The organism is Legionella busanensis (genome assembly GCF_900461525.1).
Taxonomy (GTDB): domain Bacteria; phylum Pseudomonadota; class Gammaproteobacteria; order Legionellales; family Legionellaceae; genus Legionella_C; species Legionella_C busanensis.
Genome location: NZ_UGOD01000002.1, coordinates 1 through 57,671 on the forward strand (window position 1 = coordinate 1; position 57,671 = coordinate 57,671).

The following is a 57,671-nucleotide window of genomic DNA, read 5'->3' on the forward strand; positions in this document are numbered from 1 at the left end:
CAGGTTTGATATGCATTGTGGGCTCGAGGAATTTCACCGGTAAAGGTGCCAAATAAATCGGTATCAAAATCTGAAACGCATAATTCACAACCTATTTTATCCTGAAAGACAGGGCCAATAGCCTGTTCTTTTTTATGTTTGGACACCAGTAAAACAGGTTCGTTTCTATAAAGCATGTCTCTTCCCCAAGCTAGTTTTTTTTGGTCAACTTGTTGCCTCAATGAGCTTATTTCACTTATACTTTTTAAGTAAAATAGTCTAATCGTGCCACGGACACATCGGAGACAAACATAACACCTGAATTTTTTTGAAATAAGGTTTTCATGCCCAACGCAATGGTCGCGATGGCTTCCTCAGGCGCCACCGCAATAAACATAACAAGTGCTGCTTTGTCATTAAAAAGAAGCTTGCCTTCATGAAATCCATGATGTCCCTTGCCTGAGATATTACGTAACAAGGTAAATCCAGGCACATTAGCCTCATTCATCATCTTGGCAATCCTCTGCTCATTGTCGCCAGACACAATGACCTCTATTTTTTTCATTGGATGTAAACTAATGCCGCTTTCACGTTTTTCATAAACGTTAATAATACTCATGTCACGCTCCTTTATTGTTCATTAAAGCATATGCCAATGACCTTCTCTATCTAATTGATAAGCAACCTCTTCGGCAGGCTCAATTACAACTAAATTTACCCACCCATTAAAAAATAACGTTTTAAGACTGTCTTGCCGGGCAATAATCGCACTAACCCTGGTTCTTGGTGCATAAACAACTGTTAACAGGCGCTGGGGTTCATGGTAGGCTTCTTCATCTGTTGACTTAACCGATTGCAGGGGTAATCCATGCATTAAATCACTCCCGTTGCCTTGCATCATGCCGAGTAGTCCTGTGACATTCTGGGTGATTTTACTGCCACTTCCGTAAAGGACGTTATCGAGGGTTGAAAAAAGGTATTGCGTATTAATCCATTCGGCCACCACCATAGGCGCTGTTAAAATAGTCTCTAACGCGCTACCTTCTTTGTCTTGCGTCCAATCATAGGAGTGAAGAAAACAGCGGCCGTCCAAATTAATGGGCTTGGTTAACTGGCGAGGGCCGACGATAAAAGCGGCGTTGCGTGCGAGCCCCCATTCAGGCCTTACTTCCGCCCAATCACTACTGCGGGTCAGTGTTGTTTGGATGGAATGTGAGGTCTTTGTTACACCCAATGTTTGGCAACGCGCCTGCGCATTAAGATGCCTGGCAAGATTTAAGTCATCTCTTAACTCATCCAAAAGCGTTTGATGAGCGTGTAGGCCTAAGTCAGCCTCAAAAAGGGTGACTTCATCGGTGGTGGTGTCGTGCTCTGCGGCATAAAAAAACGTATCATCCGGGATAATGATGCCCCGTTTTGCCAGTGTTTCTCGCACGGGTGGATTATTTAATATCGCCGCAAGAATTTTAGCATTTGAGCCACCGTGATTGCCGCCACACGCCCCACAATCCAGTGCGGATGCATAAGGATTATTTTGGGTGCTACTTCGATGGCCACAAAAGACAATTAGTTTGGCGAAGTTCTGGGTTAATCCCATCATTTTTAATACCGCTTCCCCATAAAAGGCTTGCTCAGCCGGAGCAATGCCATAAACTGAGTTGGCACTACTCATCTGGATAATGGGCTTTGTGGGCAACGATGGCATGAATCGATTGCTAATAGACGTGCATGCCTTGTCAGTCAGCCTTGGGGCAAGGGTCTTGGTGAGCATGGTTAGTCCGCACCATGCCCCTAATGTTTCTACGAGCGCGAAGGGGGTTGAAAAATTATATTTTAAACCATAATAGGTCTTTTTAAGTAAGTGAAAACGTGCTTTTCCCTGCTTGGCTTTCTTCACACAAGGCAGTGCCGAGGCAAGTGGTTTTTCCTCAATATCATAACGTGGTTTAAGTAAGACAGGACACGACTCTTTGTAAGTGTTTGAGTTAACGTCATGAATTCGTGCAGGAATTCCAAAAAAACCGGCAAAGCCCAGGGTTTCATAAGCGCCTAAGGGCTCAAGGTGGCGACGAAAGGGTTCAGAGCGCACATCAATGCAAAAGACTAACTGAGCAGCGGGTCTTGTTTTTGAGGGTAGACAATTTTTGACTTGAGGCATGAGCTTTTTAAGAAGCTCATGCTGATAGGCGTGCTCTGACTTTTTTAGTTGCGCCGCCAGCGTATTAATCAAAGCTGCCTCATTTTTTAGGCTTTTTTTTTTCCCAACGTGCTTCAGGCCAAAGAGCTACTGTGAGGACTAACCGGACTGCCAGAAAGTCAACCAAGGTGACAGGGCATAAGTCAGGTGTTGTCGAGGTATTCCTCCATAAAGAGCGCCATTTGACATACCCTGCCCAACCAGGTAAATAGGCTAAGTTCTCTTTAATAAAAGATTCCTGATGGTCAACAGTCACACCTAACTTAGTCAAACAAACGACAATGGTCTCTTCAGCATTATCAGGTAACTGAGTTAACCAATCCTTAATTACCTGACTTCCAAGGTGCAAGGAGTAATCATAACTTGCTAAGCGTAAGAACGCGGCATAAAAACCTTGATGACGATTGGGCGCCTCAATGGTTCCTTGCCCCATGTCTAAAAAGACACCACACCATTTAATCAGTTCACGATTCACTACCTCAAGCTTTGGCGCGGCCTGAGTAGAGCCAAATAATCGCTGACCTTCTAAGAGTGCCTCTTCAAAAGGTAAGGACTCAAGTCCTTGCAACGGATTACAGGCAATAAAGGTCTCTAAAGGCCAGACTGGGGCAAGGCATTGAGCGGCATTGTTTACTAGGGCTTGAACATGCGCTTGCTGTTGTTTGGGCGCAGTTAACGTCGACATCGATTGATACTCGCTTATGGTTTGGTGTTTTTTGGCATGATTCGTACTCATAAGAGGACTCCTTAATAGTGATAGTTGTTGCGATGGGCGGTGATGGTTTTGGGATGCGGCTGACTGCCATTTAAGGCGCGCACATACAATTGGCGCCATAACTTAGTTTGTTGCAGAGCACGCGAGTCTTTTAAATTCATACCCAGCCATAAAATAATAAAGAGGGTAAACACAACTAAATGGATTAGGTTTAAAGTCGGTAGTCCTTGTGTCGAATAAGTTGGGAAGAATGATTCAATCAAATGAATGCTCTCTCCGTAAAAGAGACCCACGAACGACACGATAAGGAAGGCTGGAATAATTCGTTTGACCAGTGCGCCTTGTCTAACCAAGGTGTAGGCAAGCTGGGTGCCGGATATAAACGCAAAGCCTACCAGAAAAGTGGTAGGCTGCAGGGTCAATAAAGGTTTTCCACTTGTTAGGGCAAAACTCAAAGCACCTGCTAAGCCCATCAAGCATGACAGCGCAAAGCGAAGCAATGAATGGTGAGAAGCCTTCATTTTTTCTCTGCTCGTGTTTAAAGCTGAGCCAGCATTCAAAAACAAGTAGGCTTTAAATAAACCATGCCAACACAAGTGAGCAACTGCTGCAGGGAAAAGACCTAAACCACACTGCATCATCATAAACCCCATCTGCGCCAGGGTAGAGTTTGCTAACATGCGCTTGATGTCACTTTGTAAGAGTTTCCACACGCTGCCTAAAATTGCTGTGAGTGCGCCAATCAGAAACACAACCTGCAACAGATGTCCTTCGGTTAAGAAAAGAGGCGCAAATCGAACGAGAATAAAACCGCCCCCATTCACTAAGCCCGCATGCATTAAGGCAGATATAGGCGTTGGTGAGTTTAATGAGCTGGTTAACCAGCGGTGAAAAGGCCATTGCGCAGATTGTGTCAGTGCACTGACGAGAAGAAGTACAAGTATGCCGGTTAAAAAGGGCCAGGGGAGTTGGGTGGCTTGAGCATTGATAGCCGTTATCGAGCTACTACCCGTTGCTTGATATAACAAAAGAAAAGACGCGAACAACGCTGCACTACCTAAACCAAGCGTTTTTAATGCTAAGATGCCTGCGTGTTTCGCGGCCGCCCACTCACTTTTATGAATCATTAATGAAACAAGCAAGCAATTGCTACAAGTCCACGCCATCCAAAACAACACCAGATTATCCGCATAGGCCATCACAATAGCACTACAGGTAAGTGCTGCTAATTTGAGAAAGTAAAGACGATAGCGCCTATCGCCTGCCATATAGCGCCGGGAAAATTGATGAACAATGAAACTTACCAATAAAATCAGCGTGCTCATCAATAAAGACAAGCTGTCTGCTTTAAGGCCAAAAAGTATTACTTTATTGTCATAGTGAGGGAGGTAAAGGAAGCCCAGACAACTACCCATCAATCCAACGCCAATAAAGGATGAAGATAATTGAGCGCCACGTATTGGACTTTTTTTATAAAACAAGCCGCTGATGATAAAGCCAATAAAGGGGATTAGGACTAAGAATAGAGGATAAAATCTGAGGTACTCACTAAAATAGGACACACAATGCTCCATTAGATTGTCAATTGGTATTGAATAAATGTATTCGAAATGCTAATATAAGAAAAATTAATAATTATTATTTTACAAATTAGGAAATCTAATGTCTTTGGACACCGTGACCTTACAATGTTTTTTGGCACTTGCCGATACAGGCAGTTTTACCAAAGCTGCAGAGCGCGTAGGACGTACCCAATCGGCCGTCAGTCAACAAATCGCGAAGTTAGAAAACATCATTGAAAAACCATTGATTAATCGGGGTCGAAACTTATCGTTGACCACAGATGGCGAGATTTTTTTAAGTTATGCCAAGCGCATCTATGAGTTACATCGGGAATCCTTAGACCGGTTTAAAGAGCCTGAGTTGCAAGGTGAGATTCGTTTTGGTCTGCCTGAAGATTTTGCAAGTATGATTTTATCGGATGTGTTAATTGAGTTTTCTCGCCTGCATCCTCGCGTCATTCTTAATGTCGAATGCGATTTAACCTTAAATCTTATTGAAAATTTTAGGCAGAATAAATTTGATTTAATTCTCGTTAAAGCAACCCCTAACAATGAAATGACTGATGGGGTGAAAGTATGGAGTGAGCCTGTCGAATGGATTGGGAAAAAGGAGCTGCTGCCTTCTTTAACTCATAAAGAGGTCATACCGTTAGTGTTGTCACCTAAACCGTGTGTCTATCGAGAAAATGTTATTGAAGCCCTCAATAAAGCCAATATTAATTGGCGCCTTGTTTATAGTAGCCCCAGTTATACGGGTAAAATGGCGGCTGTAAGAGCGGGCCTTGGCATTACAGCGATTCAGCGAACCATGGTCCCGAATTATTTAGAGCGTCTTGATTTTAATTTTTTACCCCTGTTAAATGACATTCATGTGTCTTTATTAAAACGACCAAGTGGCAGTAAAGCGATAGACTCATTAGAGTTTTTTCTGCTTAAAAAATTAAAGCATTAACAAGCTTTTTGATAGGGATATCATAAACCATGATAAAAAAACAACGTGTCTCAGTGCTTAATATTTTAGATTACTCAACTCTTTTTTCAATCTTGCTCTTAAGTGTATTTGTGAGCTTATTGTCATTGATTGTACCAATTGCTGCGCAAACCTTGGTCAATCTCCTGGCGTTTGGTAAATTACTACAACCCATCGTCACATTAAGTCTTATTGTTTTAATTTTAATGGCTGGTTTAGGTGCATTGAGTATCTGGCAAGTCATTGTCATTGAAATCATTCAACAAAAGATAATGGTTCATGTAAGTCTTGCTTTAACAAGACACTTTACTCAACTCTCGTTAGATAATTTCTCTACCCATCATGGTCCTGCACTTGTCAATCGCTATTTTGAACTCTTAACGGTTAAAAAATCGCTTGCTAGTTTGTTGTTGTATGGCATCAATTTAAGCTTACAAGTGATTTTTGGTCTTGTTTTATTGCTTTTTTATCACCCAGCGTTTGTCCTGTTTGATTTGTTTATTTTGTTTGGTGTCCTACTGACCGTTTTTGGTCCGTATAAAAAGGCTTTAATCAGTGCTAAGGACGAATGTGCTCAAAAGCATATCATTGGGGCCTGGCTGGAAGAAATTTTAATTAACCGCTATTTATTTAAGTTTAATCAGTACCCGCGTTATGCCATTAGCCAAACTGATAAAAAATTAGTTGGATTTTTAACTGCAAGAAACAGGCATTTTAGACAACTTATAAAACATCAAATAGGTTTCTACACGCTATCGGCACTAGCCAGCAGTCTGCTATTAGGGCTAGGGGGCTATTTAGTCATAGAAAATCAATTGAGTTTAGGCCAATTAGTCGCTGCTGAAATTATCTTAGGCGCCCTTATTTATTCATTTAAACGCTTTGGTGTGTTAATGGAAAATTATTATGATTTAATGGCCGCTGCAGATAAATTACAGGAAGTACTTCATTTACCTAATGAGCGACCTGAATCTGAACGCCGAGACGTTGAGTTGGGTTTTAAGCCCTTAAAAACCATTGAGCTGTCTTTTCACGCTGATAATCAGCCCGTGTTAATTACCCCTCACGAACCTTTCTTGTTGATTGCTAGCGATAGAGTCAGTCAAGACTTTGTAGACCAGTTATTAGGGTTTAAAGCGCTTACCCTTTTTTCAGTTCATGTCAATGGTGTGCCTGTTAATCGGCAACACTTAATGGCGTTACGCCAATACAGTTTATTAATCAACGAGCCACAATGGTTTTCGGGCAGCACCTATGATAATTTAGTGTTAAATCATCGCCACACTGCTACTGACTACATTCTTGAAAAACTAAACCAGTTAGCACTTCTTGATAAGATTATGACGCTACCGCAAGGCTTATATACTGTTATCCATGAGTGGCAGTCAACATTTAGTCTTGAAGAACTAATTAAACTGATGATAATCCGAGCGTTGATAACCAAACCTCAACTTCTTATTATCGCGCAAGCGTTCGATCAATTAACCGCTCAAGAGGTGAACGTAGTATTAACGTTACTAATGAACTTAACAGACACCTTAGTCATAATTACCACGCAAAAAAATCAGTTGCCTGAATTAACTAATCGTGTGGTGCTTGCATGAAACTTTATGCCCATACCCTAATTCGACAATTGCCAAAACCACGAAAAATTATGTGGGTGACATTAGCAGGCCTCCTGCCTATTCTTCTTTTTTTAATTTTCATACCTTGGCAGCAATTTGCCTTAGGACATGGCCGAGTCATTGCGTTCTCGCCTACTGAAAGACAGCATACCGTCAATTCACCTGTGACAGGTCGAATAAAAAAATGGTATGTGGATGAAGGGATGCAAGTAAAATCGGGCGACCTAATCGTGGATATTAGTGATAATGACCCCGCACTTTTATCTCGATTAGAGATGGAAAAAAAAGCGCTTGTCTTACGGATAAAAGCAGCCGAGCAAGCACTGGCTGCCAGTAAACATAACCTGGTGCGCCAAAAGAGTTTATATACACAAGGTATTGTGTCCAAACGCCAATATGAGCTTGCCCAAATTGAATATGCCAACTATCAAAATGAACTGGCCAAAGCTAATATTGATAAAGTAAATGTTGATACGCGTATTGCCAGACAAAAAACCCAACAAATTAGAGCGCACGCACCTGGTATTGTTTTTAAACGCTTAACAGGTCAAGAAAGTGTGGTGGTCAATGCAGGGCAAGTACTCGTTGAAATCCTGCCCGAAACTAATTCACGCGCGGTTGAGTTGTGGATTGATGGCAATGACATCCCCTTCGTTTGGTTACAGCAAAAAGCACGCCTTCAATTTGAAGGGTGGCCTGCCATTCAATTTCGTGGCTGGCCAGAAATTGCGGTTGGTACCTTTGGTGGTAGAGTCTCATTTATTGACCCCACGGATAATGGGCAAGGGCTATTTCGCGTGGTCATTGTGCCTGATGAGGTGTGGCCTGATGGGCGTTTTTTAAGACAAGGGGTGCGTGTGCACGGTTGGGTTCAATTAGGCCAAGTGCCGCTCTGGTATGAGCTTTGGCGCCAATACAATGGCTTTCCGCCTGAAAGTAACCAGGAGAAACTTAAACCATGAGGTTAGCCAGCCCTGATGTATCGAAAACAATGACTTCTAGCCTCTTTCTTTTACTTACCTCGCTTGCCTGCTTTGCCAAAGACAATTTAAGACCCTTAAGTATTGATACAGTCCTTGCATCAGTGAATCACTGTTATCCCCAAATTACTATCGCACGTTTAGAGGTCGCTAAAACGCAAGGCCATTTAATAAGCGCGCTAGGGCAATTCGACCCAACGCTCAACATTAACTCTCGTTCTCAACCCTTTGGCGGTTATGTCAATGGATATATCAATAATGAGGTGATTGTACCAACCTTATTCAATGGACTTAAATTAGTGGGTGGCTACCGTATTGGACGAGGCGACTGGCCTATTTACTATCAAAACTATTTAACTAATTCAGGCGGTGAGTATCGGGCAGGCGTGTCATTACCTTTATTAAAAGACCGCTTAATTGATAAGGAGCGAACTAAACTATTAACACAAGCGCAACGAGTAGCACTGACTGCTGAAACTATTGCAGTTAAAAAAATTAAAATTTATCGTGAGGCCATAGAAGCTTATTGGCAATGGGTTCAAGCAGGCTTACAAGTGCAGGCCTTAAAAAGTTTACTCCGACTTGCCAAGGACCGGCAAACGGCTATTGTCAAGCAAGCTCATCAAGGCGATTTAGCGCTATTGGCTATCGCTGAAAATGGTCAACTTATCTTGCAACGGCAACAATTACTTAACCAAAGCGAGCGCTTATTAAGACAAGCAGCAATTAGTCTCTCTCTCTACTACCGAGATAACCATGGACATCCTAAGCTACCCCTTAAACAGCAATTACCGAAAGACTTAACTCCTTTAAGTGAAGAAACAATCAAACCAGAAGAATTCATGCAAGAACAACTCCGTTGTCATCCCGCCTTGCGTCAACTTAAACGTTACTATCACATCGTCAAATTTAAACAAACACTCGCTAAAAATGACCTCTTACCCGAGCTTGATGCCACTTTCTATACGTCCAAACAGTATGGCAGTGGTGGTTATCCAAGACTCCTTCCGCAGGCAGGATTAGTAGGCATTCGCTTTCGGTTTCCACTGTACCAGCGCGAGGCAAAAGGGCGCTTAATAAGTGCCACCAGTGAATTACAACAAATCGTAGTAGAGAAGAAATTTATTTACGAACAATTAACTAATCAACTACAAAATTTTTTCGTTGCTTTAAAATTTTATTACCAACAAGTTCAATTACTGCACCAAGAATTACAGTTAGCAAAGCAGGTTCAATCGGGTGAAGTTAAAAAATTTTACGCCGGCGACAGTACTCTTTTTTTAATGAACCAACGTGAACAAATGACCGCACAGCTAGAGTTAAATTTAATTGCCGCTCAAGTTAACTTACAACAAACGAAAGATTTTATTCGTTTTTTTACTTCTACTAAAATTAAATAGTAATATAACTGTTAAAGTTAATTTTGCTTTTCTTTATTTTCCTTATCAGATATGAAAATTGTGAATGCATTAGATTCTGGTAATCTAATAGGAGTGGGTGGAAAATAAAAAAATTAATTTTAGGACCAGCGGGCACAATCGTACGAAAACTTACGGTTTTAAAAAATCATATCAAAAAAATTTAATTTTTGGCCATGTAGACTTTTGAAATAGAGGGAATATCTATCAACCCATTGTTATCAACAATAAGCATTAATGCCCTTCATTAGCAAGGAAAATTTGTGCTCGTTATAATTTAGCACATTAACTTTTTTAACTTAATCAAATAATCAAGATTAAAAATCAACTAATACGAGGTTATTAGTAAACTAAATTAAATTTAAACGTTTCATTTCTAATAAGCAGTTTGATTGCTCCCCTTCAGTAATTAAGCTAAGATTATTTTAAATAAAAGCGCACAATAATCCTTATAGATTGTCTGTATGTTCGTTTTCCTTTTATTGTTCGCTACGCTCAAGGAATCGCTCATTATTATGAATCAAAGAACCCTCTACATCGCGCATTTGCCCTTTACGGCCACCGCGCATGATATTGAAATGGAATTTTGTAAGTATGGTAAAATTGTTGAGTTTGACTTGGTGCAAGACCGCTTCACTGGCCAATCGAAAGGAATAGCCTTTATCACTTTTTCATTGCCAGAAGAGGCCGAAAAGGCATTGGCCATGAATGGTAAGCAGTGGTTAGGGCGAACCTTAAAAGTGACGCCAGTGCAAAGTCGCACACCAACCGAAATTTTTGCGCCTGTTTAAAGTCGAGTCTAGGTAAATACTAATGACCAAGTTGGCCTTTTTTATAATCGGCATAAAAACCATAAGCCTCCTTTTGCCTTTTCTTCACGGCATACATCGTTTTATCGGCCAATTGAATTAATTCATTTTGCGCCTCACTATCATCTGGATAAAGTGCAATACCTATGCTTGCTTTCAATTTAAATAGGGTATTATCATAGTCAATCGGTTCAATAATCGTTTGAATGATTTTGTTAACAATGGATTTAATAACATGCCTGCCTGAAAGATTGCCTAAAATCATTAAAAATTCATCGCCACCGATTCGAGCCACCGTATCTTCCTCACGTAAACAAACCACTAAACGCTCCGCAATGATTTTAAGAATAGCATCCCCTGTCGTATGCCCATAAGTATCATTAATAGCTTTAAAGCCGTCTAAATCCATAAATAAAACGGCGACTTTAGTTTTCGAACGTTTGGCTTGGGCGCATGCTCTATTAAGCCTATCATAAGCAAGCCGTAAGATGGGAAGGCCTGTTAAGGCATCATGCGTGGCTAAATAGCGTTGCAGCGTGAGCTCAGTGATATCACGAACAATTTTAGAGGCCCCAATAATAATGCCTTCCTTATTTTTAATCGGCGATATAGAAACAGACACATGGACTTGTTTGCCATCTTTGCGAATGCGCACGGTTTCAAAATGGTCAATTTTCTCACCTGCGGCGATTTTTTCTAAAATATGCGTTTCTTCATTGAAACGGTCTGAGGGAATTAACATGAGAATGGATTTGCCAATGATTTCATGCGCGCTATAGCCAAAAATGTGGGTTGCCGCTGGATTCCAACTAGTGATAATACCTTGTAAGGTTTTACTAATAATCGCGTCATCAGATGAGTTAATTATCGAGGTTAACAGCTGCTCGGTTTCTTCTCTTTGTTTATCACCCGTGATATCGTGGACAATGTTAAAAATACCAATCACACTACCTTGGTTATCTTTTATCGGAAAAAGGCTAGAAGACACAGGAATGGTTTGACCATCTTTTCTCAACGCGACGGTTTTAAAATGGTCTATCTTTTCACCAGACGTTAGGCGGTTTAAAAAAATAGCCTCTTCATCTAGACGTTCGGGTGGCACTAAACGCGTCGCAGATTGACCAATCATTTCATGAGCTGAGTAGCCAAAAAGTCGCTCCGCACTTGGATTCCAACTGGTAATGATGCCATTAAGCGTTTTAATTATCAGGCCATCAGGTGAATAATTAATCATTAAATGTAACACGCTTTGCTCTATTTCGTTTATCTTCTCAAGAGAAACTAAACGCACCAGCATATTTATATCCAGTTATCCGGGTATAACCTAAGTATAGCCAAAGGGGTTAGGCAGTTTTTAGCTAACTAATTGGCTGGGTGTCGCACCAATAACTAATTTATTTTCAATTATCGACGGTACATTTAATAGATATGATAAAAAGCATGTACTATTAAACCTGTAGTAGTTTAATTAGATAAAACTTTTAAAAATATCATTTTTTGATAGCTCCATGTATTACCCTTACCTCTTTTCTTAAAAATTTATGATTTGTATCTGGATTAAATAAAATTTTTGTCAAATAACAAATGATATTTATAATTTAATTACAAATGGTTAGCAATATTTTGAAATGGCTGCAGTTAGCTTTAATTTTTTAATTAAGTCCTTAGTTGTAGAAACAGCAAATTTTAATTTATAGTAAAATTAAAGTGATGTACGTTAAAAATTATGATAAATGTTAAAAATTTTTTCAAAAGAGTATCCAGCAATGAAAAAAGTTTATACTAAATTTATATTATAGGTGATGACTTAATTGAGTTAGTTATGTTTAGGCATTATAAAAAACAAATGAATGGCAACACGCAACAAAAATCAATATTTATGTTATTAGCTGCAGTGAGTGATAATGAAAATCGGCTTTATGGCATTGATGCATCGATTATTTTTCATGAAATCCCAAGTTTTCAAATTAGAATGGCCTTAGAAAATTGTCTTAAATGTCCAAACGAATTACTTTTTGATAGCTTAACTTCTGCTATTGAAAAAGGTAATCAGTTAGTTAACCAGTTAAAGAAAATTAAACCTGATTTTTTTGTTAACACCCCAACAACCTTTAGATTAAATCAGGCACTTAACGAAGCCTTTCTTTTTCAGATTTTAGAAGTTAAAGCTTCTAATATTAATAATATCAAATCTTATATTGCTGATTTTCTTAAAGGAGACTATAAATCTTTAGTAGAGCATAGTTATTTTTTATATAATCCAGATGCAAGCAAAGTATATGAAAATAACGCTATTAGGGGCTTGGGGAGTAAACCTACTTAAGGATTATTAGGATCTCTTAGTGACCTTCATTTTTTATCCTTTACTTCATCTTGGCAATTCAGGTGCAGAAGCGATGGCCAACGCGCTATAATCAGGCAACGCTCCAATTGAAGAATCACCCAACCCTAACAAGATTAACCATCAAAGAGAAAGAGAATATGAATTTCAAAGAAACTCCGGGTTAAATCTCGATGAGGTGGATTTTGAAACGGCTCAAGGCTTGTCAATAGAAGACTCAACTAACTTACCGCAAGACTTTAAGCAGTGAGGCGGTTGAAGAATCACCTTTCCTTTACTAAATAAATCTGCGTCAATTTATTACAGAGTCACTCTTTAAATATAACTTGATCAAATTGATGTGTTTCGATCCCTATCTCATTGTTGGGGTTGGTCTTAGGAGTGATATTCATGAAAACAACCTGCGCATCTTTACCTGTCACCAGTGCTAACTTCCAGTTTTCATTCTTTTTTGCCATTTCAAAAACCTTTGGGGAAATGACCGCATTTATTTTATTATTAATTGCTGTTTCTTTAGATCCTGCGAATAACGGTGGTGAGATAAAACCTGATACTAATAAGGATTAAATAAACCGGTTGGAAAGGAACTGTCATGGAGAACAATAAAAATTGGCATTATAACACTATTACTAGATTGCTTCATTGGGTGATAGCGTTCCTTTTGATAGGATTAATTAGTATAGGTTGTTATTTTAACCTTCATAAATTATTTAGCCTTATCGCTGCCATGCTGATTTTTTTAGATTGATATGACGGTTTACTCATAAACCCGCTCCGCTTGCATCGAGCGTTCCACATTGGCAAGCAATATTATTAGCTCTGCATATTTATAAGTAAATCCTCGACGTCGCGAACAGGTTTGAATAAGCAAGCAAAGATAAAACAAAGTATGCAGCTTAGGCAGTGAACAATAATTTAAAGCCAGGGTAATAAGTGACTAGGTGGCAATCAATGGAAAAAGGCATTAAGCAATTTTAAACCTTTATACTTAAGGAGAACCAGGCAAAATATAATTCTTTCATGCCTGTTGTTATCGAACCTCTTTTAATCGACCAGTCAGATACCGATGTAAAATATTAGTAAGTAATGTGGCATAAGGGATACCTTCTCTAATTGCAAGCGCTTGCGCTTTTTCTACATCACGCTGAGTCATGCGAATGTTGACGCGCTTCACTTTTGTACCATTTTCTCTGAAAATTTTTGTGATACGCTCTATTTCTGCTGTTTCATTACTTACTGAATCATATCCTCCTGCTTCTAATTCAGAAATCATTGCTTGTTCATCATCAGAAATTTGTTTGCTCGATTTTTTCATTTTATTAAATCCTCATAATATTTCTTATGTAAAACTCTAGATGGGTAAATTGTTTTGAGAAAAATTTTGTGATTGTCTTCTATAAAAGGCACGGCATAGGTGTAACCATCAACAAATACAACGAAAATATGTTGATGTGAATATTTGGGTTCTTTACCTTTAACAATGCCTAATAAATGCCCATGCAGTATAGCAACCACTATCTCTTCAAAACCAATTCCTCGTTCAGCCAGGAGTTTAATATTCTTATTTTCGTCTCATTCGAACAATTTAGTAACTTTCATCTAATTCAATTTATTAGTATTTATGTGGTATTTTAGGACACGTATAGAAAGTTGTCAATTTGCTATTAAGCCGGTACAAAATTGTTATAATAAAAATTATCAGTTTTAATTTAATAAAATTCCATTCAATTCAAATTGTGAGACCAGTCTAGTATTTATACATGGCACTGAACCAATGATGAACGCTATGATTACTAAAATAAGACCCTAGGCAGTAATTCACAATAACTATTCGCCTTGAGCAAGTCGATATTCATTAGAGCTGTCCTTTAATTTGGATCCAGGTTTTGATCTATTACCCTGGCGTCTAAATGTTGTTGATTTAATGTGCTACTCTACGCATTTTTTACACTGTCGAATTGGTCTTAAATGAGTAACAGGAATTATCAACTTTTAGACGCCAGGGTAATAACTTGATTGGATATGGGTTACGTTACTTTTTTCTAAACACTTTAGTTTCAGGAAAAGTACATTGCTCTTCAAATATATTTGAATAAAGCTTATTCCAGTTTTCAGATTCAGCGGTTTTTAAAGTAGAGTGATAACATTTAATACCGGGATATCTAAGGTTTCTTCCTACAAGAGAAGGAAAAAATGCTGCACTAATTTTATCTTTTGACCTATAGGAACTTAGAATAGTCCTATCATACTCGTCTTGTTTTGCTTGAGTTGTATTTGGATGGGCTTTTTCATAATATTTTACAAATTCATTATATGCACTACTAATACCTACACAGATGAGTAACAGGGAATTGCCAACAGAAGTATTATTAGAGCTACGTAAAAAAGTAGTCTTTGCGGTTGTGCACCATAATGTTAAGAAAACCGTAGCTGCGAAATTATTCGGATTTAGCCTCACGTCAGTGCTCAAATATGTTTGAGAGTTTGAATTAAAGGGTGAGCGCAGTTTTGACTATAAAAAACGTGGTGTAAAGGATTCAACACGGTGCTTTTTATCAGCAGCTCAAATTGACGCCCTATTAAAGACGCTACTAAGTCAAACACCTGACGAGATTGGTCTTGATTATACGTTGTGGAACAGTAAAGCGATAGGCGCCTATATTGAGAAAGTTTTTGGTATAAGGTATTCAGGTCGTGGCTTGCGAGACTTGCTTAGACGATTGGGTTTTTCTTCTCAAAAGCCTATAAAACAAGCTTACCAGAGAGATCTTACTAAAGTAACTCAGTGGCTTAATGAAACATATCCTGCAATCAAAACACGAGCGATGCAGGAAGGCGCAAGAATTTATTGGGCTGATGAAATGGGGCTGCAATCGTGTGACAATCGTGGGAGGACCTATGGTCTTGTCAACCAAACACCTGTGATAAAAAAGACAGGCAGTCGTTTTAAAGTCAATATGCTTGCTGCCATTAGTCCGCAAGGGTTTATGAATTGGATGGTTTTTGAAAATAACTGCGACAGCAATAAGTTTATCGAGTTCTTAACTAGATTACGCCGCCAGGTCAAACAGAAAGTGTTTTTGATTGTCGATAATCATCGTATGCATCACAGTAAACAAGTACAACAGTACGTTAAGACCTATAAACATGAGATAGAAATTTTTTTTACCTCCCTATTGTCCTGAGTTAAATCCGCAAGAATTAGTCAATCAGGATGTTAAAGCCAATGCTTGCTTATTTAAGCCAGTCCGTTGTGTAGATGACTTACTCATAAACATCCGACTTTACCTAACCAAAATACAGTCTAATGAATTTAAGATTCTTAATTTCTTTAAGAAAAGTGAAACTAAATATGCTGCTTAGGTATAATCAACTTTTAGACGCCAGAGTAATATTTAACTTAAGTAGGGTGTGGGTTTATTAGTTTATCTTAACGGATAGAAAGCACGGCGTTAGCAATCACTTTGCTTCGCTGTCGTTGAGGTATAGCGGCTCGCATTCGCTGCGCAATCTGATCAGGAATAGAAACTACAACTTTATTCATAACAAATCCTCATATATAAGATATATTCTACCTTATAATACATATTTTACACGCAATATAAAGAGTCTCACAACATGACCCAGTGGCGGCTGATGCAAAAACTATAATCTATACTACTGCGCTTCATCCTCGAAAACTTGTCAAATCAATCAAATTTGAAAAACTTGTGGCTCATTATCTATTACTAGCTGTTTTTCAAGTTGCAATTTGAGATTAGCAACGTCCTTAGTTCTTACGTTATGTAATTTCACCATAGCAGTCAAATCGTCACAAACCTTATACCAATCTATAAAGTCCTCATAGCCGAGCACGGATTTACTGCTGCCCGGCCCTTTATATATAGCAAAATCAATACCCAGCCTCGAATCACAATTAAACCAATTTTCCTTTCTACCCGTTATTAAATTGTTAAATTGCCTTGAAGATGGTGGCTGTAAGAGAAAGTCAGGCATAGGTGAAAAAGGTTCATTAGAACAGTACTCATCAACCACATGCATAGGCAGAAGAATTTGGGCGCCCCCCACACCCTCTTTCCATTGTTTGTTAAGGCTATCTAAATCATAAACATTAGTGATAGCCATAGTAGCAGTGTGTACTACATTAATTTGTGTATGCAGTTCCTTAATGATTGCAAAATCATACTGAGGCTCTGTGATTATTTTTCCTCTAAGCCTGTAAGCGACTCCGTCTTTTTTGACTTTGTTATATTGAGCAATTAATTTTTCGAATACCTTTTTGTCTTCTTTATTTTGAGGTATGCATGCAATCATTGCAGCCCACATATGTTTGTCTAGGGCCCAAAGTGCATATTCAAAAGCACTGATGCTCTCAAATTCCCGACCAGAGCAGTCAGTTACTCTGCCCCTTTTAAGCATTAAACTTACGTCATCTTTTAATATCGATTGAACTGAATCATGCCTACTACGCACGACATAGTACAGTAGTTTAGGAACATGAAGCATGGATTTAAAAAAGCGCCTATTTTTTGTTGAAGTGCCAGCAAAGTTTATTAAATCAAGCGATCTTAAATATCTTGCTATTTCTGTTTTGATTTCGTCCGGTAATTTATCAAATTCAAAATTGTCTTGCATATTTTTCTTATTTTTCTGAGTGAGATCTTTAAGCTACTGTTGCCTATACTTAATAATACCTTTTCTCGAGGGACTTGTTTAGGTCAAGTTGATTTTTTGATTAGCTTTTCTGATGTCATTCATAATCAAAGAGATATTCAACGGCTTTTAGCGACAAGTATAAATTAATTTAACTAAATCATTTGGTAAGCAATGGTTATTGTTATTTTAAAAATTTTTTTAAGCCTAACTTGAATTTCTTTAATCCTGGCGATGGATATTACGCCGGCGTTAAATTATTATAATTATGTTATGCAGCATAAGCGGCCTCTTTTTTCTTAAAGAAATTTTTTATTTTAAATTCATTGCCTTAAATTTTAGTTAGATATAGGCGCATGTTTGTTATGAGATCATCAATAGATTTTAATGCTTTAAAGTGATTGCAATTGGCTTTAACATCTTGACTGACTAGTTCTTGTGGGTTTAGTTCAGGGCAGTAGAGTAGTAAAAAAATTTCAATATCATCCTTATACTTCTCAGTATAATGTTGCACTTTTTTACTATGATGGACTTTAAGATTATCAACGATTAAAACGTTACTCTATACATTGGCAAGGTTTATTTCTTTCAAAGACATAAAATTTGCCGTAGACCATCATCTAGAGAGTTCATATCTTTTTCGGAAAGAGATCCAGCTAAATTTCTTATTCTACTTTTATCGACAGTACGGATTTGATCACAAACTGCTGTTACCTGTTTATCGAGACAAGAAACTGTAATGGTTATGGGTGGCCTTGCCTTTGCAGCAGTTGATAAAGGTACAACAATTACTGTATGTCTAGCCTGATTTATAGGAGTCGCACCTACCAAAACACAGGGACGTAATTTATTTATTTCTGAACCTCTCGTGGGATTGAGATCTACCCAATAAATTTCACCACGATTCATTTGGTAGCCCATCTTCAAGCGTTACATCCCACTCTTTCATCTCTTGATTTAAAGCTGTATCAGCTTCTACAGCCATAGCACATTCATACAATGACTTTTCACGTCTTTCAATTTCTTTTTCTAGCAATTTAACAATGACCTTGCTTCGCTGTCTTTGAGGTATCGACGCTCGCATCCTTTGTGCAATATCATCCGGTATAGAAATTAAAACTTTATTCATAAGAAATCCCCCTACCTATTAGATATATTATATCCTATATTGGATATCTTTCAAGAAATGATTTATAGTCTTATAAAACGACCCTTTTTTGAGACTCTTTACTCCCTCCTCTCCTCTTTCCCAAAAAACCTTACTCAGCACCACTTCTAAGTATCGTTATTTTTCTCAAAACCCGTATAATAAATCAAAGTATTGAAAACTCATTAAAAACAACAATAATTGAGAAAAATGATGTCACGATTAATTGGCTATGCCCGCGTCAGTACTATTGAGCAAAATTTAAACTTACAAGTCGATGCGCTCCTAAAAGCTGGTTGTCAGAAAAATAATATATTCAAAGATAAAGTTTCAGGCTCTAGAACAGAGCGACCTGGGTTAACTCAATGTTTAGAAAGTTTAACCGAAGGTGATGTTTTAGTTGTTTGGCGTCTTGACCGTTTAGGTCGCTCCATGGTGCATTTGGTTTCCCTCATTGAAACACTTAGAGAAAAAGGAGTAGGTTTTAAATCCTTGTGCGATGGTGCAATTGATACCACCACGGCTTCTGGTGAGTTGGTTTTTAATATTTTTTCTTCCATGGCCCAGTTTGAACGCCGACTCATTCAAGAGCGAACGCAAGCAGGTCTTTCTGCTGCGCGTGCTCGAGGTAAAAAAGGTGGCCGGCCTAAAGTGGATACTTCTAAAATCCAAGCCGCTAAAAGGATGCATCAAGATAAAGCCCTAGCTATTGCTGATATTTGCAAAGTGCTTAATATTTCTAAACCAACTTTGTACCGTTACCTTGCATTTTAAGTTAATCAAATATAGAAATTTTTGATAGGAATTCAGATTTAGACCTCTACTATGTACTCGCAACATGCGCTAAAAATATTAGCAAATACAATATAAATACTGACTATAACCCTAAGACAGTAGAAAAAATAAAAAGGATGGGTGAAAAAGAAAAATATTTAACACCGGATGGTGAGGAAAGTACTTTGTATGAAATTAGGAAAAGCAGGAATATTTTTTATAGTGACTCTAACAAACTATTGTCGAAAATTATTCATCAAGATGAATTTTCAATAAGAACATTATATATATACTGATTATGACCATAAATACTCTTTTGATATTATTAATTATATTAAAGAACTTTCTAGTTTTTGGATGAAGGATTACTTAAGAAGTTTAAAATATATTACTGATAGCTATCCTAATTTTATTAAAGCTTATAATTATAAATACAGTAACAACCCTTCTCCTAAATAACCTAATAGTAATTAGAAAAATTTGGTTCTGTTGCAAAAACTAGAATCTGAACAAAGAACTCACTAAGCTATCAACTCCGAAAAAGCTCGTTAATGGAAGTTAATTCACTCTTGTTATCATACATCGAGAATTTAAATTGTCCCTTTTCAAACAAGCACATCAATTCAAACCTTTTGATGGTCGCAAAAGCTTTTTTTATGGATTGAACAGTCTTTTTAGCTTTCCATGGCCAGCTTCTAATTAATCATTACGATATTGGATTTGTAAATCCTTAATGTTCATAGACAGCGTAGCATTCTGTTTTAATTCTTTTACTGCTTGGCCATACGCTGGATTTTTATCACTATTAATCACACTAAAATCACAAGATGGATCATTCTTTATAAATTTCTTGAGAAACCATTTAGCGGCAAGGGCATTACGCCGATGAGAAAGATAAAAATCAATGGTGTTACCATCTTCATCAACCGTTCGATACAAGTATTACCATTCGCCCTTGACTTTGACATACGTTTCATCCAGATGCCATCTTTGGAATAGCGCCTCTTCTTCTAAGTTCAGCTTTTTTTAGTTCTGGCTCATAGAACCGAACCCAATGATAAATACTAATTTGATCAATTAATATCCCGCTCCGCCATTATTGCCTTTAAATCACGATAGTTGAACCCGCATTTAAAATCAAGGATAGAATGCGTCCGAGCCGATTTTTTGAAGTCATTGAAACTACTACCGAATACCACAGCTAAAACTTTTCGAAATACCACCCTATACATTTCTATCTGTAAAGCTATACTAGCTTTTAATTTTTTATATTGGCCAATAGAAATGCTTAATTTCAATCTTTATCTCTCCAATTTTCAAAGTCTTATAGCCTATCAAGAAGCGACCTTTATCAAAGGTGGGGTTGAAGAAATATTAAAGGGCAATTACCAAAATTACAATCGATTAATGATGATATTTCATTCACCAACATTTAAAAAACAGTTGAAATTAGAAGATAGCCTACAACAGCTTATTAGTGTCATTAGTAAACAATGTCAACAAAGAATTAAAGATAACAATTGCTCGCATGCACGGGTTTTACAGGGATGTCTTTTGGGAATAGGCTGTGTTGCCATTCCACAAAGCACTATTCATTTATTTGATGAGGCTATTAAACTTAATAATACTTATGCCATGAACGAACGTGCTCTAATATATGAAAACAGAGAGAAGTGGGCGGAAGCTATTAAACTTTATGAGCAAGCTATTCAATTAGGCGATGTCGAGGCCATAAATAATTTGGCCGTTTTGTATAAATATGACAAACATGAGTTTAGTAATTTCTCTCGAGCTATTCAGCTTTTTGACCAAGCCATTCAATTAGGAAACAGTAATGCCATGGTTAATCGCGCCATTATTCATCAAAAGGGTGAAAGTGGGACAAAAAATCTTCCTGAAGCCATACGGCTTTATGAACAAGCTATTCAATTAAGTAATGCAAAGGCCATGGTTAATCGTGCTAACATGCATCAAGAAGGTCAAGGCGGCGTGAGAAATTTGCCTAGGGCTATTGAGCTTTATGAGCAAGCTATTCAATTAGAAAGTGTCGATGCCATGTATAATTGTGCAGTGGTTTATTCGCAAGGAGAATACAAGGATTTGTCAAAAGCTATTAAGCTTTATGAACAAGCGATCGAATTAGAAGATAGCTTTGCCATGAATAACCGGGCTATTATGCACCTAAAAGGTGAAGGCGGTCCTATAAATTATCCCGCAGCCATTGCACTGCTTGAAAGAGCAATTTGTCATGGACATGTATTAGCACAAAATAATCTTAAATCGATAAAAATTGATAAAATTACCGCCAAAAAGTTATTAGATTATATTTGGAATGATTTAGTAGAAGGCCAATCCTTTACAACTAATACAATCAAAATATTAAGTCAATATTGTAAAGAAGACATTATCACTCGCTTAAAAACATCCTCCCTCAGCACAAGCCTTTCATTCTTAAAGCAATTAAAAACTTATCCTAATCATTCTCTTGCTTTAGTCCTTAATGATGGACAAACAGCTCACCAAGGCCAAGAATTTAAAACTTTAATAGCACAAGCTAAAAGCCTACTTAACACACGCGTCACTTTCTTTTATGAAGGATGTAAAACTGAGGAAGGCTCTTCCTTTAATATCTTTCCTATGGAAATCAAAGAGAAGATATTTACTTTCGTTCAACCAGGTTTTAAACAGGATAAAAAAGCCAATGATTATTTACCTAGCCTAAATAGATAGTAATTAATAGGTCGTCTCAAAAAAGAGTCGGGATGTTGCAAAAAGTGAAAAAACTATACACATTTAGCCTGGCATGATCTAATCAGCGACTGTTAACTCAGTTACAATAGCTTCTGCAAGGTCGATTTCGTAATGAACGTATTAATTCAAGTAACTCCCGACAACCTTATTTCGCCAACTGATTTATTAAAAAAAGTGAACCAGTCTGTTCATTTTTCCTTTGTTAATGAATTAACGGCGTCTTGCTATAGCCCCAGCCCTCTGTATCACAAGAGCTGTATTTTCGTATGTTACTTATTGGTTATTTATTTTCAATGCCGTCAAACCGGCGCCTAATAGAAGAAGTAAAGTATAATATTAGTTATCGGTGGATTTGTGGGTTAGCGTTAGATTCACCTATACCCAACCCTTCTTCGCTATTATTAAGGTAATAGGAATAAGTGCTTTGTTGCAAAAAAGATTAATGGTATAAATTCTCAAATTTTAAGCAAATCTAAACTATTTAAAGTTTTAATACATTATACAAAAATTTGATAACAACAATTTGGGTATAAAAACTAAAATTTAATAATTAAATATAATAATTTTTCTTATTAATCGAATTGTTTTAATAATAACTGACACTTTATCGTTAAAGAAGAAGTGTTTAGTAAGCGTTAAAACTGAACTTCCATATTACCGGGTAATAGTTAGGAAATTAATAAATGACCAAGTTAAATATTGAAAAAACTAGCAATAAGGAATCATTTAAAAATGGATTTTTTAATCATTATGTTTATCCTGCATTTCGATTTACAGAATTATCTCTTTTCGGTTATGCAAGAGACGCTTTATTTAATCAAGAAGAGCTTATTAAGAAAATATTGACTCCCATTGCACTAGAAGATAAGCAAGGGATAGCTCTTGCACGTGTAGGACCTTGGTTGCCTTTAGGGCAGACTAGATATATTGCTGTAATTGTACCCAAATCAATTAAAGATTTGGATGAGCTTTTAAAAGACTTAGAAACACAACCTGATGGCCGGAGTGTATTGAATTCATTTTCTGAGATGATAGGCCAAACTTTATCAAATAACACGGGTCATTTTGCGCGACATGAGCGACAAAAACTACTTAATTTCACTGGGAATGTTCCATTATTTTATCCAATTATCCAAAAAAACTTCAAAGAAGCATTACATGAGTGGAGTAAAAAAGAAGATAGCTTTGTTTTACTCGATGCAATTAAATTACTCATGCGTCAAACCACTTCTGAAGCAATGATAGGTAAAGATCAAAAACTGACAGAAGAAGAAAATACAAATGTGAATTTAGGCTTTAAATGGATTAAACAAAAACTTTTATTCCCTTACTCCATATCAACTGCCCTAAACTTTAACTATCAAAAGAATGTATATAAAAATGCGTCTTCAAAATTCATTGAAAAGCATATGGCAGATCTCAAAAGGGGTTTGGAGCAACCAAAAACGAATGTACTTGCTGATATTATTCGAGAAGATGAAGCAATAAAAAATGCTACCAGTATAAATCTTGAAGCTCAAATTCATGAAACAACAGATCGCGCTATGTTAATCACTGGGGCAATGGACGGAGTTTACATTAATTTAGTGGGAATCTTATTGCAGCTTATTAAGCACCCTGACGTGATAAAAAAGTTACGCTATGAACTCGATCAAAGCTGTGAAATAGATGAATCAGACTATAAAACTCTTAAAGAAAGCGATCTCAAAAATCATGAATTTAAACCTACTTATCTTGACCAAGTGATTAAAGAAGGATTACGCTATATTTCTTCGGCCCCTATCATACCTCGATATACTTCCATAGGTGTTAATAAAGGAAATATCAAACTCCCGCCTTATACAACTATTCTTATAAACATCGAAGGCTTGCATCATGATAAAAAATTCTGGGGTGACGATGCAGATACTTTTAATCCAGATAGATGGTCAAGAGAAAGAATTAAAGAGGTTAAACAATTTAAGGATGAGCATTTCTTACCATTCTCCACAGGGCCACGCCCTTGCCCAGGGATAAAAGTTGGTATCTTATCGTTAAGAACTTTTATTAGTGAATTAATCCTTAATTATGATTTAATCGCTAGTCCAAATCAGGCCGAACCTATCGTTGATCCAACCTCAGCGTTGGTTGTGGATATTGGCCCAGGTTTTAAGGTTTCCTTAGAAAAGCGTATTTCACCTGTCAATGAAATAGTAACAAGCTACTCGATGTGACCATAAATAAAAAATAGCGATAAATTGACGCTATCAAGTTAAATTAGAAATTCCAATCAATATATTTTAAATTTGTTCAAAAAAGCAGACCAAAATCAACTCCCTTTTTACCATAAAATATTTGGATTTAGGCTGCCGTTTTATTATGGATTACATAATTGCTCTATTTTCAAGTGCAATCTTTAATGGAAATATAAGTATAGTACTTGAGGCTTTCATCAAAACTGAAACTAATATAGGTATATTATCTGAAGATATACCTATTACAATGTGACATAATAAAATTAATTCTCTTAAAAATTCATGGAAGTCAAAATAGCAATGTATTTCTGCACGAATTTTTTATATCATCTTTCTCTTCGATTTGAAGTAAAATTCTAACCAATGAATAAGTATTTTGTCCTTCATTAAGCCTTCGATATTAAAGTTTTTTAAATACTGATTTTTTACTTCCTCATCCTTACTTATTTTTAATATATATTTTAACTTACTCCTTTAGATTATTAGTTATAGTATAAATAAAGTTTGATTAATAAAATTTTACAAAGATTTACCAAGAATATTAATAATTAGAATGGCTTTAAATTAAAAGAGATATTAAATTTTTTAAAATGACGTCCTAAATTTATGAAGTTCTAGAAGGCTGAATTGAGTAGACGGTATTGCGAAGCTATAAAGTCTATGAAACAAACTCCATATGTATGCTTGAAACAATACCATCAATTCCTATTTTCATTTACAGATAATTGTATTGTTTGATGATTTACTTTCTGTTGTTTCTGCTAGAGAATTAAATGAATCACGTAATGAGCTTTCTATTTTCTGTTTAAATTCAACTGTGTTTTGATAAAAAGTATTTAATTTATCTAATTGATTTATTCTCTGGATATTCTGTTCTACCAATGAATCAGCTTTCCTTACAAGACTTTTGGCATACGAATAAATGCCTTTATGTTTTTCTATACTTTTCTCAATCTTTTCGCTCCCTTCTTCTGCAATATCTATAGTTTTATCACACTTTTCGTTCAAATAACGCATAAAAAAACTTGCTGTACTACCTACAGCGGTAAGAGCTGAGTACAATGTTTTTTTACTTGGATTTGTGAGTAAGTCTTGAGTGCTTGAATGAGTTTCAGGAATACTATCTGTCAATTGTTGCAAATTAGTCTTAATAGAGCCTGTCGCTTTAAACTGCTCATGCATTTGTATTACATTATCTTTTTGTTTTTTAATCAAGCTACTAGTATTTTCTATAGTTCTTGCGAAAAAACTCTTACCTTGGGTATCTAGAGTTTGTGTTAGCGTTTGTAGTTTATTTTGAAACCTATTAATTTCTTTATCTAATGTATGAATCTCTTCCTTAACCGGATTAATAATTACGGCTTCGGTTATTTTTGTAACAACTACCCCTTTTGCCTTTTCTACAATGAATTCTTCGATTTGCTCTTTTATATCTTCCTCTTCTTTTTTTAACTTGCCAACCTGTTCACTAATAAAATTCTGACCACTATCAAGCATAGCTTGTACTTTTTTTGTGGATTCATTCCATGGTGAAGTTTTATCATGCTTCTTAACCATCAAGTCGCATTCAGCTATGATATAATCAAGCTTCTTCTCCCACCTCTCAATTTCGGAAGAAGTTACCGTTTTTTTCTGCTCTGGCATAATAAATATCTCTACAACTTAATAATTATCAGCCCATTGTAGGAAAGCAAAATTATAAGAATATTAAGTAAACATAATGTTTTTTTTTAAATCAATTAAATTTTTTATTATGTTTGTTAAGGTATTAAGCTCAATTATATTAGCTGCTTATTGAACAAAAGCAGCCATTTTACTCTCAACTCTATTTTTAGAATAGAGTTCCTAAAATTATGATTTGAGGTCCTGACTATAATTTGAGGACCTCTTCAATAACCATATGCATTCTGTAAGTTTGTATTTATTTGGCAGAAAAATTCAATATTTAATTGGCATACAACCATTGTTATCACACCCATTATGTAAAAAATAATCCAGGCTATTAAAATCCATCGATGATCTGGCAATATTTTGATGGCTCCTTGGAAGTGCCGTGTTGCCCCATGCTTATTCGCATAGGTTTATTTGTATCATCGATTTATGCTGAACTTGCCTGACATCCTTGTCTCATATCGTTTTTTATTTAGCTAATGCAGATAAATAGTCCAAAACCCAATACATTTTTTTATTAAGTTCAGCAAAATCAATAGATAGTAAGTGTGATACCTCCTGAATGTAATTTCCAGGCTTTAGATCGTTAGGGCAATTATTAATCATATTTTGAACCAGTTCTTTGGTCATTTCCATATGAAATTGAAGTGCATATACTCGATCACCATATCGAATTGCTTGTCGTGGACATCCGTTGCTTGCAGCTAATAATATGGCGCCAGCAGGAATAGCTGGCATGTCATTATGCCAATGCATTACATCAAATATTTTTGGGAAAAAACCAAAAATTGGATCTTGTTCACCTTCGTTTGTGAGCTGAACAGGGAAAATACCTATTTCTTTATTTGGACTAGGTTCTGTTTTAGCACCTAAACTTTCAGTGATTAGTTGTGCACCTAAACAAATGCCCAATACTGTTTTTTTGTTATTGATAGCTTGTTGAATCAAAGCAACTTCGTCTCGTAAATAAGGATATTTATCCAATTCCATTGTGCTTTGTGGACCACCCATAATGATAAGAAAGTCTATTTCAGAGAGATCTGGTAGCTTTTCTCCCTTATAAGTATGAGTAAAATTAATCTGATACCCTCTTTCAATTGCCCAGCTCATAATCGCGCCGGGGTTTTCAAAGGGTGCATGTTGGATAAGCTGTATCTGCATTATACACCTACATTTATAGAGTTAGCACCCATAAGTCGTCTTAGCTCTTCAAGTGACTCACCTACTAACGGTTTAAGTGGATGGCGTGGAACACCTGCATTCAAACCTCTAAGAATAAGACCTGCCTTCACTGTAGTTGCCAATCCTCTGTTCACAATAAAACGCAGTAAAGGCAACATTGAATAAAACAATTTGCGGGATTCCTGCAAGTTTCCCATTGCCACCGTCTCATATAAGGCTGCTGGTTGCGTATCAATTAAATTCGGCGCAGCGCTACACCAGCCTATCGCACCGGCAGCCAGAGCCTCTAGGGCCAAGGTATTACTACCATTATAAAATGGTATTTCACCATCGCTTTCATAAAAGAGGGTATGCATCCGTTGAATATCGCCGGAGCTCTCCTTTATCATGGTAATATTATCTATTTCTCGTGCCAACTTGAGTAACAAAGCCGGAGACATATCTAAACCACTAGTAGAGGGATTATTGTAGACCATTATTGGTAAAGAAGTTTTTTCTGCAATCGCTGCAAAATAATCATATATTTCTTGTTCGCTTAATTTCCAATAGGAAATAGGAATTATCATGAGAGCATCAGCGCCTATTTTTTCAGCATATTGAGCTTTACGGATTGCAGCAGACGTTGTTAGCTCACTTATTCCAATAATGACAGGAATATAGTTTGCGACTTTTTGAACACCCTTGAGAGCAACGAATTGCCACTCCTCCTCACTCAGATAAGCACTTTCACCAGTACTTCCCAAAAAACTGATAGCAGAAGGAGCTGTTAAAAGTAAATGATCTGTCACTTGATCGAAAGCTTCTAAATCGAGGCTATTATCATCTTTCGAAAAGGGAGTAACAGCATAGGCAATGATTCCGTTAGGTGGGTTAAACATTATTGTTATTTCCTATAGTTAAATGACTCTCTTCGCGAATTGCCAGACAGCCAAGATTTTGCAGCATAGGCGCATTTTCACATGCCAGATATTTTGCCGATTTTTGGCTATCTTGATTCACATGGTGATGCCATGCCCAAACAGGGATATAAATTGCATCGCCTTTTTCCCATTCCACATAAATGTCTTCAATGACACTGTAGCCTTTACCCTCCAATACAAACAATATCGTCTCATAAGTATGGCGATGACGATTTGAACGCCCATCAGGATCTAAGCTTCCAATTGTTATGCTTATAGCATGGGAAGGTAAATCCACAAAGTGTACCGGATGTTTACGTTCTGCTGAATAATTCGTATTTTTGCCATTGCCCTCCACATTTTGGTGCTTTAATTTTTCGGCTAATTCCACAACAATTGTTGGTGGCGTTTTATCAAAATCTGCAGAATGAAATTTTTTCATGACAGACATGCTCTCCCCTCTACTGGTATTAAAGAACTAAAGTATAAAAATAAACTGTTTGCTATTTCTAATACTTTAGACCTATATTGCTATAGGTTAAACTTATGATGAGATTAAACAGATGGAATTACGGCATTTGCGCTATTTACTTGCTGTCTATGAACAACGAAATTTTACAAGAGCATCTGAGTTATTGTATGTTTCACAGCCTACCTTATCGCAACAAATACGCGATCTTGAAGAGGAGCTCGGATGTTTGTTATTTCATCGAGAATACCACCAGCTTATTCCCACTGATGCAGCGGAAATTGCCTGTAACTATGCAAAAGAAGCTCTTGGAGTTGTGCAAGAATTAAAGAATAGCTTACTAGAAATGCAAGGCCTTCGACGCGGGTGTCTAAAACTTGGCGTCATACAAACATTCAATGCTTTTTATCTTTCAGAAATTCTCAGTCAATTCTTGGAAAAATGGCCTGAAATTGACATCGAAGTCGAAGAGCTAGCTAACAACGACATTAGCAAGGCAATTCTTGCTGGTCGTCTACATCTGGGAATCGGTTTTACTGCTTCTGATAATCGTATGCATAAGCATAAACTCTATGATGAAGATATTTTGATTGCATGCAACACAAGACATCGTTTTGCACAGTATTCTGAAATAAACATTCAAGAGCTAGCAGATGAAATGTTTTTAACCTTGCCGCAACAATTTAACATTCGTCAATGGGTTGATGAGTTAATGGCGAAGCATCGAGCTGTTCCTCGACGAATTATTGAATTTAACACCATCATTGCCATTCTTGGCGCCTTACATAAAATTAATGGTGTTGCCATTCTACCTGCAGTTACTAAACGCGCTTTGCCAAATAAAGGATTGCATTTTGCACGCCTTCTACCTGCACTACCAATGCGCAGTGTTAGTTTGCATCGTCTGCCTAGCAGCAATTGTATTCCCTTAGTAAGTGCTTTTGAACAACATTTACTGCTAAGTTTTAAGTAGCTGGAGGTTCTTTTGGTTTTTAATGTAATAAGCCATACCATCCACTGATCAGGTAAATTTAACACCATTTAAGCGGTTGATGCGAATCATTTTCTAAAATAATTAGTTCAAGGGGCTCTGTTGCAAAAAATTTTCTACTTTTTGAAAGTGGAATTTTAAAGTTAATTATTAGCTATTTTTTCTCTTAAAGTGGTAATTTAATTAACTGGTTTATATCTCTTCAGTTTTATCAGTGGCAAATATTTTTTTGATTCTTACTAAATTAACTTTTTTGCAACATATATGAACCATCCGTGCGCCAAGATAAGCCTAACTGGTCTTGCAGGTGAAAGTCCTGTCATAGAAGGAGAACCGATTCCACTATGTAGCGAGTCTTGCGTCATTGTAGGTAACGAAAATGACGAAGCGTAGACAGCGAAACTGGCGAGCCAAAACCCGTTAAGGGTGAACGGTAGATAACCTCGAAATCATACATAGGTGAGAGCAGATAGGTTGGATGGCCTAGCAAGCAATAGATGGTCTGCAGCAACTAAATCGGGATGCAAACTATCTCTCCCCGGGGTCGAAGACGTTAGCGAGCCAGTAGAGATGAGTTGAGGAACTTGGGAAGTCCATGAGTTTCTACAAGGATTGTAGTACATGAAGTTCAAGTGGCGGTCCCACAAGGCTTCAAGGAAGGACTTATGGATGGCGGAGTCAGCTGTAGTAGTGAGGAAGCGAGTAATGATCGTGGAGCAAAGAGCTGACAGATAGTGATAGCGTGATAGAGACACTTATGACCGTACCAACAGATGACGGACAACAAAAGACAACGAAACTTGAACGCATAGGTAAGCGGGCAAAATTTAAGAAAGATACTGTGTTCAATAACATTGGACATGCAGTTGATCTGGATTTGCTCTGCGAATGTTACCGAGAGCTGGACGGAAAGAAAGCTGTTGGTATAGATGGTGTCAACAAAGAGTTCTATGGGAGAAATCTAGAGGAGCGCTTGCAAGATCTTCTAGCACGAATTCATAGAAACGCATACAAGCCTCAAGCTACACGGTTGGTTGAAATACCGAAAGAAGACGGAAGCAGTAGGCCACTGGCGATTGCTTGTTTTGAAGACAAGATTGTACAGAAGGCAGTATCGAAGATACTAACTGAGGTATTTGAACCACAATTTCTTCCTTGTTCTTATGGATACAGGACAGGCACAAATGGGCATGAGGCGTTGCGCGCTTTGATGAAGTACAGCAATCAGAATCTGGATGGAGCAACACTGGAAATAGACCTCAGTAAGTACTTCAACTCGATACCGCATGCAAACTTGCAGGGTATCTTGCGAGAAAAGATTACAGATAAGCGTTTCCTGAAACTGGTAGAGAGACTAATTCGAGCACCTGTAATGGTGAACGGAAAAGCAGAGCTCAATAGGGTCGGTTGTCCTCAAGGTTCAATTATTTCGCCAATCTTATCGAATATTTATCTGCATGATGTGATAGATAGCTGGTTTGCAGAAATTAGCAATAGTCACCTAAAGGGAAGAGCAGATATGGTAAGGCTTGCAGATGATATGGTGTTTGTATTTCAGTTTAAGCAAGAGGCGGAAAGATTCTACAAGGTATTACCCAAACGATTAGAGAAATTTGGACTGAAACTACACGAAGATAAATCAAGTCTAATTCAGTCTGGAAGCAAGGCAGCAAAAGAAGCGGACAAAAGAGGAGAGCGTATACCCACATACAAGTTCCTTGGATTTGTATGTTACTGGGGTAAAGGCCGAAATGGCCGGTGGCGCTTAAAATACAAAAGTCGGTCAGACCGTTTTGTAGGAAAACTCAATGGGCTTCGAAAATACCTCAAGGATAGTCTCAATCAAGAAACACACCAGGTGCTAGGATTGTTATTGGGTGGGTCAATTATCACGCTATTTCCGATAACCAACGGCAAGTAAGTGCATTCATTTTATTAAGCAAACGCGCCTTATTCAGCTGGATAAACCGAAAGGGTGGAAATAGAAACATGAACTGGTCGAAGTTCGGAAACCTTATGAAAAGAATAAACTACCCCCATAACTTCAAGACTACATCGATGTTCGTAACTTGCTGAAATGGCACTATCGGGAGCCGGATGCGGGAAATCTGCAAGTCCAATTCTGAGAAGGGGTTCACTGGGGTGACCTGGTGGATCTACTTAACCTTATTGCAAGCTAATTTATAACGATGAAATAGGTTTTTAAGTTGCAGTCATCTATTCAGCGTCGAAACGAAGCTTGCGCTCTGATGTAAAATCCGCACTCTTTGTCCTCATCAGCGCCGTGGCATCAACGTACCGTGTTGCAAAGCAGGGTTTCAAAGAGTTGGTCTAACCTATCAACCATCATTAAAATTAACTAAAGCAAACTGGTGATACTTATTATTATGTTAATTTTGGCTGCTAACTATTGAGTATTAAGCAGCTGCCTTTTGTTGATTGCTATTAAATTCATGACCTGTTTTTAATAGCGACCAAATGATTCGTGCATTTTTATTAGCTAAAGCCACAGCTGCTTTATTAAGACTAAGCGTCTCTTTTTTGCGAGTTAACCATTCGCCATATTGACTATCCCTGTTTTTGCACCGACAATGTGCTGCTCTTGCACCGTGGATTAATAAAGTACGTAGATACCTATCCCCACGTTTACTAATACCCAGTAACAATTGTTTATTACCGCTCAATGATTGCCTTGGAACCAACCCTAACCAGGCAGCCATATGGCGCCCATTTTTAAACGCATTGGCATTGGGGACAGCGGCAACCATGGCGGTGGCAGTTACTTCACCAATACCAGGTATAGATAGAAGACGTCTGCACTGGTCGTTCTCTTTGCAAATCAGTTTCACTTTCTTTTCTATTTTTTTGAGCCTTTCTTCCAGCTCGATTAATTCATCATAAAGGTCTTGCATTAGCTCGCGTGATGAGGCGGTTAATTCATTACCCCTATCGTCAATGATTGCGCGTAAGTGACTTTTAACTTTTAATGCTTCTTGTGGAATTGCTATGCCATATTCTAAATTTAATCCTCTGATTTCATTGATTAATGCTGTCCTATTCTTAACTAATCGATTGCGTACTCGATGTAACGATTGAATATCTTGTTGCTCTACTTGCTTAATCGGTACAAAGTGCATCGATGGACGACTTGCCGCCTCAACAATCCCCTCTGCATCATTGGCATCATTCTTATTCGTTTTCACAAAAGGCTTTACAAATTGTGGGCTAATTAATTTTACACAATGGCCATAACGCTGAAATACACGAGCCCAATAATTAGCGCCACCGCAAGATTCCATAACAATAGTACATAACGGTAAATTAGCGATGTAAGCCGACAATTTTTCTCGACCAATTCGTTGCTTTAATACCCGTTTGCCTGAACTATCAATACCATGTAATTGAAAAATAGTCTTGGCTATATCGATGCCTAATACGTTAATATTCATTCGAATCTCCCATCCAGTTTCAAATTTACCAATTCGAATACTAAGCTGCTAACAACACGTTGCCAACTTAGTGGGTGGGATGGTTCATTTGTATATTGAAATTATCTTTTCATAAAGTGAAGAGAGGTCCATTAGAATTGATCATTGTATTGGACCGGATGGAGGTACTGAGGGTTCATTTGAGGATAATGCCTCGTAATGTAGTCGTAGTACTCCATCCTATTTTTTGTTAGCTCCGAACAGATGTGAGGGGATAGTGCCCCGTATTATCGCAAGTGTGGAGAAACAGCTTTCAAGTATACAACAGAGTAATCTAAATGAATAAAAAAATAGTGGCAATTGATGTAGCAAAATCTGAATTAGTTATTTACTCGGAAGGTAACTATACCACCATAGCGAATGAAATGACCGCCATTAGGCATTTTTTTGCTCCCTATAAGCATAAACAAATAACTTTATGTGCTTTTGAGGCAACAGGAGGCTATGAGAAAAAACTAATTGATTGTTATGAGGAGCTGCGCTTACCTTATCGCATGCTGCACGCAAATCATATTAGGGCTTATGCTAAAGCATTAGGTATTCTTGCTAAAACAGACAAACTTGATGCAAAAGTTATCCATGATTATGCCATGGCTGTTTCCGTAGACGCTGTAAGCTCAAAAAATGAAAACCAAGATATTAGTGACTTGTTAAATCGGCGAGAGCAACTTACTGCTATGCGTATTGAAGAGTCAAATCGATTAGAAACGATGACCAATAAAGTGCTTATTAAATCATTTAAAGCCCATATTAAATGGATTGAAAAACAAGTAGACACTATTGAAGCGCAATTAGTTGAGTGTGTAAACAGAAACGATTCAGTTAAGTTTTTATTTGAGCTCTATACCTCTATTCCAGGTATTGGGCTAATCACAGCGCTTCGACTAATAGCAGACTTACCCGAATTGCTTACACACACTGATAAGCAATTAGCAGCCTTAATAGGTATTGCACCCATGAATAACGATAGTGGTAAGATGCGTGGTTATCGTCGGATAATAGCAGGGAGAGCTAAAATTAGGCGCCTATTATACTTAGCGACTATCTCAGCAATAAAATGCAACCCACTGATTAAATCTTTTTATAATAAGCTCAAAAGCAAGGGTAAACCTGGAAAAGTAGCCATCATAGCAAGCTCAAGAAAGCTATTAACCGTCCTAAGAAGCAAAGCTCAAAATAAGATCCCTTGGGTCTCTATCTTTAGTTAAATAGCTTAAAAATACTTGTTTTGGAATACAGATGCTACATTAGAGCCATAACAACAGGTCGTCAACTCAGCAAGCAGGGTGTTTAATTACATTAGAGCTTAAATAAAATTAAATTGGAATATAAGTGCGATATTGGTGTTAAATAAGTTCTTTTATTCTTAATTTTTTTTATTCACAAATTCAAACCTATAGCTTAAGCTAGCTTTCATGTATTTTTTTAGACTTGCTTTATCCTTCTAAATAGTTTTGCATGAAAAAAGTATGCGGCTCTAGAGAGATTGATTTAAATTAAAGGAATAATTATGTTTACTAAAAAAGAAAAAATTTACGAGCATGTTCGTTCTCACTGTACCGAACTTAGCGCTGTAAATAGCAAGTTAGAAGCACTTCGGGAAAGAAAAAATAAAATAGAGCTTACGGCACAAGCAAATGGCTTAATGTCAAAGGATTATAAAAAGTTTTATCTTTTAGATAATTTTATAAAAAAGATTGATTCGTTAATGGAAAAATTTAATAACACAATGCCGAATAAACTAAAGGATAAAGAATTAGTTGAAATAAAAGGCCTACTTCTTAATATATGGAATGAAATTGGAAGTCTGCATGTAAACCAATTTATTACTTTATTCACGCCTAGAAATAATCAACGTCAAAATGTAAACAATTTTTTTCATCGCTCTACAACGTTATTAAGTGCCACTGCAGGAACTATTTTATTTGGCCCATTAGCAGGAGTCGGATTTTATTTTGGTGGTCACATTTTTAGTAATCTTACTCAATACATAACAGGCTTGTCGAGCACTACTCCTAAATCAGCAATTGATATGTTAGAACTTATTGCAGAAGTTACAACGTCAATCACTGGTATTGATAGGTCATTAAATGTGAAAGAGCAGTTTTTGGGGAAATCAACCTTTTCAAACCTTGAATGGATTGACGCAGAAAAAGTTGTGAAACCAGATACTATTTATTTACTGCATAACCGCCAATTAGACATATTAGAATGTATTACTTTAATAAAAGATAGAGAATATAGACTTAATTTAACAGATTATTTGAATGACGAAGAAAAGAAAATATTAAACTTGAGAAATTTACCCTCGCAAATGCCCACAGGTATGCCGCAGATCTTAGCTATTTTAGTTGCATTTGTTAGATTTGGTTATTCAAATTGCCTAAATCCCACGTCAGATATCGAAATAAATTTTACTCTAAATCTAAAATGAGAGATAGCGAGTACTGATTATTGGATGAAATTTGTTTTAAATATACAATAATTTAAGATGAGAAGCTGATACATGATTTAAGCAACTTAAGCCCTAGTCTCGCGCCTTTAAAAAATATCAAATTGCACTTGGTGTAATAGGTTGCAATCTTACAAAGGGTCGTTTAATAAGAGTTAGAGATTAAAAGTTTTATCGATATCTTTTATTAATTTTAATTTGACAAAATAAAAATTTGCGCAGTTAGAGTCAACGACTCAAATATCTTATATGAATACTAAGATTAACTTGCTATTAAACTATGAAAACATTAAATTTCCCTAAATGATAATTTCAAGAATCAGTTATGAAAGCAACTCTACTCTTACCTAATGACTATAGGAAAATAAAGCAATATATAATTGAACAAATTAATGCCTGGCAAATTTCAATTAATGATTATGAAGATAAATATAATAAGAATTATTTTAATAAGACAACTCTGCTTTATGCTTGGCATCAAGCCTTTGAACGAATAAATAGTTTTTTATTGTCCGATAAAAAAATTGATTGTTTTATCATCACTGATAATAATGAGGAATTACAAGGTATCGCATTTGGAGCGAAACGATATTATGGAAATGCGACAGATGCATTGTCTTTATTTGGTAGGCAAAAAATAATACCGTCTTACCATATACACGACATCTTAACAGCGCCATGGAATATCTTAGCTAGGGCCTTTAAAGAAACAGACGAAAACCTTCAGGATAAACACAAAAAAATAGGTACAGCTTTAATGAAATTGATAGTTACTCACGCTATGACAGAGGATGTTAAACAAATCGTAGCTGATATTGATGCTCCTTTTGATTCAGGGGAATTTTTTAGTAAATGTTTTTTCGAACAAATTACCCCTGTCCTGGGTTTGACTTACCAACTCTCTCAAAAAAATTTTTCTGAAGTTGTTAATAAACTTGAAATTAATAAGGAAGATTCGTGTAGTACTAAATATTCTACTTTCAATGTGATAGACGATTATCCTATTCATACTGAGTCATTAAATCTATAAAAGGCTTTCATGTCCTTAGTTGGTCAATGAATCGTTTTCAAAATCCCAATTAAACATTTGTAATGTGAAATAGTTGTTTAGGCTCTGTTGTCTTACACTGGCGTCTAAAAGCTGATGATTTAACATGCTTTTCCAGGTCCTTTTTATTATTGAATTTTCTTAAGATGAGTAACAGGAAATTGCCAGTAGACGTATTATTAGCGTTACGTAAAAAAGTAGTCTATGCGGTCGTGCATCATGGTATTAAAAAAACCGGGGCCGCAAAGTTATTCGGATTTAGCCTCACGTCAGTTGATCAAATATGTTCGAGAATTTGAGTTAAAGGGTGAGAGCAATTTTGACTATAGAAAATGTGGTATCAAGGAGTCAGCGCGGTGTTTTTTTTATCAGCAGTTCAAATTGAAGCCTTATTAAAGACTCTGCTAGCACATACGCCTGACGAGATTCGTCTTGATTATATTTTTGAGGGTAGGACCTATGGTCTTGTCAACCAAACGCCTGTTATAAAAAAGACAGGAAGTCGTTTTAAAGTTAATATGCTTGTAGCCATTAGTCTGCAGGGATTTATAAATTGGATGGTGTTTGAAAATAATTGTGACAGGATCAAATTTATCGAGTTCTTGGGTAGATTACGCCACCAGGTCAAACAGAAAGTGTTTTTGATTGTTGATAATCATCGATTGCATCATAGTAAAAAAGTACAACACTATGTTGAGACCTATAAACAGGAAATAGAAATTTTTTTTACCTCTCTATTGCCCAGAGTTAAATCTGCAAGAATTAGTCAATCAGCATGTCAAAGCGAATGCTTGCTTAGTGAAGCTGGCCCATTGTATAGATGACTTACTCATAAACATCCGACTTTACCTGATTGACTATAAATGTAGGCATAAATGGTTTCATGGGAGATAACGCATTGGCCTGCTGACCTTTTAAGTCAGCCTGCAATTTGTTGAGGTGACCAGCCTTCTTTTAAGCGCTCAATGACTACTGATTTTAGCCAAGGGTTTCTATCTAACTTATAGCCACGATGATATCTCTTGGCTAAATATTGTTGACAAGCCCAATCAGGGCGGTAGCCATGACGATTACTGTTACGTTCTAACTCCCTGTAGATTGTCGCTTTATGAAAGCCTAAGTAACTCGCGATTTCTGCTATCGATTTACCTGAAAAAATTCAATACGATCTTTTGTGCTTAAATGACGATAATGGTTTCCCATGCGAATACCTATCTACTTATTAGTCATAGTACTCTACAATAGCATTACTTATAACTGGTTCTTAAATAGAAATTCGCACTTAGAGGCTGAAATTACCTTAATTATCAGTCACACTTCAAGGAAGATTCTGGCAAATATTAGTAACTTCTTCAGGCGCAGTCTGATTAAAACTATTATCACCTTTTTTAGCTTTAGAGTCCTATTGTCATTTTATTTTCCTTTTTTTTAACTCCTAAATAAAAAATTTATGCACTGCCAAATCAATAATCAAACTTAATATTTGACAATGTGCAACAAACGAAAGTGTTGTTTAATTAATTGCTTATTTTTTGCCAGAGCGATAAAATTGGAACTAAATAGCAGCAAATTTAAGGCGTAATTATGTATCAGATACCTATCATTGAAATGGCTAAGTTAGGACAAACCGAAGCAATTATCGAATGGTTAAATACTTATACTCAAAAGAACGACCTTTTAAACATTGATGAAGAAGATGACGAAGGAAATTACGCTATTCTGATTGCAGCTCGTCGCAATGATTTAGAAACGCTCAAAATTTTGGTTGACCACGGTGCAAATCGTGATGTGGCTGATGTGTATGGGCGTAATGCCCTGTATTGGGCCAAAGAAAATGGCAATGCTGAGATGCAAGTTTTATTAAAAGCACCTGCAAAAAAAATGTCTGAAGATGAATCTATGACAACAGAAAATTCATCACCCTTTAAAACTATTTCAGAAAAACCTGAAGAAATTCAGTCAAATGTTGATAAAAGTGAGGGATTAGCTTTGTATGAGCCTCGATTTAAGTGCGTAAAAATACCCTCGAGTGACAACAGTACTGCTAGCCAACGAAGCCCCTTACAATTCCAAAGCATGTTTAGAAAGAGTGAGGACGATTATGCAGCCCAAGCGTCAGCTGGTTTTCTTGAAGACACGGCTGACGAAGAGCCTTTTTCATTAACTCTTTAATTTACTAATAATACCCAAGCTTTATTTTTGGCTCCAATGTAGCATCTGTATTCCAAAACAAGTATTTTTAAGCTATTTAACTAAGTATAGAGACCCAAGGGATCTTATTTTGAGCTTTGCTTCTTAGGACGGTTAATAGCTTTCTTGAGCTTGCTATGATGGCTACTTTTCCAGGTTTACCCTTGCTTTTCAGCTTATTATAAAAAGATTTAATCAGAGGGTTGCATTTTATTGCTGAGATAGTCGCTAAGTATAATAGGCGCCTAATTTTAGCTCTACCTGCTATTATCCGGCGATAACCACGCATCTTCCCACTATCGATGTTCATGGGCGCAATACCTATTAAGGCCGCTAATTGCTTATCGGTGTGTGTAAGCAATTGAGGTAAGTCTGCTATTAGTCGAAGCGCTGTGATTAGCCCAATACCGGGAATAGAGGTATAAAGCTCAAATAAAAACTTAACGGAATCGTTACTGTTTACATTCTCAACCACGAGTTTCGCACTTATCTAAAAAGGATTAAAATGTTATTGAAGTTGATAAGAAGCCTAAGCTTAAGATGTCTCGTCATCATTGTACAAAAGAATTATATAAAGCCTTTTTGCAAGCAAGCAGTATACGTTATTCAGGGTTAGCCTTATCTGAGGTAAGTCCTAGTAAATTATCGCATGATAGTGTTAGTCGCTTTTTAGGGGATAAAGCCTATAAACCAAGTAGTGTATGGCAACTTGCAAAGCAAGAAATTAGGTTATCAGAGCCGAGTATACTCATTGGCGATGATACTGTTTTAGCAAAACCGCGCAGTAAAAAGATAGAGTTGGTTAATTATCAATACTCAGGTAATGCCCATGATGTCATTACAGGTATTGGGTTGCTTAATTTAGTTTGGCATGGGTTAGAAAGCGAAGAAACTCTTCCTGTGGATTATCGTATTTATGATAAAAATACGGATGGGAAAACTAAAAACACGCACTTTTGTGAGATGTTGTCATTAGCCAAATCGCGTGGATTAACGCCCCAGGCCGTGGTGATGGACGCTTGGTATTCGAGCTTAGATAATCTTAAGGCAATTCGCTCTTATGGTTGGATTTGGGTCACTATTTTAAGAAAAAATCGCATTGTTAATAGAGACATCAAGTTAGAGACGCTTGATATTCCCGAAGAAGGGCTTTCAGTGCACTTATGTGGCTATGGTTGGATTCATGTATTCAAGTTTGAGGCAAAAAATGGCCGCATTGATTATGTTGCAACTAACATGGACAATCCTACGTGAAACAGCGTTAAGCATATCATTAAGGCACGTTGGTCTGTTGAAGTTTATCACCGGGAAATTAAGCAAACCTGTGGTATTGAGCGCTGTCAGGCACGCACAGGCCGAGCGCAACGAAATCATATATTCTTAGCCATTGCTGCTTGGTTTGACATGCATAAACGGCGTATTGCTAATCATTTTACCCTCTACCAACAACAATGGGATGTAATCAAAACCGCTATTCAAAAGCACATTACTTATTTAATGGTTAAGCCTGTTTAAGCAAAAGCGCGAAACTCGTGCTTGGTACCAAAAACGCAGAGCGACAAATACGTGAATTAACTCGTTTGTATGTAGATGAGGATGGTTTGCTTGATATTTCATACATTTCTAAAGTGTATCAAGCTAAAATAATAGGTTGATTAAACTCCAATGATAAAATAGGTTTTGTAATCGAGTATTGCGTAAAACTATTATCATTTGATAACTTTTTACCAAGATCGGCCTGGACCTGAGATTACTTCGTTCATTTTAGCACATTAACTTAAATAGTATAAAAGGTATTTCCAAGATTTAAAATACTTTATTTATTTAAAGATCGTTAATTAAAGAACGGGTTATTTTACTCTCTTAGCTAGGAACCTATAAAACGTGAATTCGACATAAAATATATTTGCTATATTTTATGTCGAATATAAGCTATTTTCTCTACCTGTCGCAAACTCGGCCAAGAAGCGCTTAAGCTACATACTAGCTCTGAGGTAATTGGTGTCCTGACTCTTTAGCCCCATGAATTAACAATGCTGCTGCGTTCGCACCGAAAGTTTAATCATAACTAAACCCTCCCCTAATCGACATTTAATAGCTAATGTTGAAGCTTCAGAGGGATTGAAATATTATATAGCCTCTTTAATATCAGGAAATTTAACCAAATAGCGATGGTCTTCCTTAGCAAAGGAAATACGAATTGCGACTTCCATAAAATTAGGTGTCGCTTATAATCCTAATATATCAAAAAAGATATATGGAGTTAACTTGCCACGGTTAATAGAAAAACGCCGATTCAAACCCGATTGGCGATAAAAGACTTATCCCTCTACAAAAAAACTGGGTGACTATTTATGGCTTTCGATATAACTCAGTGCAGCGTCTGCCAGGAAAGAAGAGCGATTTTTTATGGCATGATTTTTGGCATATAAATCAATAAGGCTTAAAATACGCTCAGGCATAGTGATATTAATCCGCTTTGCTTTACCTGATATTTCGCTTAAGTCAATATCTAACAATGCCCACACACCACCTTGAAATCCCTCGTCATTAATCCAGTTATCAAGAGCACTACCTACTGGAATAGGCTCATTATCCATGAGCAAGCCTTCCAAATGACATTCAATGGCCTCAATGGCATTAGTTAACGCCTCATCATACGTGCTACCGGCAGAATAGCACCCAGGGATATCCGGAACAATTACGCCAAAATCACTTTGCTCATCTTTATGTATCACAATAGGATATCTCATATTATATCCTCCTTCTTAAGTCCTGCTTGTTTAAAAATGCTGGTTACAGTTTTTATAGGTAAATCTTTTTTAGGGTGAGGTACGGTTACCCTGCCTTTTTTAGTAAGATGCTTAAACTGACAATGACTGCCCTTTTGGTGGCATTGTACCCACCCATCACGTTCAAGTATTTTTATTATGTCTGCACTCTTCATTATTTGAATTATACACAATATACACACAAATACAAAATTTTGACTACCGCCGGAGTATACTATGGCGATTTAAATAATTATCAGTCATGATAGAACGGCTGCTTGTCTAAGATGACGTTTCTTAACATACATGTTAAGGCCGATATGATTACTATAACCTAAATAGGAAGCAATTTTTCTAACCGATAGCCCTAATTTTAATAACTCTCTAATTTTATCGACATCTTTATCGAACTTACTTTTCTGAATCGTTCCTTTGGGCTTACCTAGACGAATACCTTCTCTTCGTTTACTGGCAAGCGCCTCTTTCGTCCGCATACTAATTAAATCTCGCTCAAGTTCAGCAAACAGTGAAAAAAGCGTAATCATCACTTTAGAGGTCATATCATGCTGCTTCATATCAAGGCCTTGTTTGATAGCAATGACTCGAACTTGTTTTTTTATTAACTCATTGATAAGCCCAATCACTTCTACCGTACTTCGACCTAGGCGACTAAGTTCTGTAACAATGAGGGTATCAGCATCATTAAGAACAGAAAGCATTTCGTCAATTCGCCGCTCTTTAATCGTCTTCCGACTGGAAATCGTCATTTGGATAAAATCATCCACTACTAATTTATTTTTCTTAGCAAACTCATAAATTTCTAATTTTTGATTGTTCAAATCTTGTTTATCTGTTGATGCTCGAATATAAGCGATGGTTTTGGCCATAATTTATCCATTTACGATGTATGTTAATAATTAACCTTATTTAAGGATTAAATTATACAGAACATATTACATATATAAAGTGAAAAACATATACAAAAAATATAATAAATAACGGTCGTTTTTTATTATACAAAATACCACGGTATGATAAACAAAAAAAAATATTTTATATTCAATTACTGGTACAATACTGCCAAAATTAAATGCAAGAGAATAAAATATGAAACATCATAAAGCAGCGAAGGTTGGCTCAATTATTGAGCCTAGTGATTTTGAAAAAAAACTACCATTAGATACACAAAAATATGTGTTTCGGTTTTTTAACCAAAAAGAATTGCGCAATATTACCGGAGTAAATAAACACTTTAATCAATTAAGCCTTGAAGAAATTGAGCGAATGAAAGAGGTATATAAAAAAAATATCTTTTACACGGTTGGTAATGCAATTCAGATTTCTAATCCAAAACGCTCTTTTTTTAATATGGATTATAGAAAGATAATATCCAACAAAGAAATATATGAATCATTTTTTGGAATAAATATTCAAAAGGTTAGGTTATTTAATACAGAGCATGAAGCACTTGAATATTCAAGATCATTAAGAACGGGTGATCAATTATTGGAAGGAACAGAAGTTTACCAACCTGCTATATTTAAAGTGATATATTTAGGTAATGTCGATAACACCATGTTTACCAATGAGGATTTAATAATTAATCGTGGTCATGACTCTGATGCAACTGAATGGAATGAACGAACAACTCATATCAAATACTTTGCAACAGATCGTAGTCATGTTATTCCCGTAGAAGGGGCTTTAAAAATTCATCTTTCAGAAATAGGACAATTCCAAACGCATGGACCTATTGACTATACTAATCTTGATTTTTTAGAAGAAAAATCTGCCCCCTCACTTCAAAAAGCGTGTGTTATTAGTTAATTTTCCATATAAGTATATTCATCATGGCTGCTATCTTTAAGCAGCCATGAAATGAATCTTCCATCTAGTGCAACCCGTCAATTTGAACACAGCTGATAATAATAAATTGCTAACTTAGGGGTGGGATGGTTCATTAGAGCCTTTCATTGAAAACGGTCATTCAAGCCGTATAAGTGACTCAAACAAGCTTTTCTCATGGCTTAAAGGGGTTGCAATAAATTTAAGAAAAAATCCAAAATTTACAGTGTAAGAAATAGAGCATTGTCTTAGTCTAGAGAATTAAGTTTAATGCTTTGAAAAAGACTTAAAGAAGCTATGTTATATAGCCCATAAAAAGATTTTAAGTATATCAGAAGGCAAAGCTTGCGAAACCCCTACATTGAACTAATTAATAGAAGGAAGGGAAGACGATTCTCGTTTGATTTAATTAAGAACTAATAAAACCATGAGCGTTAAACCCCACAGCACAAGCCCAATTAAAAAACCAAGAAATAACTGAGGAGTTTTACTAAGATAGGTAATCTGTCCTTCTTTTTTCATTCTAGCTCCGAGATGTTATTGCAAATTGTTTACCGAATGATTCTCGTATCTATCTGGCTCTTTTTGTTTGCCCTGACTATGAGTATAAACGCCAAAAGCAAAATAAATGAAACCAAATAAGTATCCTACAATGATTCCTAAATACAACCATGGCTTATTGCATTTCTTGCACGTCATTAATTATCCTCTTCAAAATGTATACTACAGATTATGAGCTTAAGAAGGCTATTACCTCCAGAAAATACTTAAAGAAAGGTGAAATCCATAGGTCTGTAACTAAGCTAATAAAAATATTTGAACTACTATTAAACCTTATACCCACATTAATAATCAAAAACTACAAATCATAAATTTTAAATGTAACTTAGCGATAAAAATCTAATTGTTCATATGGATGGCACTTTATCATGAGAAATTGAACTACATTTTAAACGTCTTTTAAATATTCAGATTGGTATATTTTATTAAGTTACTCATATGTTGAAGTTCGTATAGTTAGAAAACATTTAAAAGTTAATGTGCTAAATTTGATGAGCTCAATTAAGGCAACTTAAACAAAATTTTACATAATCAAATGAAGCCCAAAGTAAAGCAGTATAAGCTATTTTTTCCCGACTACTGCACAGGTTTATCCCCAGAATTTGTGAATAACCTGTCGCTGTCGCGAAATGTTTCGTTTAAATAACCATTAATAAGAACTTTTTTTAACAATATTTTAAATACTGCAAACAAGCTGCTCTTCCTTTCTGCTAAGCAGCTAACGGGTTTGTTATTTTATTGTCTAAAATACCGTTTTTTGTTTCATTTTCAAGCAAGTTTACATTTTTTGGACGCACCTCACCTGCCAGATAGCGGGTCAGTTGCCTGAGATTGAAACCTAAAACACAAGCATAGCCAGCACTTAAGGTGGTATTATCGGACTTCATGCGACTGCGGCCTAATTGACCACCACTTTTTGCGTGACTAATTAAGGCTTCAATACCAGCTCGCCGATTGTGTAAGGCAAGGCGCGTTGCAAATGACGAGGTTTCTTTGGGCGCGTTAAGTTCTCGCCTTGGACGAGGCAAGTAGATATCAGTTACGTTCATCTGAATTAATAACTGCTCATTATCGTAAGCATAATAGCCTTTATCTGTTGCTATCGAATCCAGGGTCTTTTGCCCAAATAGACCTTCGTGGGTATAAAGCACGAGCGGCAATGATTGAGCATCAGGCATATGAAGGCTAACACACGGACTAACAAACAAAAAGTTTCCGCCAATGCGTCCGAGTTGATAAGCTCGCCCAAATTCAAGCGTCTTATTAAGTTTGCCTTTATTAAAGCAGGTGACCTCATAAGCATGAAGCGATAAGATAGCGCTAGTAGACTCTCCCTCAAACAGATGACCATGTAAGCGCTCCAAGAGTAACGCGCCACGCCACCGTAGTTGCTCGACGGCCCGCCTAAGCCTTATCTCTTTTTCAGTGAGTAATGGGCCTAACTCATGCAGATGATTTAAAATAGCGAGCACTGACGCATATGTATCTTGCCATAAACGTTTAAGCACGACTGACACAACTTCTGTACTTGCGCCCCGGCGCTTTAGATTAAAATAATAAAGCGCTAACTGCTTTAAATAAGATAACTTTACTTGGTAAAGCGCAGCACCGTCATGACAATGCTGACTCATGGCTTTACCCACCCGACTGGCTAATATCGCCACTTTGATTAGCAAATTAGTAATCGCCAGATAGGCAATATTGGCCTTTTGCACGGTTGAATCAATATCTAACTCTGAAGGATTGGCATAGCCTAAGCGCACCGCTTGTTGGCTAATAATATTGGCAATGGCTCGTTGGGTTTCAGGGCTAAGCCTTGAGCGAAACGCTTCTATCTTGGTATGATCAGGTACATGCCAGTACCTTAAGTGTCCATAGCCACAAAACAACCTGAACGCCGCATTGTCACGCACCTGTTGCTCGGTCACTCTATCGGTTAAATCAAACAGCTGCTGCAACAGATAGATGCCTAAATGTATACGCACACGCAAGGGCCTGCCCATCCAATAGCAGCCACGCTCAGTGCGCTCTAAATCAGGCCTCGCTAATTCAAGTAACGCTTCCCAAGGTAAATGTTGTCCTAAGTGTACAAGCCGATGATCATCAGCAACCTTAATAACAACCTCGCCTCCCCTTACCTCTTGGTCAAACCCAGATACATCTAAACTCATGCTTCTTCTTTTTATAAAACCCTTTACAACAAATGCAATAAAGAGCTTTGTTTTTAGGTCTGCATGATATAGTCTGCAAAATTAAAATCAATCAATAACGCTTATGTCTTTCAACCTGCTCCTCTAGATCATTTCGCGACAGCAACTAAGCCCTCTCTACTTTTCTAAGCAGCTTGATGGTTATACAATTGATATTCTAATTCAGAAATGCTGTTTTCAAGTTCAATAAGTTTAGTTTGTAAGGCATCATAGATTTGTTGCTGCGTATCAATTTCTTGATGCCCTTTTGGCAGAGATTCAATCGTTTCACAGAGTTTTTCAAATTGTTGACTCATAGTTAACCTTAAAGCATCGGCTTTATCTTGGAGTTGATTTAATTGTTGCGTTTTTTTTCTACGTCTATCAGGCCCCTTTTTAAATGCTGGCTCGAGTTCCTGCTCAAGGGTCATAATATCCTTTGTAAGGCTAAACGCTTCTTCCTCTAATCGATTGAGCTGCCGCTTGATAGAATCGAGCAAGGCTTTTTTATCAATCCCCTTTTGTTGCTCTTGTAGAGCCAGTTCTAAATATCTTTTTTCACTGTGGATAGCGCGTTGAATATTCCCTAATGCGTCTTGCTTTTGTTTAAGCAAACGGCTTTTATCGGAATGAGGTGCCATTAAAGAGGAGGCACCTTGCTCAGTTCTATCAATCGCTAGCTTATCCAAAGCTTGCTTAAAGTATTGACCGTAATCAGCGTGGTTATAAAAGCCCTTCGGTGTACGCCAACGTTTTTCACGCAAAAGCTTAGCAATAATTTGCACTTTATGCTGGATAGTTTCTACCTGCTTTAGCTGCGGTTGATTGGTTAGTGTAAAAATAATTTCTGCAAAGGTTTGTTCCGGTGATGAAAAGTGAACTTGATGCGCTTGTCTTAAATTATTCATCATGCCTTTAATGTAATTTTTGGTTCGCTCCCCTACCCTTTCTCCAATTAGCTTTTCAATTTGGTAAATTGGATAAAACGGTTGGTTATTAAGGGGTTTAAACAATTTTTCCACATTAGCTTCAAAGCTAACTGTACTGTTAACTGGATTATTATGATCTGTTTCTTTATTTATAAATACAGACTTTTTGTCTTTTTCGATCTCGCCATCTTGATTTAAAAAAGAGCAAGACTTTGCATGGGCATCAGTCGACTTTGTTGTTTCTTCTTTTATCTGAATCAAATCAAGAAGTTTTTGGGTCACTCGAATATAGAGGCGTTTCGTAACTCGAAAACCATTTTTAGTCGATGCACTGAGTTTGCATGCGCGCTCAATTAATCCTTTTTGTTCAAACTCTTCTAAGTAGCGACTAATAGACCGCTCCGATAAGGTTAAATCGTTAGCGATTTGAGATAAGGTTCTGGTAAACCAAATCTCCCCATCATTAAGGGTGTAGTTGGATATCTGCCACCAGAAAATACATTTATCTAAAAAGACTGCTTTATTATGGCTTTTGGTGTAGTCGGCCAACCTACCAAAATGAGCATGGAAAATTGAACAAAGGTTCCCCATAGATAATTTCCTTATCTTTGTTGTTTTTTTAAGGGAACGAAGCTAATATTTTTATTGGAGATATCCAAAATATTTATTACCTTTGAAAGTTTTAAATATTTTGAGTTTTAGCTTCATTCCGAGTTATGTTTTTGTAGTTATGAAGAGTTGCAGCTCTTCATAACTACAGTGCTTATCCTAATTTTTCATTTTTCCCCTTTTTAGGACATAAATAATTAATTTTTTATAAGTTTATTAATATTTTTAGTTTTTTTCTTTTAACCGTCAAATTATGTAAGGCATTGAAATTAAAAGGTTTTCCTAATGGTTCGCCGTAGTATTCCTGATAGTTCGCCAAATTATTCCTGATAGTTCGCCAAATTATTCTTGGTAGTTCGCCAAATTATTCCTGATAGTTCGCCTTAACTCTTAAATAAATTATTCGTTAGATTGAAATAAATCTTTCTTTTTTTCTATCGTATTCGATAATATTCCTGATGGTTCGCCATTTTTTGTTAAATGGCCCGCTATTTCATACCAGATAGTTCGCCATTTAAAGTTGATAGTAAGATATTTATGTTTAGTGAGCATGAAAATTGTTTAAATAGAAAATTATTATCAACAATTACCTTAAAAAAATTAATAATTAGGTAATAAAGAAACTGCATTGAAATCTAAAAAAAATTGATGGTTCGCCATTCCAAGCTTCCAAGTTTCCAAGGTTTGATTTATACTAGATTCAAATTTTGGATTAAGGTTAAATGGAATGGAGCAGTCAATTATTGATGTGGACCGTGGCGAACGTTTAGCTAATGAGTCAATTGGTATTGATACATTAAAGAATGAAAGAAATTTAATGCTCTTCCCTTTTTGCTCGACCTCTAAGGCATTGCGTTTTAAAACTATTAAGTATACCTCAAAAGATAATAAATTTTCACTCGAGGTAACTGCAAATAATGAATATGGAATGGTAAAAATCTGGGATTTTGATATTCTACGATTTGTGTTTTCTAAAATCGATACTATTGCAAATAGAACTGGTCATCACCCTTCTTCTGTTACCTTTTCAGCCTATGAATGCTTAAAATTTCTAGGTAGAAATCCCAAAGCTGGAAAAAACGTTAACTGGTTGAAAGAAGCTCTGGATAGGTTAGCCAGTACAACTTATAAAGGAAATATATTTAAAGATGAAGGGAAGCATGTAACAGGTTTCACCTTAGTTAAATATGAATATGTGGAAACATCACGAGGTATTGACAAAATATCTATTTCATTAGATGAAAGACTAGTTTCATCATTAAGAAATTCTAACTCTTTAGTCACAATAAATGAGCGCGTATTAGAGGAAACATCCGGCCTCAAAAAAAGATTACTTGAATTAGTTGCACTAAAAGTATCATTTGAAGGTATTTGGATTATTTCAGTTGAGGAACTTCAATGCTTGTGTGCAAATAGCTGGTCCATAGCTAAGTTTAAAAACGAAGTAAAATCTTTTCATGATTTACCTTGGAGTGTATCTGAAATTAAGGTGAATGACGAGTCATGTATCCGCTTTGTTAAAAAGTAAATGCTACGCGCGTAGCATAAAAAATAAAAATTGATAGGGGGTATTATGGTTGCAATAGTTATAGCTGTTTCACAAGGTAAAGGTGGAGCCGCCAAGACTACAACGTCAGTAAATTTAGCAGGAGCCTTAAATGAAATCGGGTACTCGACATTCCTTTTTGACTGGGATATTGGTAAGCCTGATGCAGTTAAGTGGAAAGGTGATGGACAATATATAAATTGGATAAAACCTATTAATAAAGAAAATCCAGTAAAAGATATTGAGGAAGCCAAATTAAATTACGAATTTCTCATTTTTGATACACCGCCAAACTACGAGCAAAATGCTTTTAAAGCAATTATGGCCTCTGATTTTGTTATTATCCCTACTTCTATTAATTATTTAGATCAAGAAAATGCTAAAGATGCAATATCTGTACCTATGTTAGCAAAAAAGCCTTTTAAAATATTAATGAGTAAAGTGAAAAGGGGAACAAAAGAAGGTAAAGAGATAGAGGAAAATATTTATAAGCAAGATATAAGTTTCAAAGTAATAGTTACTGATAGAAATGTCATTGCTCAATGCCCCCGAAGTAGCCAATGGATTGGTCAATTTGCTAAAGGAAGTGATAGTCATGAACAGTTTCTTGCATTAGCAAGAGAGGTGATTTCTTGGACAGGGATTAAAGAAATAAGTAAATTATACGAGGTGGCAGAATGAGTACCGATTTTTTAAGTAATATTGTTAGCAAAATGCAGCAGACTCAAGCTGATCTTGATTTGATAACTAAAGAAACTGAATCAACCGAAAAAGTAGTAAAAAAGGATCCTTGTGAGATTGGAAATTGGGAATTTAGAGATAGGCAAGAATTTGAACTTGGAGATATTGAGGCATTATCTATAAGTATTGCATCTAAGGGACAGGCACAGCCTATTATTTTAGTAGAAGTAAATGATGTATTTAGAGCTAAGGATAATGCTGCTGTAAAATATGTGGTTATAGCTGGCTATAGAAGATGGCTTGCATGTAAATTAAAAAATATTCCTGTAGATTCAATTATCCGTAAATTAAGTTTTGAACAAGCTATCTCTTGCTTAGTTTCTGAAAATGAAAAGGAAAAGGTATCAGACTACTCAAAAGGAATGTTTTATTACAGCCTTCTGCAAAAAGAACGTGTAACAAAAAAAACACTTTATGAAAGGTTAGGAATCAATAGAAGTGTATTTGACAACTTTCTCTCATTTGCTGAAGTACCTAAAGAAGTGTGGGAAGCAGTGAAGGATATGAGGAATGTTTCAGCTAGGTCCTCTGCTACTATTAAATCTATATGTCAGAAAGGCGAAAAAGAAAAAAATGCCATTATTTCAATTGCAGATAAAATTGCTTTAGGAATCGGCGAGAAAAAAATTACTGCTCTTGTCAATAAAATAATTAATGAAAATGATAGGGTAGCTAAAAGTGCTACGCGCGTAGCATTTTCCAAAAATATTTTCATCGAGGTAAAGAATGACTCGCTTACTTTAACAGCAAGGAAAATTAAAAGTAAGGATTTAGAAACTTTGCAAGAAAAATTGAGTGAGTTATTAAAGAGCTATATAGCATGATTCAGTTAATATTTAATCTCAAGTAAGAGGATTATATGTCCAGCAAAACTACTACAGAAACAAATAATGAATTAGTAACTTTAAGCGTCGATATTCCATATGAGCTAAAAGACAAATTAAAATTTAATTCTTATAAAGAAAAAAGAGCAATAAAAGATATAGTCAGAGTTGCTTTAGAAGAATATTTAAAGAAACAAGAGGATTTATAAATATTAACTATAATTACTGTTCCTTAAAGAGCATTTAATTTATTTCAAATTTTTTATGAATCAAATTAAGAAATTTTTAAATCTAAATAAGATTATACATCTTATTTAAAATATAATCTTTTTAATGAAAGCAATGTCCCTAATAAAAGTTAGTATGAAGCTAAAATTAAAACTTTTAAGTTAAAAGAGTCAAGCAGTAGCCATTAGGCATATAGATAGACGCCAGGATAACAGGAATGTTCTCGATAACTAGCATGAATAGTCTGATCAGAAATTTATCGTTTTAATTCTAGGATCTACGACTTCAGATAATTGCCATATTATTAAATAGTTTTTGTGTTTATTTATAGGAAAAAAGCAGTTTTAACTGATGTTTTTATTTGGCTTTCTTATACGGAAATATCTAAGAAAGACAAATAAGAAAAGGGAAATTTCAAACTTTTATTGATCTGCCACTTAGTACGGCGATGCCTTTAAATATACAAGAAAAATAACTGGTTGTAGAATTAGGATGTAAGATGGATGTCAAAAAAAAGGTTCAAAAGGGGATAGTGTATTTACACTGGTTAAATGGAATAACAACATTTAGTTTTGCAATTCTATTTTCGTCATTGTCACTTTATCTAACAAAAAAAGGTGGTTTAAGCCAAACCCAATCTAATAGCATTGTGGGCTTCTTTCTTGCTTCCAATTTTATTTTACATTTTTTTGCAGGCTACCTAGGCGATAGATGGTTAAGTAATAGGTTATTATTTGCTATTGCAATTATGGTACAGACATTAGGGGTCATGGTTCTTAATTCTTCTATCTCTCAGCATATATATATAGGATTAAGTTTATTTCTCATAGGTTGTGGTTTAGGATCTACCTGTATTAACTGTCTTATTACGCAGCAATTCAGTAATCAAGAAGATCGGTTAAGAGAGAGGGCATTTTTCTATAATTATAGTGCTATGAATGTAGGCTTTCTCTCCGGGTACATATTAAGCGGATTTATTGATATCAACGATAGCTATGAGCATTTATTTGAAGTAAGTAACTTAATCAACTTAATTACATTATTTTTAATTATTAAATCATGGAGATATTTTGCTAAAGAAAAAATAAATATTCAAGAGGAGATAAAGCAGGGCAGATGGGGATTATTATCTGTTCTCGTAATCATACCTGCTCTTTTTGTGGGTTTTTATTACGCCTGGTTAGCTAATAGTCTCATACTTATTATAGGTCTTATAGCCTTATTTTATTTAGCATTGTTAGGATGTAGGTTAGATAGTAAGAAAGAGAGGAAAAAGGTTTATTCTTTCCTATTTTTAACGATAAGTTCAATTGTATTTTGGATGCTTTACTTTGTAGGACCGATGGGGGTTACACAATTTTTGAAGTATAATGTAAATGACTATATAGGCTCGTTTTATATTCCACCACAATGGTTGATGAACTTAAATTCACTCTTTGTAATTATTGGCTCACCTATTTTAGTCTATTTGTTTGAACGATTACGAAGAAGACAAATAACTATTTCAATCTCAAAACAATTCATTTGTTCTCTAGTTTTTATATCCTTATCCTTTTTGGTATTGATTGTCGGCATAGTTCAATCGAGTGCCGAAGGATTAACTGATCTAAGGTGGATAGTAGTACATTATCTTTTGCAATCGATAGGTGAATTATTAATTGCACCAGTAGGTTATGCCATGATAGGGCATTTAGCACCACAAAAAATGCAAGGATTGATGATGGGAATATGGATGATGGCTTCAGGAATAGCGGTCACCCTCTCTAATTATTTCTCCAATGTGATGACTCAATCTGAATCAATTAATCCACTAATTAGTAATGAATATTATAGGAGCGCATTTACTCAATTAGGACTGTACGCTTTTCTAGGCGCACTTATACTATGGCTATTTTCAAAGACTATTGAGAATAGTATTAAAATACTAACACCTCAACCAGTTGAAGGTGCAGCATAACCTAAGATATCAAAACCTATAGTGATGCTAACTCTCCTTTTATTTTAAATAATTTTAGTTCCTCTTGCGCCAATATTTTAAGGAAGTTTTCTAAAATAGTAGCATTTTTTATCGCTTTAATATCTTTTTTAATGCCATTAATTACGCTTTGTTGTACTTGTAAAGATTTTTTTAAATTAACTTTAGGGCAAGGACAATAAGTCAAACCATACATGTCTTGCAGGCGCTTACTCGTAGCGACATCATCTAAACCAGAATAGTTAAGTTCTGCTTGTTTTAGTTTCAATCGTGCTTCATTTTCCTGTTCATATTTCACCTGGTAAAACTTAGCTTCTGGTGAGTACTTGCTAAATCCCTTTGGGGTTTTCCAACGATGATGACGAAGAAGTTGAGAAATAATATTTATCTTATGTTGGAAAGAGTTAATATTTTCAAACTGCTCTTTATTGCTTAGTGAAAATAATACTTCATCCAAGACTTGTTTTGGAGAAGATAATTTTACACCATGATTTTTTTGAACATTCAACAGCATTCCTTTAACAATGTTAAGCTCTCTTAATGGCAATTTAGCATTTAAGTCTTGCTGAGTAACATTATTAATAACTTTATTTACTTCTTTCTTATTAGTATCTGTTGAAACAAGATAATCCATTCTCTCGCATATAGTATTTTCCGAAGGCGCCTCTTTTTCTTGTATTTCTGTGAAATTCACATTATTTAGTTCTTTTGGAATTAGTTGCAGCCTACTCTGAAAATTTTCTGTAATAGTTATAAAAGCTCGAGGTACTCCATAATATTTAAATCTTTTTCTTATAATTAGACCTTTTTCTTCTAAGTTTTTTAGATAGATATAAATCCTGCTCTCACTAAAACCTAGTTCTGCTGCGAGTTCAGGAATTTTTCTTGTAAACCATAATCTATTTTCTCGCTTTAAGAGTGTCCCTTGATAATGAAATATAATTTTATCTAGAAGAAGGGCTTCCTTCGAGCATTTAGTTAAAGAAAGAAGTTTGTTGAATCCAGAATAGTAAATTGAATTTTTCATAATACATCCATGCGGTAAAACATTACTTAATTAAGCCAGAAGTAGCCAGCGTATAGATTAGTTGTGGTGTCGTTTTGCAGTTAAAGCTTGTTTTTAAATCACTTAGTCTATAAAGAATATATCTTTTTGATTTTTTTGTATCTTCAGCAATATCATTCACCTGACTGCCATTTATTATCATTTTAATTATCTGGCTATCAACATGGTCAATTACCATTTAAAACTCCATTTAACTTTTTTGCATTTCAAGCAACATAATTTATAACTTGAAATGCAAATTTGCAATAAATATTATTATTTTTACTAATAAATTTTATCACTTGAAATACGAGTTCATTGAATGCCTAAGTGTTCTCTTGTATGATTCAGGCAATAAATAGGATTTTGTATTAATATCATATGAGTGAATTATCGTGGGATAAGGTAAAAGCGGACATAGCTCGAGTTAATAAGCGCCTCTATGAAATTTTAGAAACTGTAGATGGTATTCAAAATATGCTGTTCACAGTCCTTGAATATCAATATGGACAAATAATAGCAGATGAACACTATTTCTATTTACCAGACACTGGTGGGAAACTATCTTCAGTTCCTTTTTCCATGGTTTTAGAAAAAAACGTTGAAATGTTTATAGAGTTTAAAGGGAAGTCAAGTACACATCAGATCTATCAAGAAGGCGACTTTTTAAGTGTAAGCTCCCTGTACAATTCTTCAAATACTCATCATCCATCCGATATATTGCAAATATCATCAGGTGCAAGAAATACATTTTTACTTTGTCCAGCAGCAGATGCAAGGCCGCATTCAAACTTAGAGAAGTATTTTAAAGCTGATATTCCTATCCCAGATGATTTAGGTAATCATTACCTAACATTCAAGCATTTGTGTGAAGCAGCTCAGTGTACATGGCGTTCAAGATTATTAGTATTTCCCTCTGATATTGTAAAATCAATTAAAGATAGCAGATTACCTAACCTTTTAAGTTTGATTATGGAGTTTGATTCCAATCAGACGGGTTATTATGCAAATTTACCTTTCTATAATTATTTAATGGCCTATATACGTGCTAATAATCCTGAAATATCCCAAAATGAATTTACTAATAATGCTGTTAACCAGCTTATTGCTATCGGAGTGGGGCAAGTTCCGGGTTATGGCTTAGCTGTAGAGGATAATTTATTACCAGTAGATTTTATTCTTGAGGCGTATCGTGATATTTATAAAACAAAATATACGCCATTTATAATGGCACCTGTTCATTTTGATAAAAATAAAAATGAGCCTGTTTTCTATTCGATTCTTAAAGAGGAGATGGCCTTTAAACCAACATCGTTCTCAAATAAACCTCAACGTTGTGAATTAATATACGAGACTTATCTTCAATATGCTCAGCAGATAAAAAACCTAGGGCACTTTAAAAGTACCCCATTTTTTGAAAGTGCAACCAGTCTTGATTTAACGCTTTTTCATGAAAAGAAAAATCAAGTTACGAATAACTTATTTAAATTACCGAGAGAGACAATTTTTTCTTACGATCCACGCTTTTTAGAAGTAACAAATAAACTAGGTTATTCAATAGAACAGTTCCCGTCAAAGACTGCATTTTTGGTAGGATGTTTTGGGATTAAATATAATGAAGATAAAGAAACTCTTATGCATTGATCCCCTTCAAGATTATGAGTTAATTGATCACAACTTTTTACTAACGTTGGGTATTAAACCTTTATTTCTAATAAAAGACGAATCTAAAACTATTAAAGATCAAGCTAATGTTTTAGTAAGATCATTTTCTTACGAAGATATATTGTCTGCTTGTGACTCAATACATCCTGACTATATCGTATGTTTTTCTGAAGATATGTTTGTAGATATAGCAAAGATAAGAGAGAGATTAAAAATCCATGGAATGAGTATAAGTACTGCAAAGCTACTGAGTCATAAAGATCTTATGTATCAAAAGTTAGACGGCTTATTTCCCTATCCAAAAACAACAACATTGATTGAATGCCAAAATTTAAAAACAATTAAAAAGAAGCTAAATGTGAGCGAGGTTTTTATTAAACCTATTAATTGCTCCGGCTCTTATGAAACCTATCATATTAAAACAGATGAAGATTTTTGTAATTTTTTAGCTAATAAGAAAGAGAGGGAGGAAAACTATATTGTTCAGCCTTATATCGAAGATGACTTATACCATTCTGAAATAGTTGTATTTAATGGAAGACTAATGTTTGTGGGAGCTAGAAAGTATACTCATCCTAATCATTTAATGGTAAGTAAAAACCTTCCAATATTTAGTTTGAATATTTCAGATCCTCATCAACAGAAGTTAATTGTTAATGCTTCGATTAAGATAATAGATTTATTAGCTTTTAAAAATGGAATACTACATACAGAATTTTTTATGAGTGAAAATGGCGATATTCAATTTATTGAAACTAATGCTAGACCGCCAGGTATTGGCTTAAACAAATTGTATCAAAGGAAATACTTAGTAAGTCTTGAAACTATCTTATGCTGTATTGTATGTGAAGTTGAGCCGCCCCAATTAATAGAAAATAAAAGTTATTTTATATGTGGTTATTTTCCTAGAAAGTCAGGAGTTGTAAAAAGAATTAACAAGCCTGAACTTTCAGTTCAAAGTGAATGGACATTTTTTGTTAAACTTAATGATAATAGCGAGCAGATGGCTCATATGTCTAAGTCAGCTATGGTGCTTTGTTGGGATAATTCGATTACTAAGATAAATAGGGCGGGTAAGTTTCTCGCGCAACAAGAGATTATAGAAGTTTGTTAGATAAAGAAATGAATTACAGTCTCATTTTTGCTGCAGATGAACTTTTAGAAAGGTCTTTAAAAAGTTGTTCGTTCATATTTCACCAAAATTGTTAAAAATATAAATAAATTATATATATCGTTGATATAAAAATCTATAGGCCCTAATCATGTATGAGTATCGACTAATAGAGTTTAATTCAGACAAAAAAGAAATCCAATTGTTTTCAAATGAATCATCATTGCAATTAGTTTTAGCTGAATTTTATAAAGATAAATTTAATAGGATATTTAATAAAGATGGTAGTTTAAATGGCTACTTAACTATTTTTGTTAACTCAAATCAAATCACATCAGTTAAGGACGTCAAACTTAACCAAAATGATGAAATTTGTGTTGTAAGCTCTATAGCAGGCGGGTAGAGAAATGGATAGGTATCAACGACAAGTCTCTGTAATTGGCGAGAGGGGTCAAAAAATAATAAGTAATGCAAAAATTATGATTATTGGATTAGGGGGAATAGGAAGTCCAGTTGCTCAATATTTGGCAGCAGCAGGAATTGGAAGTTTAATCCTAATTGATAATGATAAAGTGGAGCTATCTAATTTACATAGACAAATATTATTTAATGAAACTGATATTGGATACTATAAAGCTGAAAGAGCAAAAGCTGTGTTAAGTCACGTTAATCCACATGTAATGATAGAAGCATACAATAGAAAATTTAATGCAGAATTTGGTTATTCTCTTGTTAAAGATGTTGATTTGATTATTGATGGCTCTGATAACTTTGAGACTAGGTATCTTGTCAATGATATTTGTATTTTAAAAGAAAAAACATTTATAAGTTGCAGTATTTTTGTCAATATAGTTCAACTTATTTTATTTAATACTAAGCGTCTTTGTTATCGTTGCTTATATCCTAATCTCCCTCCTGCTGGTGAAATTCCTAACTGCTCAGAAGCAGGGGTATTAGGAACCGTAACAGGAATAGCCGGAACAATGGCTGCTAACCTTGCTTTAAATTACCTACTTCACATAGAGGATCCTGAAGAGCCGCAAATAAGAATTTTTAATGCGAAAGATTTTAGTATGTCTTCTTTTCC

General features: G+C 35.9%; 57 protein-coding genes and 3 pseudogenes (1 of these 60 running past the window's edge). 31 read left to right on the top strand and 29 right to left on the bottom strand.

Annotated features, from left to right (window positions below):
• Window positions 1–244: 244 nt before the first annotated feature.
• The 4 genes from DYH30_RS15150 to DYH30_RS15165 all read right to left on the bottom strand — a co-directional run bounded on the left by DYH30_RS15150 (window position 245) and on the right by DYH30_RS15165 (window position 4,453).
• Entirely contained in the window at window positions 245–598 is a 354-nt protein-coding gene (locus tag DYH30_RS15150; protein WP_115332608.1) for a P-II family nitrogen regulator, read from the bottom strand.
• A 21-nt stretch (window positions 599–619) separates the two neighbouring features.
• Window positions 620–2,137 (bottom strand): putative inorganic carbon transporter subunit DabA, encoded by a 1,518-nt coding sequence (locus DYH30_RS15155; protein WP_280524222.1) that lies wholly within the window; start codon window positions 2,135–2,137, stop codon window positions 620–622.
• A 79-nt stretch (window positions 2,138–2,216) separates the two neighbouring features.
• Window positions 2,217–2,912, bottom strand: coding sequence for a putative inorganic carbon transporter subunit DabA (locus tag DYH30_RS18595; RefSeq protein WP_160116225.1), 696 nt, complete (start codon window positions 2,910–2,912; stop codon window positions 2,217–2,219).
• An 11-nt stretch (window positions 2,913–2,923) separates the two neighbouring features.
• Window positions 2,924–4,453 carry a proton-conducting transporter transmembrane domain-containing protein gene (locus tag DYH30_RS15165; RefSeq protein WP_207385784.1) on the bottom strand — a complete coding sequence of 510 codons (1,530 nt, stop codon included), beginning with the start codon at window positions 4,451–4,453 and terminating at the stop codon, window positions 2,924–2,926.
• Between the two features lie 100 nt (window positions 4,454–4,553).
• Here DYH30_RS15165 and DYH30_RS15170 point away from each other — a divergent pair, with 100 nt between their 5' ends.
• From DYH30_RS15170 to DYH30_RS15190, 5 genes are all read left to right on the top strand, one after another.
• On the top strand, window positions 4,554–5,405 hold the full coding sequence (locus DYH30_RS15170; protein ID WP_115332611.1) for a LysR substrate-binding domain-containing protein: 852 nt from the start codon (window positions 4,554–4,556) through the stop codon (window positions 5,403–5,405).
• A 29-nt stretch (window positions 5,406–5,434) separates the two neighbouring features.
• Window positions 5,435–7,027: an ATP-binding cassette domain-containing protein gene (locus DYH30_RS15175; protein ID WP_115332612.1), complete on the top strand. Its 1,593-nt coding sequence runs from the start codon at window positions 5,435–5,437 to the stop codon at window positions 7,025–7,027.
• Window positions 7,024–8,010 (top strand): HlyD family secretion protein, encoded by a 987-nt coding sequence (locus tag DYH30_RS15180; RefSeq protein ID WP_115332613.1) that lies wholly within the window; start codon window positions 7,024–7,026, stop codon window positions 8,008–8,010. The genes DYH30_RS15175 and DYH30_RS15180 overlap by 4 nt, the downstream gene beginning before the upstream one ends.
• Window positions 8,007–9,428, top strand: coding sequence for a TolC family protein (locus tag DYH30_RS15185; protein WP_242604734.1), 1,422 nt, complete (start codon window positions 8,007–8,009; stop codon window positions 9,426–9,428). Before DYH30_RS15180 ends, DYH30_RS15185 begins: the two co-directional genes overlap by 4 nt.
• Window positions 9,429–9,961: 533 nt before the next feature.
• Complete coding sequence (locus DYH30_RS15190) at window positions 9,962–10,237, top strand: RNA recognition motif domain-containing protein (protein ID WP_115332614.1); 276 nt, start codon at window positions 9,962–9,964, stop codon at window positions 10,235–10,237.
• Window positions 10,238–10,256: 19 nt separating this feature from the next.
• Here the strand turns inward: DYH30_RS15190 and DYH30_RS15195 are convergent, their stop codons facing one another.
• On the bottom strand, window positions 10,257–11,552 hold the full coding sequence (locus tag DYH30_RS15195) for a sensor domain-containing diguanylate cyclase (protein WP_115332615.1): 1,296 nt from the start codon (window positions 11,550–11,552) through the stop codon (window positions 10,257–10,259).
• A gap of 525 nt (window positions 11,553–12,077) precedes the next feature.
• On the opposite strand from DYH30_RS15195, the gene DYH30_RS15200 reads away from it, so the two are divergent.
• A complete protein-coding gene (locus tag DYH30_RS15200) occupies window positions 12,078–12,578 on the top strand; it encodes a hypothetical protein (RefSeq protein WP_115332616.1) in 501 nt (166 codons plus the stop codon).
• 408 nt (window positions 12,579–12,986) lie between these two features.
• Window positions 12,987–13,163 carry a hypothetical protein gene (locus tag DYH30_RS18060; protein WP_160116226.1) on the top strand — a complete coding sequence of 59 codons (177 nt, stop codon included), beginning with the start codon at window positions 12,987–12,989 and terminating at the stop codon, window positions 13,161–13,163.
• 463 nt (window positions 13,164–13,626) lie between these two features.
• On the opposite strand, the gene DYH30_RS15215 is transcribed toward DYH30_RS18060, so the two are convergent.
• From DYH30_RS15215 to DYH30_RS15225, 3 genes are all read right to left on the bottom strand, one after another.
• Window positions 13,627–13,911: an antitoxin gene (locus DYH30_RS15215; protein WP_115332617.1), complete on the bottom strand. Its 285-nt coding sequence runs from the start codon at window positions 13,909–13,911 to the stop codon at window positions 13,627–13,629.
• Window positions 13,908–14,111, bottom strand: a complete 204-nt coding sequence (locus tag DYH30_RS15220; RefSeq protein WP_207385786.1) for a hypothetical protein — start codon at window positions 14,109–14,111, stop codon at window positions 13,908–13,910. Before DYH30_RS15220 ends, DYH30_RS15215 begins: the two co-directional genes overlap by 4 nt.
• Before the next feature lie 517 nt (window positions 14,112–14,628).
• Window positions 14,629–15,054, bottom strand: a complete 426-nt coding sequence (locus tag DYH30_RS15225) for a hypothetical protein (protein ID WP_115332619.1) — start codon at window positions 15,052–15,054, stop codon at window positions 14,629–14,631.
• A gap of 106 nt (window positions 15,055–15,160) precedes the next feature.
• On the opposite strand from DYH30_RS15225, the pseudogene DYH30_RS15230 reads away from it, so the two are divergent.
• Window positions 15,161–15,781 (top strand): annotated as a pseudogene (locus DYH30_RS15230) (IS630 family transposase); the annotation flags it as partial.
• Window positions 15,782–16,289: 508 nt separating this feature from the next.
• On the opposite strand, the gene DYH30_RS15235 reads toward DYH30_RS15230, so the two are convergent.
• From DYH30_RS15235 to DYH30_RS15250, 4 genes are all read right to left on the bottom strand, one after another.
• Entirely contained in the window at window positions 16,290–17,231 is a 942-nt protein-coding gene (locus DYH30_RS15235; RefSeq protein ID WP_115332621.1) for an F-box protein, read from the bottom strand.
• A 349-nt stretch (window positions 17,232–17,580) separates the two neighbouring features.
• A complete protein-coding gene (locus tag DYH30_RS18730; RefSeq protein ID WP_115332622.1) occupies window positions 17,581–17,799 on the bottom strand; it encodes a transposase in 219 nt (72 codons plus the stop codon).
• Window positions 17,800–17,837: 38 nt separating this feature from the next.
• Window positions 17,838–18,158, bottom strand: coding sequence for a type II toxin-antitoxin system PemK/MazF family toxin (locus tag DYH30_RS15245; RefSeq protein WP_115332623.1), 321 nt, complete (start codon window positions 18,156–18,158; stop codon window positions 17,838–17,840).
• Entirely contained in the window at window positions 18,145–18,378 is a 234-nt protein-coding gene (locus DYH30_RS15250; protein WP_115332624.1) for a hypothetical protein, read from the bottom strand. The genes DYH30_RS15245 and DYH30_RS15250 overlap by 14 nt, the downstream gene beginning before the upstream one ends.
• A gap of 228 nt (window positions 18,379–18,606) precedes the next feature.
• On the opposite strand from DYH30_RS15250, the gene DYH30_RS15255 reads away from it, so the two are divergent.
• Window positions 18,607–19,170 (top strand): recombinase family protein, encoded by a 564-nt coding sequence (locus DYH30_RS15255; RefSeq protein WP_425324438.1) that lies wholly within the window; start codon window positions 18,607–18,609, stop codon window positions 19,168–19,170.
• Between the two features lie 699 nt (window positions 19,171–19,869).
• Here the strand turns inward: DYH30_RS15255 and DYH30_RS15260 are convergent.
• Complete coding sequence (locus tag DYH30_RS15260; protein WP_115332626.1) at window positions 19,870–20,109, bottom strand: DDE-type integrase/transposase/recombinase; 240 nt, start codon at window positions 20,107–20,109, stop codon at window positions 19,870–19,872.
• Window positions 20,110–20,454: 345 nt separating this feature from the next.
• On the opposite strand from DYH30_RS15260, the gene DYH30_RS15270 reads away from it, so the two are divergent.
• From DYH30_RS15270 to DYH30_RS15280, 3 genes and pseudogenes are all read left to right on the top strand, one after another.
• On the top strand, window positions 20,455–21,900 hold the full coding sequence (locus DYH30_RS15270) for a tetratricopeptide repeat protein (RefSeq protein WP_115332628.1): 1,446 nt from the start codon (window positions 20,455–20,457) through the stop codon (window positions 21,898–21,900).
• A gap of 266 nt (window positions 21,901–22,166) precedes the next feature.
• Window positions 22,167–22,331 (top strand): annotated as a pseudogene (locus tag DYH30_RS18735) (transposase); the annotation flags it as partial.
• Between the two features lie 273 nt (window positions 22,332–22,604).
• Window positions 22,605–24,134, top strand: coding sequence for a cytochrome P450 (locus tag DYH30_RS15280; RefSeq protein ID WP_115332630.1), 1,530 nt, complete (start codon window positions 22,605–22,607; stop codon window positions 24,132–24,134).
• 732 nt (window positions 24,135–24,866) lie between these two features.
• Here DYH30_RS15280 and DYH30_RS15285 read toward each other — a convergent pair.
• From DYH30_RS15285 to DYH30_RS15300, 4 genes are all read right to left on the bottom strand, one after another.
• Entirely contained in the window at window positions 24,867–25,799 is a 933-nt protein-coding gene (locus DYH30_RS15285) for a hypothetical protein (protein WP_115332631.1), read from the bottom strand.
• Window positions 25,800–26,294: 495 nt separating this feature from the next.
• A complete protein-coding gene (locus tag DYH30_RS15290; protein ID WP_115332632.1) occupies window positions 26,295–26,987 on the bottom strand; it encodes a homoserine O-acetyltransferase/O-succinyltransferase family protein in 693 nt (230 codons plus the stop codon).
• Window positions 26,987–27,886 (bottom strand): dihydrodipicolinate synthase family protein, encoded by a 900-nt coding sequence (locus DYH30_RS15295; protein WP_115332633.1) that lies wholly within the window; start codon window positions 27,884–27,886, stop codon window positions 26,987–26,989. The genes DYH30_RS15290 and DYH30_RS15295 overlap by 1 nt, the downstream gene beginning before the upstream one ends.
• The gene (locus tag DYH30_RS15300; RefSeq protein WP_115332634.1) at window positions 27,879–28,358 is read right to left on the bottom strand and encodes a cupin domain-containing protein; all 480 of its coding nucleotides are present in this window, start codon (window positions 28,356–28,358) and stop codon (window positions 27,879–27,881) included. Before DYH30_RS15300 ends, DYH30_RS15295 begins: the two co-directional genes overlap by 8 nt.
• Before the next feature lie 112 nt (window positions 28,359–28,470).
• Between DYH30_RS15300 and DYH30_RS15305 the strand changes: the two genes are divergently transcribed.
• A complete protein-coding gene (locus tag DYH30_RS15305; protein ID WP_115332635.1) occupies window positions 28,471–29,349 on the top strand; it encodes a LysR substrate-binding domain-containing protein in 879 nt (292 codons plus the stop codon).
• Window positions 29,350–30,124: 775 nt separating this feature from the next.
• Window positions 30,125–31,288, top strand: coding sequence for a reverse transcriptase domain-containing protein (locus tag DYH30_RS15310; protein ID WP_242604733.1), 1,164 nt, complete (start codon window positions 30,125–30,127; stop codon window positions 31,286–31,288).
• A 496-nt stretch (window positions 31,289–31,784) separates the two neighbouring features.
• Here DYH30_RS15310 and DYH30_RS15315 read toward each other — a convergent pair whose 3' ends face one another.
• Window positions 31,785–32,816: an IS110 family RNA-guided transposase gene (locus tag DYH30_RS15315; protein ID WP_115332636.1), complete on the bottom strand. Its 1,032-nt coding sequence runs from the start codon at window positions 32,814–32,816 to the stop codon at window positions 31,785–31,787.
• Window positions 32,817–33,133: 317 nt separating this feature from the next.
• Between DYH30_RS15315 and DYH30_RS15320 the strand changes: the two genes are divergently transcribed.
• The 4 genes from DYH30_RS15320 to DYH30_RS15335 all read left to right on the top strand — a co-directional run bounded on the left by DYH30_RS15320 (window position 33,134) and on the right by DYH30_RS15335 (window position 37,179).
• Window positions 33,134–34,063 carry a transposase gene (locus DYH30_RS15320; protein WP_115332637.1) on the top strand — a complete coding sequence of 310 codons (930 nt, stop codon included), beginning with the start codon at window positions 33,134–33,136 and terminating at the stop codon, window positions 34,061–34,063.
• A 302-nt stretch (window positions 34,064–34,365) separates the two neighbouring features.
• Window positions 34,366–35,289 carry a hypothetical protein gene (locus DYH30_RS15325; protein WP_115332638.1) on the top strand — a complete coding sequence of 308 codons (924 nt, stop codon included), beginning with the start codon at window positions 34,366–34,368 and terminating at the stop codon, window positions 35,287–35,289.
• Between the two features lie 343 nt (window positions 35,290–35,632).
• Window positions 35,633–36,337 carry a hypothetical protein gene (locus tag DYH30_RS15330; protein ID WP_115332639.1) on the top strand — a complete coding sequence of 235 codons (705 nt, stop codon included), beginning with the start codon at window positions 35,633–35,635 and terminating at the stop codon, window positions 36,335–36,337.
• Between the two features lie 374 nt (window positions 36,338–36,711).
• Window positions 36,712–37,179, top strand: coding sequence for a transposase (locus DYH30_RS15335; protein ID WP_160116227.1), 468 nt, complete (start codon window positions 36,712–36,714; stop codon window positions 37,177–37,179).
• A 95-nt stretch (window positions 37,180–37,274) separates the two neighbouring features.
• Here the strand turns inward: DYH30_RS15335 and DYH30_RS18740 are convergent, their stop codons facing one another.
• The gene (locus tag DYH30_RS18740; protein WP_115332702.1) at window positions 37,275–37,514 is read right to left on the bottom strand and encodes a helix-turn-helix domain-containing protein; all 240 of its coding nucleotides are present in this window, start codon (window positions 37,512–37,514) and stop codon (window positions 37,275–37,277) included.
• Between the two features lie 425 nt (window positions 37,515–37,939).
• Between DYH30_RS18740 and DYH30_RS15345 the strand changes: the two genes are divergently transcribed.
• A complete protein-coding gene (locus tag DYH30_RS15345; RefSeq protein ID WP_115332641.1) occupies window positions 37,940–38,527 on the top strand; it encodes an ankyrin repeat domain-containing protein in 588 nt (195 codons plus the stop codon).
• A 76-nt stretch (window positions 38,528–38,603) separates the two neighbouring features.
• Here DYH30_RS15345 and DYH30_RS15350 read toward each other — a convergent pair whose 3' ends face one another.
• Window positions 38,604–39,020, bottom strand: a complete 417-nt coding sequence (locus DYH30_RS15350; RefSeq protein WP_160116228.1) for a transposase — start codon at window positions 39,018–39,020, stop codon at window positions 38,604–38,606.
• 65 nt (window positions 39,021–39,085) lie between these two features.
• On the opposite strand from DYH30_RS15350, the pseudogene DYH30_RS15355 reads away from it, so the two are divergent.
• Both DYH30_RS15355 and DYH30_RS18600 read left to right on the top strand, forming a co-directional pair.
• Window positions 39,086–40,060: pseudogene (locus DYH30_RS15355) on the top strand (IS701 family transposase).
• 17 nt (window positions 40,061–40,077) lie between these two features.
• Entirely contained in the window at window positions 40,078–40,200 is a 123-nt protein-coding gene (locus DYH30_RS18600; protein WP_278043141.1) for a hypothetical protein, read from the top strand.
• Window positions 40,201–40,893: 693 nt separating this feature from the next.
• Here DYH30_RS18600 and DYH30_RS15360 read toward each other — a convergent pair.
• The 3 genes from DYH30_RS15360 to DYH30_RS15370 all read right to left on the bottom strand — a co-directional run bounded on the left by DYH30_RS15360 (window position 40,894) and on the right by DYH30_RS15370 (window position 42,203).
• Entirely contained in the window at window positions 40,894–41,298 is a 405-nt protein-coding gene (locus DYH30_RS15360) for a type II toxin-antitoxin system HicB family antitoxin (RefSeq protein ID WP_115332643.1), read from the bottom strand.
• A complete protein-coding gene (locus DYH30_RS15365) occupies window positions 41,295–41,492 on the bottom strand; it encodes a type II toxin-antitoxin system HicA family toxin (RefSeq protein ID WP_115332644.1) in 198 nt (65 codons plus the stop codon). Before DYH30_RS15365 ends, DYH30_RS15360 begins: the two co-directional genes overlap by 4 nt.
• 84 nt (window positions 41,493–41,576) lie before the next feature.
• Entirely contained in the window at window positions 41,577–42,203 is a 627-nt protein-coding gene (locus tag DYH30_RS15370) for a recombinase family protein (RefSeq protein ID WP_115332645.1), read from the bottom strand.
• 220 nt (window positions 42,204–42,423) lie between these two features.
• Here DYH30_RS15370 and DYH30_RS15375 point away from each other — a divergent pair, with 220 nt between their 5' ends.
• Window positions 42,424–43,143, top strand: a complete 720-nt coding sequence (locus DYH30_RS15375; protein ID WP_115332646.1) for a hypothetical protein — start codon at window positions 42,424–42,426, stop codon at window positions 43,141–43,143.
• 555 nt (window positions 43,144–43,698) lie between these two features.
• Here DYH30_RS15375 and DYH30_RS18065 read toward each other — a convergent pair.
• The 4 genes from DYH30_RS18065 to DYH30_RS18070 form a co-directional block, all read right to left on the bottom strand.
• Entirely contained in the window at window positions 43,699–43,860 is a 162-nt protein-coding gene (locus DYH30_RS18065; RefSeq protein WP_160116229.1) for a hypothetical protein, read from the bottom strand.
• A 572-nt stretch (window positions 43,861–44,432) separates the two neighbouring features.
• Window positions 44,433–45,893 (bottom strand): transposase, encoded by a 1,461-nt coding sequence (locus DYH30_RS15380; RefSeq protein ID WP_115332647.1) that lies wholly within the window; start codon window positions 45,891–45,893, stop codon window positions 44,433–44,435.
• 164 nt (window positions 45,894–46,057) lie between these two features.
• Complete coding sequence (locus DYH30_RS15385) at window positions 46,058–47,431, bottom strand: hypothetical protein (RefSeq protein ID WP_115332648.1); 1,374 nt, start codon at window positions 47,429–47,431, stop codon at window positions 46,058–46,060.
• A 417-nt stretch (window positions 47,432–47,848) separates the two neighbouring features.
• Window positions 47,849–48,001 carry a hypothetical protein gene (locus DYH30_RS18070; protein WP_160116230.1) on the bottom strand — a complete coding sequence of 51 codons (153 nt, stop codon included), beginning with the start codon at window positions 47,999–48,001 and terminating at the stop codon, window positions 47,849–47,851.
• Between the two features lie 175 nt (window positions 48,002–48,176).
• On the opposite strand from DYH30_RS18070, the gene DYH30_RS15390 reads away from it, so the two are divergent.
• From DYH30_RS15390 to DYH30_RS15405, 5 genes are all read left to right on the top strand, one after another.
• Window positions 48,177–48,977: a replication initiator protein A gene (locus DYH30_RS15390; protein WP_115332649.1), complete on the top strand. Its 801-nt coding sequence runs from the start codon at window positions 48,177–48,179 to the stop codon at window positions 48,975–48,977.
• A gap of 45 nt (window positions 48,978–49,022) precedes the next feature.
• Window positions 49,023–49,676, top strand: a complete 654-nt coding sequence (locus tag DYH30_RS15395) for a ParA family protein (RefSeq protein ID WP_115332650.1) — start codon at window positions 49,023–49,025, stop codon at window positions 49,674–49,676.
• Window positions 49,673–50,560 (top strand): ParB/RepB/Spo0J family partition protein, encoded by an 888-nt coding sequence (locus tag DYH30_RS15400; protein WP_115332651.1) that lies wholly within the window; start codon window positions 49,673–49,675, stop codon window positions 50,558–50,560. Before DYH30_RS15395 ends, DYH30_RS15400 begins: the two co-directional genes overlap by 4 nt.
• A 35-nt stretch (window positions 50,561–50,595) precedes the next feature.
• A complete protein-coding gene (locus tag DYH30_RS18075) occupies window positions 50,596–50,769 on the top strand; it encodes a hypothetical protein (RefSeq protein ID WP_160116231.1) in 174 nt (57 codons plus the stop codon).
• Between the two features lie 518 nt (window positions 50,770–51,287).
• Complete coding sequence (locus DYH30_RS15405; RefSeq protein ID WP_115332652.1) at window positions 51,288–52,745, top strand: peptide MFS transporter; 1,458 nt, start codon at window positions 51,288–51,290, stop codon at window positions 52,743–52,745.
• A gap of 16 nt (window positions 52,746–52,761) precedes the next feature.
• Here DYH30_RS15405 and DYH30_RS15410 read toward each other — a convergent pair whose 3' ends face one another.
• The gene (locus tag DYH30_RS15410) at window positions 52,762–53,790 is read right to left on the bottom strand and encodes a hypothetical protein (RefSeq protein ID WP_115332653.1); all 1,029 of its coding nucleotides are present in this window, start codon (window positions 53,788–53,790) and stop codon (window positions 52,762–52,764) included.
• A gap of 22 nt (window positions 53,791–53,812) precedes the next feature.
• A complete protein-coding gene (locus DYH30_RS15415; RefSeq protein WP_115332654.1) occupies window positions 53,813–54,007 on the bottom strand; it encodes a hypothetical protein in 195 nt (64 codons plus the stop codon).
• A gap of 182 nt (window positions 54,008–54,189) precedes the next feature.
• Between DYH30_RS15415 and DYH30_RS15420 the strand changes: the two genes are divergently transcribed.
• The 4 genes from DYH30_RS15420 to DYH30_RS15435 all read left to right on the top strand — a co-directional run.
• Window positions 54,190–55,452, top strand: coding sequence for a hypothetical protein (locus DYH30_RS15420; protein WP_115332655.1), 1,263 nt, complete (start codon window positions 54,190–54,192; stop codon window positions 55,450–55,452).
• Window positions 55,424–56,587 (top strand): ATP-grasp domain-containing protein, encoded by a 1,164-nt coding sequence (locus tag DYH30_RS15425; protein WP_115332656.1) that lies wholly within the window; start codon window positions 55,424–55,426, stop codon window positions 56,585–56,587. Before DYH30_RS15420 ends, DYH30_RS15425 begins: the two co-directional genes overlap by 29 nt.
• Window positions 56,588–56,735: 148 nt before the next feature.
• Window positions 56,736–56,987 (top strand): ubiquitin family protein, encoded by a 252-nt coding sequence (locus DYH30_RS15430; protein ID WP_115332657.1) that lies wholly within the window; start codon window positions 56,736–56,738, stop codon window positions 56,985–56,987.
• Window positions 56,988–56,991: 4 nt separating this feature from the next.
• On the top strand, window positions 56,992–57,671 hold the 5' portion of the coding sequence (locus tag DYH30_RS15435) for a HesA/MoeB/ThiF family protein (protein ID WP_115332658.1). It continues 340 nt past the right edge of the window; the window shows 680 of its 1,020 coding nt (coding positions 1–680); it begins with the start codon at window positions 56,992–56,994; its stop codon lies off the right edge, out of view.

Excerpts from the sequence above, each read along its gene's own strand:
- DYH30_RS15150 (WP_115332608.1), bottom strand. The coding sequence starts at position 598 with ATGAGTATTATTAACGTTTATGAAAAACGTGAAAGCGGCATTAGTTTA.
- DYH30_RS15155 (WP_280524222.1), bottom strand. The coding sequence starts at position 2,137 with ATGCCTCAAGTCAAAAATTGTCTACCCTCAAAAACAAGACCCGCTGCT.
- DYH30_RS18595 (WP_160116225.1), bottom strand. The coding sequence starts at position 2,912 with ATGAGTACGAATCATGCCAAAAAACACCAAACCATAAGCGAGTATCAA.
- DYH30_RS15170 (WP_115332611.1), top strand. The coding sequence starts at position 4,554 with ATGTCTTTGGACACCGTGACCTTACAATGTTTTTTGGCACTTGCCGAT.
- DYH30_RS15175 (WP_115332612.1), top strand. The coding sequence starts at position 5,435 with ATGATAAAAAAACAACGTGTCTCAGTGCTTAATATTTTAGATTACTCA.
- DYH30_RS15180 (WP_115332613.1), top strand. The coding sequence starts at position 7,024 with ATGAAACTTTATGCCCATACCCTAATTCGACAATTGCCAAAACCACGA.
- DYH30_RS15185 (WP_242604734.1), top strand. The coding sequence starts at position 8,007 with ATGAGGTTAGCCAGCCCTGATGTATCGAAAACAATGACTTCTAGCCTC.
- DYH30_RS15190 (WP_115332614.1), top strand. The coding sequence starts at position 9,962 with ATGAATCAAAGAACCCTCTACATCGCGCATTTGCCCTTTACGGCCACC.
- DYH30_RS15195 (WP_115332615.1), bottom strand. The coding sequence starts at position 11,552 with ATGCTGGTGCGTTTAGTTTCTCTTGAGAAGATAAACGAAATAGAGCAA.
- DYH30_RS15200 (WP_115332616.1), top strand. The coding sequence starts at position 12,078 with ATGTTTAGGCATTATAAAAAACAAATGAATGGCAACACGCAACAAAAA.
- DYH30_RS18060 (WP_160116226.1), top strand. The coding sequence starts at position 12,987 with ATGAAAACAACCTGCGCATCTTTACCTGTCACCAGTGCTAACTTCCAG.
- DYH30_RS15215 (WP_115332617.1), bottom strand. The coding sequence starts at position 13,911 with ATGAAAAAATCGAGCAAACAAATTTCTGATGATGAACAAGCAATGATT.
- DYH30_RS15235 (WP_115332621.1), bottom strand. The coding sequence starts at position 17,231 with ATGCAAGACAATTTTGAATTTGATAAATTACCGGACGAAATCAAAACA.
- DYH30_RS15245 (WP_115332623.1), bottom strand. The coding sequence starts at position 18,158 with ATGAATCGTGGTGAAATTTATTGGGTAGATCTCAATCCCACGAGAGGT.
- DYH30_RS15250 (WP_115332624.1), bottom strand. The coding sequence starts at position 18,378 with ATGAATAAAGTTTTAATTTCTATACCGGATGATATTGCACAAAGGATG.
- DYH30_RS15255 (WP_425324438.1), top strand. The coding sequence starts at position 18,607 with ATGATGTCACGATTAATTGGCTATGCCCGCGTCAGTACTATTGAGCAA.
- DYH30_RS15270 (WP_115332628.1), top strand. The coding sequence starts at position 20,455 with ATGCTTAATTTCAATCTTTATCTCTCCAATTTTCAAAGTCTTATAGCC.
- DYH30_RS15280 (WP_115332630.1), top strand. The coding sequence starts at position 22,605 with ATGACCAAGTTAAATATTGAAAAAACTAGCAATAAGGAATCATTTAAA.
- DYH30_RS15285 (WP_115332631.1), bottom strand. The coding sequence starts at position 25,799 with ATGCCAGAGCAGAAAAAAACGGTAACTTCTTCCGAAATTGAGAGGTGG.
- DYH30_RS15290 (WP_115332632.1), bottom strand. The coding sequence starts at position 26,987 with ATGCAGATACAGCTTATCCAACATGCACCCTTTGAAAACCCCGGCGCG.
- DYH30_RS15295 (WP_115332633.1), bottom strand. The coding sequence starts at position 27,886 with ATGTTTAACCCACCTAACGGAATCATTGCCTATGCTGTTACTCCCTTT.
- DYH30_RS15300 (WP_115332634.1), bottom strand. The coding sequence starts at position 28,358 with ATGTCTGTCATGAAAAAATTTCATTCTGCAGATTTTGATAAAACGCCA.
- DYH30_RS15305 (WP_115332635.1), top strand. The coding sequence starts at position 28,471 with ATGGAATTACGGCATTTGCGCTATTTACTTGCTGTCTATGAACAACGA.
- DYH30_RS15310 (WP_242604733.1), top strand. The coding sequence starts at position 30,125 with ATGACCGTACCAACAGATGACGGACAACAAAAGACAACGAAACTTGAA.
- DYH30_RS15315 (WP_115332636.1), bottom strand. The coding sequence starts at position 32,816 with ATGAATATTAACGTATTAGGCATCGATATAGCCAAGACTATTTTTCAA.
- DYH30_RS15320 (WP_115332637.1), top strand. The coding sequence starts at position 33,134 with ATGAATAAAAAAATAGTGGCAATTGATGTAGCAAAATCTGAATTAGTT.
- DYH30_RS15325 (WP_115332638.1), top strand. The coding sequence starts at position 34,366 with ATGTTTACTAAAAAAGAAAAAATTTACGAGCATGTTCGTTCTCACTGT.
- DYH30_RS15330 (WP_115332639.1), top strand. The coding sequence starts at position 35,633 with ATGAAAGCAACTCTACTCTTACCTAATGACTATAGGAAAATAAAGCAA.
- DYH30_RS15345 (WP_115332641.1), top strand. The coding sequence starts at position 37,940 with ATGTATCAGATACCTATCATTGAAATGGCTAAGTTAGGACAAACCGAA.
- DYH30_RS15360 (WP_115332643.1), bottom strand. The coding sequence starts at position 41,298 with ATGAGATATCCTATTGTGATACATAAAGATGAGCAAAGTGATTTTGGC.
- DYH30_RS15365 (WP_115332644.1), bottom strand. The coding sequence starts at position 41,492 with ATGAAGAGTGCAGACATAATAAAAATACTTGAACGTGATGGGTGGGTA.
- DYH30_RS15370 (WP_115332645.1), bottom strand. The coding sequence starts at position 42,203 with ATGGCCAAAACCATCGCTTATATTCGAGCATCAACAGATAAACAAGAT.
- DYH30_RS15375 (WP_115332646.1), top strand. The coding sequence starts at position 42,424 with ATGAAACATCATAAAGCAGCGAAGGTTGGCTCAATTATTGAGCCTAGT.
- DYH30_RS18065 (WP_160116229.1), bottom strand. The coding sequence starts at position 43,860 with ATGACGTGCAAGAAATGCAATAAGCCATGGTTGTATTTAGGAATCATT.
- DYH30_RS15380 (WP_115332647.1), bottom strand. The coding sequence starts at position 45,893 with ATGAGTTTAGATGTATCTGGGTTTGACCAAGAGGTAAGGGGAGGCGAG.
- DYH30_RS15385 (WP_115332648.1), bottom strand. The coding sequence starts at position 47,431 with ATGGGGAACCTTTGTTCAATTTTCCATGCTCATTTTGGTAGGTTGGCC.
- DYH30_RS18070 (WP_160116230.1), bottom strand. The coding sequence starts at position 48,001 with ATGCTCACTAAACATAAATATCTTACTATCAACTTTAAATGGCGAACT.
- DYH30_RS15390 (WP_115332649.1), top strand. The coding sequence starts at position 48,177 with ATGGAGCAGTCAATTATTGATGTGGACCGTGGCGAACGTTTAGCTAAT.
- DYH30_RS15395 (WP_115332650.1), top strand. The coding sequence starts at position 49,023 with ATGGTTGCAATAGTTATAGCTGTTTCACAAGGTAAAGGTGGAGCCGCC.
- DYH30_RS15400 (WP_115332651.1), top strand. The coding sequence starts at position 49,673 with ATGAGTACCGATTTTTTAAGTAATATTGTTAGCAAAATGCAGCAGACT.
- DYH30_RS18075 (WP_160116231.1), top strand. The coding sequence starts at position 50,596 with ATGTCCAGCAAAACTACTACAGAAACAAATAATGAATTAGTAACTTTA.
- DYH30_RS15405 (WP_115332652.1), top strand. The coding sequence starts at position 51,288 with ATGGATGTCAAAAAAAAGGTTCAAAAGGGGATAGTGTATTTACACTGG.
- DYH30_RS15410 (WP_115332653.1), bottom strand. The coding sequence starts at position 53,790 with ATGAAAAATTCAATTTACTATTCTGGATTCAACAAACTTCTTTCTTTA.
- DYH30_RS15415 (WP_115332654.1), bottom strand. The coding sequence starts at position 54,007 with ATGGTAATTGACCATGTTGATAGCCAGATAATTAAAATGATAATAAAT.
- DYH30_RS15420 (WP_115332655.1), top strand. The coding sequence starts at position 54,190 with ATGAGTGAATTATCGTGGGATAAGGTAAAAGCGGACATAGCTCGAGTT.
- DYH30_RS15425 (WP_115332656.1), top strand. The coding sequence starts at position 55,424 with ATGAAGATAAAGAAACTCTTATGCATTGATCCCCTTCAAGATTATGAG.
- DYH30_RS15430 (WP_115332657.1), top strand. The coding sequence starts at position 56,736 with ATGTATGAGTATCGACTAATAGAGTTTAATTCAGACAAAAAAGAAATC.